Below are 45,981 nucleotides of genomic sequence, written 5' to 3'. Positions count from 1 at the left end.
ATATAAATTTATGTTTTAAAATCTTAATTTGAATTTTACTAATTATTTTTTTTACTATATAAAAAAAATCTATACGCACTTTATTCTCCATAAATTTTTGAAATTTCATTAATTTTATTTAAAATAATCTCTGGTTTTAAATTTTTCATACATTTTATATTATCGTAAATGTAAGCGATACATCTATCTATACTTTCATATGGATTATAGCATGGAGAACAATCTTCGTCGGAGCGTATAAAATATTGTTTATCTCCGATTGGATTTGCTGCCAATGCTTGGGTAGGGCCAAAAATTCCCAATGTAGGAATATTTTGAGAAGCCGCCAAAAACAAAATAGAGCTATCATTTCCAAAGTATAAAAGAGCATTTTTTAATATAAGGGCCGTTTCATCAAAATTCGTTTTTCCTACTAAGTTTATAGCATTTTTAGATTTTATTTTTTTAGACAATAGTTCATCGCTTTTACCGTTGCCAACTATGACAACTGGTAATTTTAGTTTATTTATTACTAAATCAAAATATTCAATAAACCAACGCCTGCTTTTCATTTCGGAATGTTTATTTATTCCTCCACCCGGATTGCATACTATATATCTTTTTGGCAAATTAAACTGTTTTATATCGGTATTCTTGCCTATATAATACTCCAATTTAACAGGATTTGCAATATTAGCATCAAAAAGCCTAATTAAATCGAATTCTTGAATGGTACGGTTTATCTTTTTGTATTCATATTTTAGATGTTTTTTATACAAAAAAGAAACACTATTTGAAAAACCATAAATTTTCTTTACCCCACCCAAAAATAATATTAAACCGAGTATAGGCGAACGATGAAAATTAAAAGCAACATCATATCTCTTTTTTCTTATCTTTAAAATAATAGTAAATGCTCTTTTAATTTTAATAAACAATCCAGCATAAGAAGTATCGATATCGATTATATCTGCTATATCTGGATTGTTTTTAGATAAAAAAACAAAATCTTTATCTACCAAATGATCTATAGTATTATCTATATTATTTAAAGCACTAAAGCATGGACTAGTTGCCAATATATCACCAAGACTAGCCAATTTTACAATTAATATCCTACATGACATACAAAGCCTGCCTCTTTGTTTTATTTAAACATACCCCAATAAAAAAAGCAAGTAGCAAAAAACTATAATAATCATTAGGGTTAGCTAAAAAACTAAATATTAATGAAAATAATATAATTTTAATTTTGTCTCTATTTTTAAAACTAGAACTAAAAATCTTAAAAAATAAAAAATACCAAACAATACAACCAATCATGCCAAACTCAACTATATTATTGGCAAATAAAAGACCAGCATAGTCATGGAAATTTGCCGGCAACCCTTCAGAATACAATTCTCTAAAATAAACGTAGTTTCCCAGCCCAACTCCAAAATCAAAATCATAATTAAAAATACGGCTCATCATAAATAATGCAGCATATCTTCCAACAGAGTGCTGCTCTACTTGGTCTTTGTACGGAGAATAGTCAGTGCCAAATAGTATATCTGATACAAGTGCAAATTTAGTGTATACGTTGGCTATATTAAATTGAACCATAATATAAAGTATACACATCAATATTATTCCAATAAAAAATGTACTTTTAATATTAGCATACTTTGAAATAATCACAGAAACAATATATCCTAAAACAAACAATATTCCTCTCGTAGATTCGACCAAAAGGCAAACAACGATAGAAATAAATAAAAAAATATAAGATATGTATACTTTTTCATAAGATTTTCTTATTTCAATCAAAAATATGCTAAGTATTGCCAAGTAGCCTCCAAGTAGCCCTTTTTCTGGAAATAGTGCCGATTTTTCGTTTATATTTAATAAAAACAATAAAACTAAATTTATAAAAAACATAAATATTATATCTATCTTATTTATCGTGGAGCCAATTGACCCCATAATATATAAAAAAGAAACTATAATAACACACTGCAAATAATACAATAAATTATATATATAAAATGACTTTGAACCAATAGCCCATTCAATATTTTCAAAACCACTCAATACAACAATGCCATATAAATAATATACAGTTAAAAACAAAACCATTATGATTAAGTTTATAAAATTTTTTTTCACAATAAACGAAAAATTATATATAGCATAAACAAACAAGAAAAATACCAAAGGTATCTCAAAAATTTTTAAATCACCTATTCTAAAAACCCATATAGGAAAAGTATAAAAAATAATTTTTTCCAACAAAGAGATCTTAAATTTATGGAAAAAATATATCTGTTTTTTCATGTTAAGCTTTAGTGATAAACTTATTTTTATTTAACAAAATATCATTCAAGTACCCTATTTTTATATCAGCTATACAGTTCATATCATTACAACCTCTAGACAAATAACAAGGAGAGCATTTAACTGCTTGCGTAATTTGTATACAATTTTCATTAATCGGCTTCCACCATTGTAAGTTATTTCGTCCATCAGTAATGCAGATCGTATAAATTTTAAATTGTGCTGCAAAATGAGATACGAAAGAGTCCAAGCAAACAAGAAGTTGCGCTTTTTCTAAAATATTAGCCAAATCATACAAATTTAACTTATTACACAAATTTATAACAGAATTATTTATTTCTAGATTTTTGCAAATTTCATAATCTGCATCACCGGCTCCAGTTAAAAGAACTAGATCATATTGTTCTTGCATAATAAATATTAACTCTCTCCATTTTTTAATATCCAAAAGTTTATATTTATCGCCAGCTCCCGGATGAACTATTGCATATTTTTTATCTTCTAACCATTTTATATTTTTTGTAGTTAAAGATGGGTGTATATAAAATGGTGTATCATTTCTTAAATCAAAAAATTTTTTAAACAACTCTATATGGTAAGTAGCAATACTTTGAGATTTTAGGACCCACTTTATCGTTTCAGAATAAAAATTATCAAATCCGCCAGATGAGTACCCCAGTCTATTTTTTATCCCACAAACAAATAAAAACAAAGACGAATTTGGATAAAAATGATAGGTGTCAATAGCTAATGCATATTTTATTTTTCTAATTAAAAAGCAACTTTTTATAAAAGTTTTATAGTATTGAAGTAGCTTTAATATAATTGATTTTTTAGATCTATTAAGCTTCCAATGATCCACATAATAAACTTCATTAAAAATATCATAATACTCTATAACTGGTTTATTCCAACTACCAGTAACTAGATCCACCTTTAACTCCGGATTGCTTGCCTTTAAGACATTAACACTAGAAATGAGTATGGTTATATCACCTAGATGTGCTCCATTAGCAACCAGAACCCTTTTAATGCCATTGGTATTACCAATATCTTTTTTTACAAAAGGCCTAATCGGAAACGATAAATAATAAACCACATACAAATAAAATTTAAGAAGTTTATTTTTTACAAGATATCTACCACTATACATTTTTTTTAAAAAACTTTCTATAAATAACCCGGATCAAGGGCATTACCTTTGATGGTATTAAAAATAAAGGAAATACTTTAAGCCAAAAAATAGGAAATTGTTTATACGCATTAAAACACATTCTAAAAGCTTCTTTGCAAAAAAGTATCGACTCATTATTTACTTTAGCATCTAAAATACGATTAAAAATATGAATACCACAAACAGTCGCCATTACTTTATTATAAGTTCTAGAATTTTGACCATATACATCTCCTGTAATTTTTTCATAACCATATACATCAATAGCAAGTCTCTTTAATCTTCCCTCAGACATAAGGGAATCGTTGTTACTCCTATATCCTACACACTTTTTGTGTATATATAGCCACGAGGGATTTTTTTTTAGCATTTTTGCTATAACGTACATATGAACATATCCATTAAAATAATTTTCGATACAGCCAACCTCTATTACACTTTGCCATAGCTCTCTTCTTACTATCTGTGCTGAAATATAGCCAATACAATAACCTAATTCAGAAAAACACTTTTCACTTGATTCATAATAAATATCTATATTGTTTGGAACTAATGATTCGGAATAAATTTCATTACAAAGCCCAGAATCATACATTTTTGTATTTAGAGTAATACCGGATAAATTATCATACTTTTCAATATTGCTCAATATAAGATCAATAGAATTATTTTCTACCCTATCATCACTTCCCATAAGCCAACAAAATTCACCGCTAGCTATCTCAACTACCTTAAGAAAATTTCGATCCACCCCCATATTTCTATCCCAACAAAAATATGTTATATTGGGAAAAAACTCTTTATAACTATCTACTATATTCTTAGTATTATCAGTAGACGCATTATCGCTTATAACTATCTCTATGCCATTTATACCCTCAGCAGCATCTATAACACTTTGAATGGTCTCACCTATAAATTCAGCCCTATTGTAAGTAGGTATACAGATGGATAATTTGTATTTTGACATTTTTACAACCTTAAATATCTAATTGACTTTTAGCCTTATACGGCAAGTACCACACAACCGTAACCATAAAAGACGCAATTGTACCATACAGTAAACCATATATCCCAAAAAACATAGTAAATAATATTTGGCATACGATACTTACGGCGGCTTGTATGGGAACTATAAGCCAAAACGGCTTTAAAATATTGGCACTCTGTAATACCATAGAAAAAGTATCCGTCCATACTCTAAGCAAAAAATATAAACAAAATAAAAGAATAAGCAAAATAGAAACATTTAAAGTTGTATTTTTTATTAAAATACTAAAAATAAATGGTGCAGCTATGTATAATATTATAGAAAAACATATGATAAGTATCATGCCTATTGGAATATACTTAATCAAATACCGTTTAATTTGCTCAAAATCATTTTTATTAACACATTCATTAACTATAGGCCATAGTGCATATATTATTGAATAATACATAAAAAACCCGAAACTATATAATTTCATTAGTGTATTGTACAAAACGATATCATTTGAATTTAAAAACCTAGATGCTATGAAATAATCAACCTGCAATGTTAATGTTCCAAACAAAGCAAATATCCAAAAACTTATACCGCGCCTAAGCAGTTCTTTTAATATGCGCGCTTCAAAAGATAATTTTATGCTATTTGTCTTTACAAAAAAAATTAAACAACATAAAGATATTAAAGCTTGTGGCAAAATACTTGCAATTATAGAGTAGAATAGCTCAAAACTCTCCAAGCTATCTTTTTGTAACATGACAATATAAAGGCACACAAATGTAATTGTCGCTGCAATTGCCGGCATTACATTTGATATATAACCCTTATGCAGAGCATAGTATATCCTATAAACTACATTAGATCCTGCTGTTAACAGCAGGATAGAAGTAGTTGTATATAATAAAAATATTTTATCTTCTACGCAAATATTAAATTTGTATAAATATAATGGTGCCATATATACGCATACAGGATAAGATAAAACAATCAGGATACCAAATATTATAATAGCCAAAGAAACAGTATTTCCAACATACATATTATAATCCAAATTTTTTACCCTACACTCTGATATAAAATTCTGCAAACTTGAACCAAGACCAAAATCAGACAAAAAAATCCAGCCACTCAAGGCTATCAATAGGGTATATATAGCATATTCATCCAATCCAAGTATAACAGTCAATAGTTTTATAGTATAAATTTGCAAAAAAGCTTGCAAAATCTTGCTTATCCAGTTGCTTAATACAATAAGCCTAAACGAATTTATTTTCATATTTTATCTATCAATTTTTACTAATATTAAGTAGACTTAAAAAATACAATAAATACTCCTCTTACCAATTTTTATCCAACAAAAGCTTCCACGCTAATAGCAAATTTAAACCCATCCGCTTTCTCTTATCCTATGGCATAATACTCGGTATAACCATTAAAATACAAACAACTCAATACACTCAATAAAAATAGAAACTCTTACAACCAAGCAATCTATAATTGTAATATTTACTTTACTGTATATACCTTTTTTTAATAACAATAAAATCTATTTTTTAAAATCTTACTAGTAATATTAAACTTCAAAAGCCAAAGCCGCCAACCACATAAGTATCCTACCTAGCAACTCTCATAAATTCTAGTATCTTATTAAGACAATAATTAATTTTTTCTTCGCTCATACCAGGATAAACACCTATCCACAAGCTATCATTCATTATTTTATCAGTATTCTTAAGCTCGCCAACTACTCTAAAATCAATATCTTTTCGTAAGTCTAAAAACAGCGGATGCCTTAACATATTTCCCGCAAATAAATTTCTAGTTTGGATATTTGCATTTTCAAGATATTCACTTAACTCATTTCTACTAAATTTAGCACCATCATTAACTGTCATCATAAATCCAAACCAGCTAGGATTAGAATTTGGCTGAGGCTTTACCAAAATGAGATCTTCTACATCTTTTAGTCCATCATATAATCTTTGAAAATTTTCTTTACGCTTTGCTACAAATGTCGGAAATTTTTCTATCTGAGCACAACCAACCGCAGCCTGCATATCGGTAGCTTTAAGATTAAAGCCAAAATGCGAATAAACGTATTTATGATCATATCCAATCGGAAGTTCGCCAAATTTTTGTGAAAAACGCTTTTTGCAAGTATTATCTACGCCACTTTCGCACCAACAGTCGCGCCCCCAATCTCGCATACTAAGCATAATTTTTTTAAGTAATGGATCGTTTGTATAAGTAGCTCCACCCTCACCCATAGTCATGTGGTGCGGCGGATAGAAGCTACTAGTGCCTATATCGCCCCAAGTGCCAGTCGGTTTACCCTCATACAGCGAGCCTAGCGCGTCACAATTATCCTCTATAAGCCACAAATTATGTTTATCGCAAAATTCTTTTACTGCCTTAATATTAAACGGATTTCCCAAAGTGTGTGCTACCATAACAGCTTTTGTTTTGGAGCTAATTGCGAGCTCAAGCTTTGTGTGATCTATATTAAAATATTGAAGTTCCATATCCACAAAAACAGGAACGGCTCCGTATTGCACGATAGGCGCAACCGTCGTAGGAAAGCCCGCCGCCACAGTTATAACTTCATCGCCACGCTTTATACGGCGCTCCTTCAAAAGCGGCGAAGTGAGGGTAAAAAACGCTAGCAAATTCGCGCTACTTCCGCTATTTACTAAAAACGCCCATCTAACGCCTAACATTTTGGCAAATTCTTTTTCAAATTGTTTAGAATATGCACCATAAGTTAGCCAAAAATCAAGCGAGCTATCTACTAAATTTATCATTTCTTGCTCGTCAAATACGCGCCCTGCGTAATTTATGCGACTTTTACCCGATATAAATTCTTGCTTTAAAGTTTTTTCGTGCACCAAAGAATAATATTCCTTTGTTTTTTCTAATATTTCTTGTTTTAATTTATTAGCATCCATAATCTTCCTTTAAAATTTTAGATATACCTTCCTCAATCGAAACCTGTGGCTTCCAGCCTAAATCATAAATCGGCTTAACATCCTCTATAATATCCATAAATTCGCCCTCTCTATATGGTAAGGCACCAAAATTTAATACTGTTTTTATACTCTTTTTAGTAAGAATTTCGCCATATATAGTCTCAACAAAATTTCTTACGCTAATTTGCTCTCCTGTTCCAACGTCAAATTCCGTAAATGCTTCAAAATTTGAAAAATTTTGAAGCATTATAATATATGCATTTACAATATCATCTATGTAAATAAAATCTCTTTTTTGCTCACCCTTTGTTAAATTAATACAATCTTTATTTTTCAATAAACTCTCTATTATCCAAGAAACAAATTTTGTTTTATCATCTCCCACGCCATACATATGCTCTAATCTTAAATTTACTACTTTAATCTTATGGCTAAAAACTTTAAGCCATTCTACAAATTGTTTTTTTGACAGAGAGTAAGAATTTAGATATTTATATAGCAAGGTGTCGGTGTTGAAAAAAGTGTCGGTGTTGAAAAAAGTAGAAATTTCTAAAAGTCGCAGGGAAAATAATAAATTTGTATTCACTATTTCATATACCGATTCTTTATTTCTACCATAATTAGTTACAGTATTTATGACAACGTCTATTTTTTGATTAGCAAACGGCTCTTCTAATCCGACTATATCTATATCATAAATCTTGACTTTATCTACGATATCTGAAATTCTATAAAGATTAGAGCTACTCCTTTTAAGACCTACGACTTTATATCCTAATTTCAATAGCTTTCTTGCTAAATGGGAGCCCAAAAAACCATTAATACCAGATATTAATATGACCATTTATTTCATATTATCCGTGTAGTTTTTCAGATCATCACTGGTTAAAATTTCTTTATTCTCGTAGAAACTTTTATACCATTTTATAGTTCTCTCAAAAGCAGTCTTACTATCCCACGTGGGCTTCCAGCCAAGTTTTATATTTGCTTTTGAGCAATCAAGCTTTAACAAATTTGCTTCATGAGGATTTTGCGAGTTTACTTCAAACTTAAACTCAACTTTGTCCCAATATTTTTTAAGTTCCAACAAAACATCACCTACATTATAATTACCCTCTTCGCTAGGACCGAAATTCCAACCATCAGCAAATTCCTTTTTGCCTTCCAGTAACCTCTGCCCCAAAAGTAGATAACCGCTTAGGGGTTCAAGTACATGTTGCCATGGACGAGTGGCTTTTGGATTCCTTATCAATACAACTTCGCTTTTAGATGCTGCCCTAACAACATCACAAATAAGCCTGTCATCCGCCCAGTCTCCGCCGCCTATAACATTCCCCGCCCTAGCACTCGCAAGTAGCGTCTCGTGAGATTTTTTATATTCGTCCAAATTAAAAAACGAATTTCTATACGAGCTAGTTAAAATTTCGGCGCAACCCTTTGAGGAGCTGTATGGATCATATCCACCCATCGGATCGTTCTCTCGGTATCCCCAAACCCACTCTTTATTTTCGTAGCATTTATCGCTAGTAATATTAACGATGGCCTTGACATTATTTTTCCTACATACTTCAAAAACTTTTAACGTACCAATAACATTTGTTTCATAAGTCTCAATCGGATTTTTATATGACAGCCTTACAAGTGGCTGAGCGGCTAGATGAAAAACAATGTCTGGTCTTACTTCTTTTATAGCAAGATCTATATTTTCAAGATCTCTTATATCACCAAAAATACTTTTTATATCTAAATTTAATAGCTCAAAGTGGCTTGGCTTTGTTGGAATTTCATTTGAGTAACCAACCACGTTCGCCCCCATATTTGCAAGCCAATACACTAACCATGAACCTTTAAAACCAGTGTGTCCTGTCACCAAAATATTCTTTCCACTATAAATATCTTTAAACATAATCTATTACCACGTTTTCCAAGGAGCTTTACCAGTGTCCCACATTTTTTCCAAAACTTGTTTATCTCTCAAGGCATCCATAGGCTTCCAAAAACCATTATGCTTAAAAGCACAAAGTTGTCTGTCTTTGGCTAAATTTGAAAGTGGCTCTTGCTCAAAAATGGTTGCATCTCCATTGGTAATATAATTGAGCACCTTTGGCTCACATACAAAAAAACCTGCATTTATCCAATTTCCATCACCTTTTGGTTTTTCTAAAAATGATGTAATAATATTATCATTATTTATGTCTAATGCTCCAAATCTTCCATCAGGCTGGAATGCAGTCATTGTAGCCAATTTACCATGAGATTTATGAAATTCAACCAAATTTTTTATATTTATATCGCTCACGCCATCTCCATAGGTTAACATAAAAGTTTCACCACCTATATATTCCTCGGCTCTTTTTATTCTACCGCCAGTCATTGTTTCTAGTCCAGTATCAAGAAGTGTTATTTTCCAATCCTCGCTAAAATTGTTGTGAATAGTCATATTGTTCGTTTTTAGATCAATTGTAACATCACTTCTATGTAAAAAATAATTGGCAAAATACTCCTTTATGTAGTAACCCTTATAGCCAAGCAAGATTACAAATTCGTTAAACCCATACTGGCTATAAATTTTCATTATGTGCCAAAGTATCGGTCTGCCACCTATTTCAACCATAGGTTTCGGTCTAACAGATGTCTCCTCGGCGAGCCTAGTTCCAAAACCACCAGCCAATAACAATACTTTCATTAACTCTCCAATAGTAGATAATTTATATTAAGTTAATTTTTTTTAATACATCACACTCATTAAAACTACACTAATCCTAGCTTGGATTTTATTTAAACTTTCCTCATCCTTGGCTTCAAATCTCGTAACGATGACGGGCGTAGTATTCGAGGCTCGCACTAGCGCCCAGCTGCCGTCCTCAAATCTCACTCTAACGCCGTCTATGTCGATGATTTCGGCTATCTTGCCTAAGCCTGCTAGCAAATTTTGCGCATCGCCGTTTTCATAAATTTTAACCAAAACCTCTTTTAGCTTCGCAACCAGCTTAAATTTTTGCGCATCGGTCGTTTTTACCTTGATCTCGTCGGTGCTAAAGACCTTCGGTAGTTTATCCAGCTCGCCGTCTAGGTTAAAGCCTTTTGCCACAAGCTCTAGCGCGCGAAACATCGCGTACGTCGCATCGTCAAAGCCAAAATACCTCTCCTTAAAGAAAATATGCCCGCTCACCTCTGCCGCCATATCGATATTTAGCTCTTTCATCGCCTTTTTGATATTGCTGTGGCCGGTCTTACCCATGAAACTTTTGCCGCCGTGCGCGTCAATCTCGTCGTACATATTTTGCGAGCATTTTACCTCGCCCAGCACCCTGGGATTTTTCATCGCAAGGCTATATAGATAGGCTAGCTCGTCGCCTTTTATGTTACGTTTTTTAGTTAGAACCGCGATGCGGTCGCCGTCGCCGTCAAAACCAAATCCTATGTCGAATTTGCCCTTTAGAGCAGCCTTTAGATCGATTAAGTTTTTCTCCTCGCTAGGATCGGGGTGATGATTTGGGAAGTTTCCGTCGGGCTGGGGGTATAAAATTTGAGCGTCCAAATTTAACGCCTCGCAAATTTCGGGCAGAACCGCTCCGACCGCGCCGTTTGCGCAGTCGATGACGATTTTAAGCGGCAGGGCTTTTAAATGCGCAAACTGCTCTATAAGAAAATTTTTATAAGGTGTCGCAATGTCGAATTTTTCGGTTCTTAGATCGTCTGGAATTTGCGTTTTTGCCGCGATGTCGTCTAGCACGGCGACTTTTAACTTTTGCAAATCCTCGCCGAAGTAACTATCCTTAAAAATCGTGATTTTAAAGCCGTTGTACTCTTTTGGATTATGAGAGCCGGTTATCATTATGTTTGCGTCAAATTTGTCCGTAAATACGCTAAAATACCCGACCGGCGTCGGTAGCAAGCCGATATCGTAGACCTTGATCCCGGCTAAATTTAGCCCGCTAACTAACCAGCCGAAAATCTCGCCCGCACTTAGCCTAGCGTCATATCCTACGCTAACGTTTTTTGCGCCTCGGCGTAGCATTTCTCGGCCCAAATTTAACCCGATCGCCTTGACGCTTGTTTCGTTTAGATCGCGCTCATAAATGCCGCGGATATCGTATTCTCTAAAAATTTCATCATATTTCACTATAGGCTCTCCGTAAAAGAAAGTAAAATAATACTAGAATAAATTTAAAAAGCGGTAAAACTTGCAAAAGTAATTTTGAAGTATAAAAAAATCGAGCTAGAAAAGACTCTAGCTCGAAAAGGGCTGCTACATCATGCCGCCCATGCCACCCATTCCGCCCATGTCAGGCATTGCAGGCATTGCTTTTTCTTCTTTTATCTCACTGATAGTTGCCTCAGTTGTTAGTAGCAAGCTAGCCACACTAACAGCATTTTGAAGCGCAACTCTCTCAACTTTCACTGGATCGATGATACCGGCTTCAAACATATTTACATATTCGCCAGTTGCAGCGTTAAAGCCAAAATTTGCATCTTTGCTTGTCTCAACTGCATTTGCTACTACGCCTGCGTCAAAACCAGCGTTCTCAGCGATTTGGCGAAGTGGAGCACGAAGCGCTCTTCTAACGATCTCAGCGCCGATTGCCTCATCACCTTGTAAATTTAAATTTACGCTCTTTGAAGCAAGGATAAGAGCTGAGCCACCGCCCACAACGATACCCTCTTCAACAGCTGCACGAGTAGCGCTTAGAGCATCATCAACGCGGTCTTTTTTCTCTTTCATCTCAGTCTCAGTCGCAGCACCTACTTTGATAACTGCCACGCCACCACTTAGTTTTGCAAGGCGCTCTTGAAGTTTTTCTTTGTCATAGTCGCTTGTAGTCTCGGCGATTTGCGCTTTTATCTGAGTTATTCTAGCATCTATTGCTGACTTCTCGCCTGCGCCATTTACGATAGTTGTGTTGTCTTTGTCGATAACTACGCTTGAAGCTTGTCCAAGGTCGTTTATAGTAGTGCTCTCAAGTGTTCTGCCTAGCTCTTCGCTAATGACTTCGCCGCCTGTTAAAATAGCGATATCTTCAAGCATTGCTTTTCTTCTGTCGCCAAAACCCGGAGCCTTAACTGCAGAGATGTTTAGCACACCGCGAAGTTTATTTACAACAAGCGTTGCAAGCGCCTCACCCTCGATATCTTCAGCGATTATTAAAAGTGGTTTTCCGCTCTTTTGTACTTGCTCAAGCACTGGAAGCAAGTCTTTTAAATTTGTGATCTTCTTGTCAAATAGTAAAATAAATGGATTGCTTAGCTCAACTTGCATCTTTTCAGGGTTTGTGATGAAGTATGGGCTTAGATATCCGCGGTCAAACTGCATACCTTCAACAACGCTTAGCTCGTCTTGGATAGACTTTGCCTCCTCTACTGTTATGACGCCATCTTTGCCGACTTTTTCCATCGCATCAGCGATAAGTTTGCCGATACTCTCATCTGAGTTTGCAGAAATAGTAGCGATCTGCGCGATCTCTTTTGAGCCAGAAACTTTTTTAGAGATGTTTTTTAGCTCTTCAATAAGCGCTGCTACTTCTTTATCCATGCCGCGTTTTACTTCGATAGGGTTTGCACCAGCAGTTACGTTTCTAAGACCCTCTTTAAATATCGCGTGAGCCAGCACAGTTGCTGTTGTAGTGCCGTCACCTGCTTGGTCATTTGTCTTGCTTGCTACTTCTCTAACTAGGCTTGCACCCATGTTTTCAATAGTATCTTTTAGTTCGATCTCTTTTGCAACACTAACACCGTCTTTTGTGATATTTGGAGCGCCAAAACTCTTTTGGATAAGGACATTTCTACCTCTTGGTCCCATTGTTACTTTAACTGCATCATTTAGTTTTTTTACGCCCTCGTATAGGCGGTTTCTTGCATCATCAGAGTAAAAAATTTCTTTTGCCATTGTTTTTCCTTTCGGTTTTAATTTATTTTAAAAAATCAGCCTTATTTATCATTGACAAAGGTATATTAATATCAAAAATTTTGCCGCGAATATTTGAATAGCCGTTTTTAGCTAGTCTTTCGCTGTGCATTTTCAGATATTTTTCCGCATTCTCCTTATTGTCAAAAAGATAAATTCCGCCGGCTTCTTTTGTTTGTTTGTTCTCAGTCCAAATTTTCCATATCATACCGGGTTCTTGGTTGATGCTTTTAGCCAAATCCTCAAAAGCTTTTGACATCTCGTCTCCAAAAAAAACCTTCTTGCGGAAAATCAACATACATAATCGCAGCCATCTGCAGCCTTATTTTAAAACACCTAAAACATCATCAATGTTTAAAACAAGATATGTTTTATCATCTAAATTTATCTCAGTGCCACCGTATTTTGCAAATATAACTTTATCACCAACTTTTACGCCCTCTACTTCAGCCCCGACTGCTTTTACTTCACCGCTTAAAGGTTTTTCTTTTGCGTTATCAGGTATAATAATGCCTGAAGCTGTGGTCTTTGTCTCTTCTACACGTTCGACTAGAACACGCTTGTCTAATGGTTGAAAATTCATTGTTCATCCTTTTAGTTTAATTGTCTTTTTTAGCACTCTTTATTTTTGAGTGATGAGATCCTAGCATTTTTTTCTAAAAAAGTCAATAATTTATAATAAAATTTATTAAAACTTTAGTTACTTACACTAAAGTTTCATGATGTATAAAACTAATATAAAGGAATTTTATGAAAAAAGTAGCTTACATAGTTAGCGCGCTTGTGCTTATAGTAGCTTGCACCTTTGGCTTTATCTTTAGCCCATTTGGGAGTAAATTTATCGCTGGCAAGATCGAAAAAGAAGCACTCGCTCGTGGTATTGATGTTAAATTTAAAGATTTTAGCCTAGGATTTAGCACGCTTAATTTAGAAGCGACCGTGATGAATGCCATAAATTTAAAAGCAAATGGCGATCTCTCACTACTTGCTCAAAATATGAATTTAAACATGGATATAAATGCCGACAAAACAAAAGCTAACGAGCTTGGGTTAAAAAAAGATGTAGCACTTAAAGCAAACGTGGCTGGTAAATTTAGCAACTTCAAGCTAGTGGCAACTGGCACAGCACTTGGCTCAAACATAAATTTGAATGCAAATTTAAAAAACTACCTGCCAAAAGCTCTAAATCTTGACGCTAAAAATATCGAGCTTTCTGAGATATCAACCCTTGCACAAAAGCCAAATTTAGCCAGCGGCAAGCTTGATCTAACGAGCAATATGCAAGGAGTTGATGAGAAAAATGAGCCCATCGTTAACGCTCAAATTTTAGCAAGTGATGGCGTAATAAATAAAGAAATTCTTAAAAAAGAATTTGGGCTAAATTTAGCAAAAGATATAAGCTTTAAAGGCGGTGTAAATGCTAAATTTGCAAATGAAAAAGTAGTGGCAAAAACCCTTATCATTGCGCCTGAAGCCACTTTAAAAGCAAATGAGACGACTTATGATCTAAGTAGCAAAAATTTAAAGAGCGACTTTTTGCTAAACGTGCCTGATCTTGCCCTTCTTGGCAAGCTCTTGGGCGAGCAGCTAAGTGGCGCCGTGGATGCAAACGGCGAAATTTTAATGCAAGAAAACGCCCTTAAAAACCTAAAGGCTGACATAAACGGCCTTGGCGGCAAGATAAATGCAAATTTTGATAGTAAAAATTTAGTCCTAAATGCAGCAAATATCAAGCTAAAAGAGCTTCTAGTACTTGCCTTGCAGCCTAGCTACGCAGACGGGCAGATAAATTTAAACGCAAATTTTAGCGGCTTTGACGAGCTAAAAAAGCTTGCTGGAGAGGCTAAATTTGAGATAAAAAATGGCCTTATAAATAATGGTCTAGTAAAGCTTAAAAATGCGGCTAAATTTGAGCTAAAAGGCGGTGCTGTCGCAAAGGGAGAGCTTATAAATTTTGACGCAAATGTGCTTAGCGACCTTGGCGAGCTAAAGGATATAAAGGGCGTTTATGACCTAAAAAACAGCCAAATTTTTAGCAAATTTGCCCTGCTCATTAGCGATCCTGAGAAATTTAAAGCAACTAGCGGCTTTGAAGTGAGCTCAAAGATGGCGCTTGCGGGCGATGTGAAAGTCAAAGAGAGCAAGATAGATGAGCTAAATTTAGGCGGCGATGCCTTTTCTGGCAAGCTAAACGCCACCATAAAAAATGAAAATTTAGACCTTAGCCTAAAAGAGGCGCAGCTGGGAGAAATTTTAGCCATAAGCGACAACGGCAGACTGGCAAACGCTAAGGCTAATGTCCGGGCGAAGGGGCAAAATATCTTTAGCAAAAGCCCAAGCATCGCTGCAACAATCGCTTTAAACGAGGGCAAATTTAACGCCGTAGAGCTTAGCAAAATGCTTGATAAAAAATTCCCAGAAAACGAGAAATTTAGTTCAAATTTGAGCCTAGACTACAAGGGCGACGTAGCAAAATTTAGTGGCGACTTTCTTAGCTCGCTAGCTGATATAAATGGCATAGATGGCAGCTTTGACGTGGGCAAAAGCACGCTAAACTTAAAGCTTCAAGCGGTGGTTTCAGAGCTAAATAAGCTTGCATTTTTAGCTGGCCGCGAGCTTCACGGAAAATTTGCAGCCATCGTAACGGCAAATGGTAAAGTGGATGATCTAAGCGTAAAAGCTACTTCAGATGATCTATTTAAGGGCAAACTAGAGGCAAACTACAAAGGTGGCGCGCTTGATGCGGTACTAAAAAATTTTGAAGTCAAAGGGCTAACGCAGACTTTGGGGCTAGAGCACCTCTATGACGGCAACGGCGATGCTAAATTTGACTACGAAACAAAGCAAAAGCTCGGCAAATTTGACATCTTGCTAAAAGAGGGTCACCTAGCCAGCACAAATCTCACAAACAACATAAAAATATTCACCGGCAAGGACATCACAAAAGAAATTTACAAAGACGGCAAAATTTATGGCGATATAAAGGGCGACAACGTCATTTTTAACGTAAATTTAAGCTCGCCAAAGAGCGACATAAAGGTCGTAAACGGCACTTATAACACCACTACAAAAATGCTTAATGCACCGCTTGTTTGCAGGCTTGAAAAGACCGACCTAAACGTGAAAATTTCAGGCACGACAGATAACCTAAAATACGACGTCAGATCGCAATATCTTGAAAATAAGGTCAAAAAAGAGATAGGTAGATTTTTAGATAAAAAGCTTGGTAAAGATGACGAAGGTACAAGCGGCGAAAAGCAAAATTTAAAGGGGCTTTTAAAAGGGCTATTTTAGATGAAAAAGGCGGAGAATTTAAAGTATCTAATGGGGCTTGGGCACTTTTGTAGCGACATAAACCAAAGTGCGCTTGGTGCGATGCTGCCCTTTTTCATCGCGAGCTACCACTACGACTACGCAACAGCCGCCTCGCTCGTGACCGCCACAAATTTAGCAAGCTCGCTTATCTAACCACTAATCGGCCGCCTAAGCGACAAAAAGGAGCTTCCCTACGTCATCCCACTTGGGTTACTGATAGCAGGCGGTGGCATGAGCCTAACTGGCTTTGTCACAAACTACTACCTCATCTTAGTTTGCGTGATGATAAGCGGTATCGGCGCCGCACTCTTTCACCCAAGTGCTGCAAGGATCATAAACTACACCTCAAACGCCAAAAATAGAGCTAAAAGCATAAGCATATTTTCTTTTGGAGGCAATCTCGGCTTTGCAGTTGGGCCCATTTTAGTCGCTGTTTTTGTGGGAAATTTTGGCCTAAAAGGGACGCTAGTCTTTATAATTCCCCAAATTTTTTTGACACTTTTATACCTCAAAAAGGGCAAATTTATAAAAGCACTCGAGGGCAATCACAAAAAGCAAATTTCACAAAAAACTATCACTTTAAAAGACGATTTGGGTGCATTTTTAAGGCTTTGTTTGTGTATATTTTCACGCTCGATCGTCGCATTTGGTTTTACAGCATTTTTTGGCATATATCTCATCAAAATTTTTGGCATTAGCAAAGAGGTCGCAAATGTAAATTTAAGCCTGTTTTTCGCCTCAGGTGCGATCTCTACGCTATTTGGCGGAGCGCTGGCTGACAGATATGGCCTAGCAAGACTCATCAAAATAAGCCTAAGTATCGCTGCTCCGCTAGTTGCACTAATGCTCTTTATCGACAGCTACGCGCTGTTTCTTGCAGCCGCCATGTGTGTGAGTGCTTGCATCAGCCTATCTTTTAGCCCCTCGATCGCCCTTGCACAGCTTTATCTACCAAATCAAATCGGCCTAGCCTCTGGCGTAACGCTCGGCCTTAGTATCACGATCGGCGGCATATTTGCAACGGTCATAGGAAAGATCGCTGACATCTTTAGCCTAACGCACTCATTTTACTTTATCGCCGCAGTTTCGCTCATCTGCGCAGTTTCGAGCTACTTTTTAAAGCCAGTCAGTAGAACTTAAATTTATATCCCCTGCTTCATTTTTATATAAAAATTGAGTAATGAAATTTGCGAGTAAATTTTAATTCCTACTTGTTTTGCCATACTCGCAACGAGACTTCGCTACGAGGAAACAAACGAAATTTCACGATGCAAAAAGAGCCGAGCCATGGCTTTTGGGCGGCGATATTTTGTGATAGATTTAAATGTTGCTCGGTTTAAATTTGAGCAGACTAGACGCATAAAAATCTAAATTTTGGCTACCAAAACATCAAGGCAAAGTATCTTGTGATGATTTTAAATGCTGCGAAGAAATTTCTGACCAAATATAGAACAAATAAATTTAAGCAATTAAGACAAGAAAATTTTTGTTTTGTTTAGTAATTTTAAAACCCCAAGATACAGTATTTTTTTGCTAGACGAGGCGAAATTTTACGATACAAAGGAGCATACATGTAGTATGTGACTGAAGTAGAGTGAAATTTCAACGACGTATAGTAGAAAAAGACAAAATCGCCTTATAACTTTCTCATCTTTGCTATCTCATCTCTCAGCGCCGCCGCCTTCTCAAACTCCAGCTGCGCCGCCGCTTCAAGCATCTGCTTTCTCAGCTCTTTTACTATCGCAGCTCGCTCGCTAGCTGGCATCTTCTCTAAATTTTTACCACGCTTGTAAATTTCGCCGTCATCTTCTACGTGCAGGCTCTCTTCGATATTTCTGCTTGCAGAGTGCGGCGTTATGCTGTGAGCTTTGTTGTACTCATCTTGAAATTTACGCCTAGCTGTCGTCGTATCGATCGCCTCTTTCATCGAGTGCGTGATCTTTTTGGCAAACATTAGCACCTTGCCATTTACATTTCTGGCTGCGCGCCCCATCGTCTGTATAAGGCTCGTGGTCGAGCGCAAAAAGCCCTCTTTATCGGCGTCCATAATCGCTATCAGGCTCACTTCTGGCAAGTCCAGCCCTTCACGGAGCAAATTTATGCCTATTAGCATGTCAAATTCGCCACTTCTAAGCCCTCTAATGATCTCATTTCGCTCGATTGCGTCGATGTCTGAGTGCATATACTTGACCTTGACGCCAAGCTCGATGTAGTAGCGGCTTAGCTCCTCGGCCATCTTTTTAGTTAGCACCGTAACTAGCACGCGCTCACCTCTTGCGATCACCGCCTTTGCCTCGTCAAATAGCACCTCAACTTGGTTGTCGCTATCTTTTATCTCAATAAGCGGGTCAAGCAGCCCGGTGGGACGCAAAATTTGCTCATAGACATGCCCCTGGCTGATACCAAGCTCGTACTCGTTTGGCGTGGCTGAGACAAAGAGAAATTTCGCCTTTTTACTTATAAATTCATCAAATTTAAGCGGCCTGTTATCAAGCGCTGATGGCAAGCGAAATCCATACTCCACAAGCACCTCTTTACGGCTCCTATCACCCGCGTACATGCCTCTAAACTGCGGCAAACTCACGTGACTCTCATCAACGATGACCAGATAGTCTTTGCCACTTATCTCAAAGTAGTCAAACATCGAGTACGGCGTCTCTCCGGGCTTTTGACCGGTTAGGTGGCGCGCGTAGTTTTCGATGCCTTTGCACATACCCGTACTTGCCATCATCTCAAGGTCAAACTCAACCCTTTGCTTTAGCCTCTGCGCCTCGACTAGCTTGCCCTGCTCGTTAAACTCTTTTAAGCGCGCATCAAGCTCCTCTTCGATCTCTTTCATAGCGATCTTTAGCCTATCAGCGCCCACGATGAACTGGCTGGTCGCATAAAGCGTAAATTTAGAAATGTCTTTGAGCCGTTTATTATCAAGCACGTCAAAATGATACATCGCATCGATCTCATCGCCAAAAAACTCAACCCTTAGGGCTTCGTCGTTGTAATACGCTGGATAAATATCAACCACATCGCCATTTACACGAAAATCACCCCTGTCAAAGTAGTTGTCATTGCGCTTGTAGCCCATATCCACAAGCTGCTCTAAAAGCTTTCTTTGGCTTATCTTCTCACCCACACTAAGATATGCCACCATCCCCTTATACTCGCTTGGATTACCAAGTCCGTAGTTTGCAGAGACTGAAGCCACGCAGACGACGTCGTCAAAGCTTAGCAAGCTAGCCGTCGCAGAGAGACGTAGGCGCTCAAGCTCCTCATTTACCGAGCTATCCTTTTCTATATATAGGTCGCTTCTTGGGATGTAAGCCTCTGGCTGGTAGTAGTCGTAGTAACTTATAAAGTACTCGACATGGTTTTTTGGAAAAAAGCCCTTAAATTCGCTGTAAAGCTGCGCGGCAAGGGATTTGTTATGCGTCATGATAAGAGTTGGCATGTTTAGCTCACGTATGACATTTGCCATAGTAAAGGTCTTACCAGATCCTGTCACACCTAGAAGTGTTTGGTATTTATTGCCTGATTTTATGCTTTTTACTATCTCTTTTATCGCTCTTGCTTGGTCGCTGCTTGGGCTAAATTTAGATGAAATTTCAAATTTACTCATTGATTGCCTTTAAATTTGGGCGAATTTTATAGCAAAGATAGTGCTTTGTCAAATGATAATTTTAATAAGAATTTAGCCTCTGCGTGTTAGAATACGAGCCTAATTATTATTTTAAAGGAACTTTTATGTTTGAAGATAATGCGATCTTAACCACACTAAGCGATAAAGTAAATGACCTGATTACAAAATATGACGAACTTTGCAAAACGAACGAAGAGTTACGCAACGAGATCGTAACTTTAAAAGCACAAAATGAGGCAAAAAGCAATCAAATCATGCGCTTAGAAGAGGATCTTGATAAGAAAAATACCGAAGCTGACGATGTAATGAGAAAAATCGAAGCTGTCCTTGGCAGATAAGCTTGGCTAAAATATGAAAAAAATCACGCTCACGATATCATCTCGCGACTACACGATCACGCTTGATGATGATTTTGCTAAATTCTTTGAAAATGACTGGCAAAATTTAATGGGCGGACGCCAATTTATCGAACCAAAAGAGCTTTTAAACGCCTTTATAGAAAAATGTTATGAAAATTATGCTGTGATAAAGACAGTAAAAAATTTAACTGGCAATGTTGATGAGATATTAAAGCGAGAAGAGAGATGAAAAAACGAGCTTACACCTTGCTTGAGCTAATATTTATAGTAGTTATACTAGGCATTTTAAGCACAGTCGCTATACCTAGGCTATTTTTTTCTAGAAGTGATGCTACCGTCTCAAATGCAAAAACTCAACTTGCCGCTATAAGAAGTGGAATTTCACTAAAATACAACGACAACATCTTGCAAGCAAAGCCAGAATTTCCACAAAAGCTAGACGATGGCGATCCAAACAAACTCTTTAAAAATGTTATAAATATACCGATAAAAGATAGCGGCAACAAAAATGGCTGGCACAGAATAAGCGATGACAAATACACATTTAGGTTAGATGGAAAAGTAGCAAATTTCAAATACGACAAAAATACTGGCGATTTTGGTTGCAGTGATGAAAATGAAATTTGCAAATCACTTCAGTAATGCATTATTACATACTCGCATTTTATGGGCTAAATTTAGCCCCACTCACTTATGAAAGCGATCAAAAACTAGAAAAATTTCAAGGCGTAAAGGCTTCTTTAAAAGGAAAAATTCTTACTGCTTTTATCATAAAAGAGACTGGCAAGCCAGAGTTTAAAACAAGTAAAATTTTAGAAATTTTACCGATTAATCTAACTTCAATGCAAAGCGAATTGGCAATATTTATCTCAAAATATTACACATGCGAGCTTGGCGTCAGTCTAAATTTATTTGAACCAAATGACACTATTGCAGTAGATCAAATTTATGAAAATCAAAATTTTAATGTAGCACCCAAACTAAGCGAAAAACAGCAAGAGGCTTTGGATTTTATAAATAAACGTAAAATTTCACTCATCTTTGGCGACACTGGAAGCGGAAAAAGCGAGATTTACATCGCTAAGATTAAAGAAATTTTAAACGCAGGCAGCCAAGCGCTATTTTTAATGCCTGAAATTTCACTCACACCACAAATGCAAAAACGCCTTGAGAGCTTCTTTGGCGAGGCGGTAGCTGTTTGGCATTCAAAGATCACGCCAAAGAAAAAAGAGCAAATTTTAAAAGATATAAAAATTGGAAAAGTTAGGCTCGTTGCAGGTGCAAGATCGGCTTTATTTTTACCACTTGAGAGGCTAAAACTCATCATCATCGACGAAGAACATGACGATAGCTACAAAAATACAGGCTCGAAGCCCCACTACAACGCAAGAGATCTCGCACTCTTTTTAACTAGCAAATTTGATCTACAAGTGGTGCTTGGAAGTGCCACGCCAAGCCTTAATAGCTTTTACAAGCAAGAATGTTTTCGCTTAAAGGGGACATATTTTGCGTCGCAAAAGAGCTATATATTTGACGAGAGTGAGACTGGAATTAGTGAAATTTTAAAAGATGAAATTTCAAAGACACTCGCAAATAAAAAGCAAGCTGTCATCTGCCTGCCAACAAGGGCAAATTTTAAATATCTAGTCTGCAAAAACTGCGGTGAAACGCTAAAGTGTCCATTTTGCAGTATTGGCATGAGCTACTACAAAAAACAAAACGTGCTAAAGTGTCAATACTGCGAGCATAAAATGGCCGTGCCAAAGGCCTGCCATCAGTGCGGTAGCGAGATGATAGAGGCCAAAAAAATTGGTACTAGCGAGCTACTTGAGCGGCTGCAAGCTGAGTTTGCGAATGCCAGAATCGCTAAATTTGATAGGGATGAGATAACGACGCAAAACAAGCTCGTAAAGGCTTTAAAGGAATTTAACGACGGCAAGATAGACATCTTGCTTGGTACGCAGATGCTAAGCAAAGGTCACGACTACCACAACGTCGAGCTTGCTGTCATTATGGGCTTTGACGAGCTTTTAAACTTTCCTGATTACAGAGCCAGAGAAAGAACTCTTGCCCTTGCTATGCAAGTAGCTGGCAGAGCCGGTAGAAACGGAGTTGGTAGAGTCATCATCCAAAGTAAACAAAGAGAATTTTTTGAAGGCTTCATTAGCGACTACGACGCATTTTTAAAAGAAGAGATTGGCTACCGAGAGGGGCTATATCCACCATTTACTAGGCTTCTTCGCGTGGTCGTTTCACATAAAGATGAGAGCATAGCAAAGGGCATGACAAATGAATTTATAAGAAATTTAGAAGCCTTAAAAGGTGATGGGCTTGAGATCGTGGGCTACGGCAAGTGCCAAATCGAATATATTGGCAGTAAATTTAGATATGAAATTTTACTTCGCTCAAGCACTCACACCATGCTTTTAAAGGCTGCAAATCTTTGCAGAAGCGAACTTAGCGACATTGATATCGATCCGGTAAATTTTAGCTAGAAATTAACTAATATTTACTATAATCTCACCAAAAATTTAACGGATACATTAATGCTTTTTAACTCTTACGAATTTATATTTTTATTCTTGCCTTTTACATTTTTTATATATTTTTATTTAAACAAAAAGCGACTCGGCGATTTGGCAAAAGGCTTTTTAGTTCTATCATCGCTATTTTTTTATAGCTGGTGGAATGTTGCCTATTTGCCATTGATATTAGGGTCTATGATATTTAATTACTGCTTTGGGTTAGAACTAAATAAAGATAATCCTAAAATTTCAAAGAAAATTATTCTTGTACTAGGTATTGCAGCAAATTTAGCACTTTTGGGATACTTTAAATATTCTGATTTTTTAATAAGCAATATAAATTTTGCCTTTGATGTTCAAATATCTCATTTAAATTTACTTTTACCTCTTGCTATTTCGTTTTTTACTTTTCAGCAAATTGCATATCTTGTAGATAGTGCTATGGGGGGGGGTACAAAGCAATATGATTTTTTAACTTACTGCTTATTTGTTACGTTCTTTCCGCAATTAATCGCAGGCCCTATCGTGCATCACAAAGAAATGATGCCTCAATTTGCAAATATTAGAAATAGAGTAATTAACTATAAAAATATTGCTCTTGGACTCTTTATATTTTCTATCGGACTCTTTAAAAAGGTCGTTATTGCAGACACTTTTGCCGTTTGGGCAACGAATGGATTTGATAACGCTACGGTCTTAAATTTCTTTGAAGCCTGGGCTACGAGCCTTAGTTATACTTTTCAGCTTTATTTTGACTTTAGCGGATACTGCGATATGGCGATCGGCGCAGCATTGTTTTTTAATATTAAACTTCCCGTAAATTTTAACTCGCCATATAAGGCTTTAAATATTCAAGACTTTTGGCGTAGATGGCACATAACACTAAGCAGGTTTTTAAGAGACTATATCTATATTCCGCTAGGTGGTAACCGCAAAGGCAGGCTACGAACCTATACAAATTTAATGGCAACCTTTATAATAGGTGGCATATGGCATGGGGCTGGCTGGACATTTGTATTTTGGGGATTTTTACACGGCGCGGCTTTGATTGTCCAAAGGATTTGGAGCGAGCTGGGCTTTAGGCTAAATAAATTTGTAGCTTGGTTTATAACCTTTAACTTCGTAAATATCGCGTGGGTATTTTTTAGGGCAAAGGAGTGGGGCGACGCGCTAAAGGTGCTAAAGGGGATGTTTTTTGGAGATTTTAATTTTACTATAAATTTTTTAGAGGCTTTAATAATTATTGCTGGATTGGCTATAGTAATATTTTTTAAGGCTAGCGTGGAAGTGTTGAATTGCAATTTTAGATTCACTATTGCTCAAGTAGCAACAATGACTTGTTTTCTGTTTATATCATTTTTGGCAATAAGATTAGGAAAAGCAAATGAGTTTTTATACTTTAACTTTTAAAAGAAAAATATTTTTATCACTATTTTTAGTTTTTTGTGGTTTTTTCTTACTAGATTTTGCATTGCACATAGTATCAATGAATCAAAAAACTACAAAAACTACATATCTTCCACCACATAAACAGTCAAAAAGTAAGTTCTTTGAACTAAATGAGCCCTATAAAAAAAATATTATTTTTGTGGGTAGTAGCAGAACATACTATCATATATCTACAAATATTTTTAAAAATGAGAATATTAATATCTTTAATTTTGGCGTCACCGGAAATAAGCTAGAGGACTATCCTGATATTGTTAACACTATCAAAAACTATCATCCGCAAAAAGTCGTTATTAGTTTTAGGGTGAATAAAATATACGAAAAATTAAATGAGATTAAAAGCCCAACTTTAATAGATTTAAAATACTATTTTAAAGTAGACAAGGTGGTGTTCTTAAGTGGATTATTAACATATGTCAAGAATTTTCATAAATTTTTTACATATTCAGAAGCTATTTATAATATGATTATTTCTTTTTACAACAAATTTGACATAGAAAATAAAGATAAAAATGCAAAGTACTTGGAGGATGTTGGGCGTTATTCGGATTGCGAAATATTTAAAATTAGACCAGGACATAGTGTAGAATGCAGTAATGGTGACGGAATATTGTTTGGTAATAATATTTTAGAAAATTATTATAGCTCCAAAACGGAACTTAAGGGTATAAATAAAAATACAATTTTGTTTATAAAGGATGGTATAATTAAACCTTTGATTGAAAAAAATATAGATGTAATCATTGTTTTAGAACCAGTATTTAATAATGTATACAGTTACAATATAAATGAAATTATGCATAATTTGGAAAATGTAAAAATAATTGACTTAACAGGTATGCATATAACAAAAGAAAAATGGGCAGATAACGAGCATTTGAATAATATAGGTAGAGAGTTTTATAGTAGATATTTGATTGAGCTATATAAAAGAAAAATATTATAAATTTTTTAAAGCATAAGGATAGTATGCAGTTGATATTTTAAGAATTTAAGGTTCTCTTTAATGTAAGCTTACACAAAGGAGTATTAAGTTACGATAAAAACTGTGTTCTTAAAAAGTAACAAGTATAGCGAAGTTAAAAACTAAAGTTCAATTAAACTTAAGCATATTTTTAGCTGCGACTGCGTCTTGCTACTGCCTCCTGAAAGGCTGAGGGTGTAGCGAAGCTAAGAGAAAGAGAATTTCTTACTATGCGTTCTGCTTTTTTATTTAACTACGCTAGTAGCTTTTTAAGACGTATCTACGAGCGTAGTTAAGTAGAGTTTAGATATAATAACAGTAACATAATAACAGTAAAGATATAAAACAAGCAAAGCGGTGGCTACGAAGCGATGTTTCTACAAAAAGAGCTCTATTGTATTTTACTAAAGATAATAAGAGGTCTTATAAACAGCAAGATGTAATCGCAGCTAAAAATCTGCTTAAGTTTAATTGAGCCAAAATTTATTATAATATCGCTAGAATTTAAAGGCCAAATTTGCAAAGATACTCCACGAAACAGATAAAAATCAGGGACGTAAAAATAGGCGGTGACGCACCAATATCCGTGCAATCAATGACATTTTCAAAGACAAAAGACGTAAAAGGCACGCTTGAGCAGATACAAAGGCTATATTTTGCGGGCTGTGATATTGTGCGCTGCGCAGTTTTTGATAAAGAGGATGCCAGCGCGCTAAAGCAGATCGTTGCAAGCTCACCTATTCCAGTCGTTGCAGACATCCATTTTAACCACACCTATGCGCTCATCGTTAGCGAATTTGTCGATGCTATCCGCATAAATCCCGGCAATATAGGCTCAGCCAAAAATATAAAAGCAGTCGTTGATGCCTGCAAACAGCGAAATTTACCTATCCGCATAGGTGTAAATTCTGGCTCGCTTGAAAAGCAGTTTGAAGATCGCTACGGCCGTACAGTTGAGGCGATGGTGGAGAGTGCCTCATACAACATCAAGCTTCTTGAGGATTTTGACTTTACAGATATCAAAATTTCACTTAAATCAAGCGACGTTGAACGCACGATGCAAGCTTATAGAGCGCTTCGCCCAAAGACAAACTATCCATTTCATCTTGGCGTTACTGAGGCAGGTACCACTTTTCACGCGACTATCAAGTCCGCGATCGCGCTTGGTGGGCTTTTGCTTGAAGGCATCGGCGATACGATGAGAGTTAGCATTACAGGCGAGCTTGAAGAGGAGATCAAAGTCGCAAAGGCGATCTTAAAAGATAGCGGCCGTCAAAAAGAGGGTCTAAATATCATCTCATGCCCAACTTGCGGGCGTTTGCAAGCTGATCTAATGGCGGCAGTAAAGCTCGTAGAAGAAAAAACAAAAGGTATAAAAGAGCCGTTAAACGTCTCAGTCATGGGCTGCGTGGTAAATGCTATCGGCGAGGCAAAAGGTGCAGATGTTGCCATAGCATTTGGTAAAGGCAATGGCATGATCATGCGTCACGGCGAAGTGGTCGCAAGACTGCCTGAGAGCGAGCTTGTGGATAGATTTCTACAAGAGATCGATGACGAGATAAAAAGTAGAGACTAAAGGAAAAGTTGTGGCAAAGCAAAGAGTTAACGAGATAGAATTTACTAACCTTTACGACATTGATATGGAGCGAGCAATACTAAGCTCCATTTTGCAAAACAACGATATTTTAGGTGAAATTTTTGATATTGTTAAGGCAAAGGATTTTTATCTAAAAGGGCATTCGCAAATATACGATGCAATGGTAGCATGCCTAAATAGCGATGATCCTATAACTATGCCATTTTTAAAAAATAGACTTGGCGAAAAATACGACGAAGAGCTAATACTAGATATTTTGGGTACAAATTCCCTAATAGACATTCAAAAATACGCAAACGAACTAAGAGAAAAATCTATAAAACGAAGTCTTGTAAAGATCGCTCACAATATACCAAGCAAAGTAAATGAAGATAAACCAAGTCGCGATATGGTCGATGATCTTAGCCAGGAATTTTACTCTTTGATAGAAGGTGGAAGCACTGGAGTTATAAAAGAAGGCAAAGAGATCATCATGAAAATGATGGATCATATTAATGCTCAGGCCTTGCTTGGCGAAAAAGATATAGTTGGACTTGATACTGGATTTAAGAAGCTAAATGAGATGATAAAGGGCTTTAAAAATGGAGACCTCATCATCGTCGCAGCTCGTCCAGGCATGGGAAAAACGACGCTTTGTTTAAATTTTATGAGTCAGGTTTTAAAAAATAATGCTGGAGTTGTTTTTTTCTCACTCGAGATGCCAGCTGAGCAAATAATGATGAGAATGCTAGCAAGCAAGACCTCTATCCCACTTCAAGACATAATGACTGCAAAGATGGATGATGAAGCGTTGGCTAGATTTAGCGATGCTTGTGAGGAGTTTGCTGCTAGCAAGCTTTTTGTACATGATAGCGGCTATGTAAATATCCATCAAGTAAGAACGCAAATGCGAAAACTAAAGGCTATGCATCCTGAAATTTCACTTTGTGTGATCGACTACATCGGTCTTATGATGAGTACAAATAACTACGCTGATCGTCACGTCCAAATAGCTGAAATTTCTCGTGGATTAAAGCTTTTAGCACGTGAGCTAGATATGCCAATCATCGCTCTTTCTCAGCTAAACAGAAGCCTAGAATCTCGCGCAAATAAACGCCCTATGCTAAGCGATCTAAGAGAGTCAGGCGCGATCGAGCAAGATGCTGACATCATTCTTTTTGTCTATAGAGATGAGTTTTATCTAGAACAAGAAGAAAAAGAGAAAGAAAAACGCGCAAGTGCCGAGGGCAAAGAGTACAAGAGCAATCACGTCTTTAATAAGCTTCAAGAAAAGGCTGAGATCATAGTTGGCAAAAATAGAAATGGCGAAACTGGCTCAGTTGATGTGCTCTTTCAAAAGCAACACTCAAGGTTTGAAGATATGTCTGCAATGCCAGTATCTGATGTTTCATTTGAAGGCTGATGCGTTTTAAAGCTTTAAAAAATAGAGAAATTTTTACTATATTTTGTCTGTTTTGCCTTTGTATTTTTTCTATAAATTTAGCTATTAGCTACCATAAATATCAAATTTTCATGGACAAAGGCGAACAAGAGCTAACAGCAACCGTGATTTCTAGCTATGAAAAGCTTGGAGATGACGGCAAGAAAAGGCAAATTTTAAAGCTTAAGACTGATGAGTTTTCATTTTATACGCTTGGAGCTAAAACAGATGACTTTAAAGCTGGAGATAATATATTTCTAAGCGTCATAAATTTAGACGTTAGTTTTAAAGACTATCTTGCTTCCTCCTTTTACATGCCTAGCTTTTCACGCGAAAAACTGCCACAAAAAGCCACGCTAAATATCAATCAAAAATTACAATCACTAATCTACGCCCAGCATGAAAATAACAAAATTTCACAGCTCTACTCGGCTCTATTTTTAGGCACAAGTATTGACGCAGAGTTAAGAGATGACGTCTCGCACCTTGGTATAGCGCATCTTATAGCCATAAGTGGCTATCATTTAGGCTTTATAAGTGCGGTTATATTTTTTGTATTTAGGCCGCTTTTAAAATTTTTATATGCGAGGTTTTTACCTTTTAGAAACTACAACTTTGATCTAGCCATTATCGTTTTTATAGTCTTGTCATTTTACTTTTTTATAATAGGCTTTATACCAAGCTTTTTGCGAGCGTTCTTAATGAGTATTTTAGGATTTTATTGCGCGTTAAAAGGTGTTAAAATTTTAAACTTCAAAACACTTTTTATAGTGGCACTTGTTAGTATATCGCTATTTCCGCAGCTACTTTTTAGCGTAGGTTTTTACTTTTCACTCATGGGCGTTTTTTACATATTTTTATATTTTAAACACCTAAAAGATAAATTTTCACCCTTCATCCATCTTATACTTTTAAATTTATATGTTTGCTTTGCAATGGAAATTTGTGTGCTTTATTTCTTTCCGCTCATTAGCTTACAGCAGCTTAGCGTCCTTGCTATCAACTACATCTTTAGCATTTTTTATCCATTAAGCGCCATACTTCATATGGCTTCGTATGGCGGCATTTTTGATGGATTGCTAAATAATGTTTTAAATTTTAGACTAAGCTCAACTAAAATTTTCTTGCCAGCTATTATTTTTATCTTTTATAATATCGCTTCACTTCTAGCTATAAAATTTAGATCAATATTCTACATTTTGCCACTATTTGGACTTCTGTGTTTTGCTATTGCTAGCTATAAAATTTACGCCTAAGCGATCTTCATACCATAAAATTTCATTATCTTATTGTGAATTATCAAAGATATATACATTATAACAGCGCCTAAAATTAGCCTAGTTAAGTCTGTATCCTTTTGCCAAAAGACTAAATTTACGATGATGGCGGCTGGAATGAGAGCGTTATTCATAATGGCAAGCACGCCACTATCAACTTCGCAAGCACCTTTGTTCCACATAAAATACCCAACTCCACTAGCGACTATGCCAAGCCAGAGAAGCACTAAAATTTGCGTTGAAGTAAGTGAAAATTTGGCTGGATTGCCAAGAGTAAGAAGCGCAACGACAGCTACAAAAAATGCCCCAAAGTGAAAGTAGCCAAAGACATTTTTTTGATCCACGTCAAATTTTTCTAAAAGTGCTTTATATGCGCTCTGCCCTGCTCCAAAGCAGATATTTGCCGCTTGCACTAGCAAAAAGCCCTTTAATACACCATCGTTTATAGCACCGTATTTTATGACCAAAGCTCCAAAAACTGCAACGCCAACGCTAAATAGATAAAGTGGTCTAAATTTAAAGCTAAATGCGTCATAGATGAGCGTCACATAAAACGGCGTAAAAATGGTAAAAAGTGCGACTTCTGGCACGCTTAGATACAAAAATGAATTGTAATAAAATAGATACATAAGTCCTATTTGCACCGCTCCGATCGCCATTATGCCAAATGCTAGCTTTGGGCTGATGCCACGAAATTTTGTAAATGGCAAAAAGACTAAGCTCGCAAGCGCAACCCGAATAAAAACAGCCAAATAGCTATCAACCTTACCAGCTAAAAATTCCCCTATCAAACTAAAGCTAAACGCCCACAAAATGGTTACAAAGATCAGTTTATTCAATTATCACCTCATTTATTTTTCTTGCACATTCAAAAAAATACTCAAGCTTGTTTAGCTCAAGTAGATCGCCATCAAGGATAAAATTTGCCCTATCACTAAAATTTTTCTCACTCACAAATAGAAATTCTTCATATTTTATCTCGCCATCAAGATAGCCATTTAGCAAATCAACAAAATCACTATCAAGCTTACCTTGCTTAAAATCTTGCAAATTTAACTTTGCACTTAAGCCTTTGATCGTGCTTTCTAGCTCTTTTAGGCGAGTGATTATCCTATTTTCCTCATCGCTTAGATCAAGTGCCGCCTTTTGCTCTTCAATGCGTTTAACTTGACTTTGCTTGCTAAGACTTAAGCTATCAGGTAGCTTCCACTCAAACTCCACTCTAGGCCTGTTCGCATCAGCGTAAGCGCCTATCATCTGCGAAGTCGTCCTCTCACCTTTTTTAAAGCTGTTATTATTCACACTTTGCGTATCTTTTAAGTAAATTTTTGGAGCAAATTTACTCTTTTGCTTCTCATTTTCTTGCTCTTTTATAAATTTTTCTTGCTCCATCGCCCCAAGTTTTGCGCTTATATCATCTTTGCTAAAATCAGGCATCACTATCTTTGAGCCAGCATTAAAGCCGATCTCGCCGTTTGAGAGTAAATTTATCCTTGAGTTTAGCTCTGCTAGCTTAAGCCCAAGCTCGTCAAGCTCAGATCTTTTTTTATTTAACGTGAAATTTATCGCATCAAACTCGGCTTTATTTATCTCGCCATACTCAAACCAAAACTCATTTTCAGCCACAGCCTTGGCAAAACTATCCACAAATTTTGTCTCTAAATTTATAAGTGAATTTAGTGCAACGGCGTTAAAATAGACCTTTGCGACCTGAAAAGCAGTGAGATTCATCAGCTCTTCATCTTTGTAAATTTTCTCCACGCCCTTGTGGTCTAAAATTTTATCAGCAGCTTCGCTTGCGCCGCCATCAAAGATAAGATACTCAACCTTTGCTGTGATCGATCCAGCCTTTGTCATATATCCGCCCTTTATCTCATCAGGCACAAAGGTATATCTGCCATCAAGGGATAAATTTAGCTTTTTGCTCTTATTTTTATTTATATATTCATTTTTATTAAATTCTTTCAAACTCTCAAGCCTTGCACTTTGCGCTAGAGCGATGATCTCTAGTAAATTTCCAGCCCAAAGAGGCAAGGCAAAGAGCAAAACTGCCAAAATTTTCTTCAAATTCTCTCCCTTTCATAAAATTTTCTTATAAATTTATCAAGATTATAGACCCATGCAAAAAGCACTGGCACGACAAGCAAGCTTAGCAAAGTCGAGCTAATGAGCCCAAAGATGATACTTATAGCCATAGGTGAGTTGGCCTCATAGCCAGCACCCCTGCTAAGAGCAAGTGGCAGCATGGCAAATATCATCGCAAAAGTGGTCATCAAAACAGCTCTTAGTCGCTTCTTAGCAGCCATTTTCACAGCTTCGTTCGCCTCCATGCCGCTATTTGCAAAGTGGTTTGCAAAATCAACCACCAAAATGGCGTTTTTACCGACCATGCCAAAGAGCAAGATGACGCCAACCATGACAAATAGGCTAAATGGGTTGCCGCTTATAAAAAGACCGATCACGACGCCACAAAAGGCAAGTGGCATGGCAAGCATGATAAGAAATGGTAGCAAAAAGCTCTCATAAAGTGCAGCAAGCACCATATAAATAAGCACCGCACTAGCACTCACTGTAAAGATAAAAGAAGCGTTCGTATCATCCATCAGCTCCACAAATCCTAGAAATTTATACTTGAAAGTTGCTGGCAAAATTTCATCAAGCTTCTTTGAAATTTCATTTGCCACGCTATTTAGCGGAGCGTTGTTTTTAGTATTTGCTAGAAATTTGATCTCATCGGCTCTATTAAACCTTGAAATACTAGCTGGCTTTTGCTCAAAACTAATCGTCGCCACATCGCCAAGTGTCACGAAAAAGCCCTCATTGCTTCTTATCTTGGTCTTTAAAATATCATTTGTATCGCTTCTAAATTTATCATCAAGGCGCATATAAAGCTCATACTCTTTGCCATTTTCGTTTTCAAAAACAGAGACCTCGTTTTCGCTAAATGCGCTATAAACGGCGCTTGCAACGCTGGCTTTGTCTAAATTTAGCCTCTTAGCCTTATCTTCATCGATAGAAATTTGCACGCGCTTTAGCAGATCTTCTTCAGGCGAATTTACGTCCGTTGCGTCATTTATCTCTTTTAGCATCTTGCTGATCTTTGGCACAAATTTCTCTAGCTCTTTGCCATTTTCGGAGGTGATAGTAAGCTTAACTGGCTGCACATCGCCACCTTCAACCACCGGAAGATCAGCTACGATGACGCTCATATCATCACTTTTTAGCTTGTCACGAAAACTTTGCATGATAGTGTTTTGCCGCTCGTGATTAGCTCTATCTTTTAGCTCCTTTAGCCTAACATAAGCTTTTACAAGATAAGGCTGCTTAGCGTCTGTGTAGCCAAGGATGAAGTAGGCGTAAGCTACCTGCGGATCAGCATTTATGAGTGAAATTTTATCTTTTAGCCTCTCTTTGCTAGCTTGCAGGCTAAGTGAGGGATCAAGTTTAAAGTAGATGTTAAACTCCGAGTTATCCTCGCTTGGCATGAAGTCACCGCCTACAAATTTAGCCAGAGCAAATGAGCAAACAACGACCACAAGCGTTGTAGCTAAAAATATGAGCTTAAATTTAAGCGCTAAGGCTAAAATTTTCTCATAGAAATTTTCAAGCGCCTCAAAAAATGGCTCGCTTTTTAGAAAAAAGCCGCTTTGTTTGGCATTTACAAACCTAGCACTAAGCGTTGGCACAAGAAAGATACTAACAAAAAACGATATGACTATGCCAGCTGCCACGCTCATGGCAAATGAGTTAAAGTATTTGCCAACGATACCACTCATAAAGGCTATTGGCACAAAGACGCAAAGCAGCACGAGCGAGATCGCAAAGACGCTAAAAGCTATCTCTTTTATACCTGCAAAGCTTGCTTTTAGGGCATTTGGCTCATCTTTTAGCTTGCTAGCGATATTTTCAGTGACGACGATCGCATCATCTATGAAAATTCCAATGCCAAGCGTAAGGGCAATAAGACTTAGGCGGTTTATGTCGTAGCCTAGGGCGTTTATGATGAAAAATGTTGCCACGATACTAGTTGGGATCGCTACGACTGAGATGATAGTGATCGAGAAATTTCTTAAAAACAGATATACGATCACGATAGTTAGCAAGACGCCAAGGATCATATCAAAGGCGGTTTGATCGATGTGCTTTTGTATTACTTCGCTCTTATCGTAGGCTATTTTTACGTCGTATTCGCTGCCAAGCAGGCTTTTAAACTGATCTAGCTTTACTTTAGCTAGAGCGATCACGGTTAGAGCGTTTGCGTCTGGAGCTAGCTCAAGACCCAGCAAGACGCCACTTTTTTTATCCATTATCGCTGCTTCGTTTGCGTCTTTGTAAGCAAGATCAACGCTTGCGATATCTTTTAAAAAGACCCCTTGTTTGATCGTTAAATTTCTTATCTCATCTATGCTTTTGGCGCTGAAATTTGACTTGATCGCCATTTGGATCTGCTCATTTTCTATCTTGCCAAGAGGTGCTTTTGAATTTTCAACCTTTATCAAATTTGCCACTTCATTTGCGCTAAGAGCGTTTTTATCAAGCTTAAATCTATCAAGTAAAATTTTCACCGCTGGCTCTAAAAAGCCATTTGTCTTGACCTTTGAAACACCGCTAATGCGCTCTAAAAATGGCTTTGCAACGTCATCGATTTCTTGCATGAGTTTAGTTTGATTATTATCAAGCCTTGTGACAAAGAGGCTAAAGACAGATGACGAGAGCCCATTTAGCTTTTCTATCTCGTAGTTTGCGTTTAACCTTGCTTTTTGCATCTTGTCGCGGACGTCGTTTGTAGCGCTCTCTAGGTCTTTGTTTAGCTCAAATTCGATGCTTACCACGCTTAGGTTGTCAAAGCTGGTTGAGTAAAGCTTTTTTATCCCCTCGATGCTTGAGACCTCGTCCTCGATCTTTTGCGTGATCTTTGTCTTGATGTAGTTCATATCGCCGTTTGCGTAGGTCGTGATCTTAACGATTGGGATATTTACTTGCGGGTACAAATTTACATTCATCGTCTTTAGCGAGTAGATGCCAAAGACAACGAGGCTTAAAAATATCATAAGCGTAGTTATGGGGCGGTTGATGGCTGTTTTTATCATTTATTTTCGCCGATTATCACTTTTCCTTGACCAAACATGCCTGGTTTTAGCCCAGTGTCATAAGCCTGGGCGTAAAATTTCCTAGTCTCTCTTTTTATCTCTGGGTAAATTAGCGCTATTTTAACCTCTTTTCCCTCGCTTGTCGCGTCAAGCTTAAATTTAAATATGTCGCCAACTTTTACTAAATTTGCATATTTTTCGTCAATCGCTATTAAAATTTTAGCCTCCTCAGAGTTTAGAACAAAGGCTGGCTGAAGCGGCGAAGCACTCTCGCCAAGCTCGACATTTTTACTAGCTATCACGCCATCAAATGGAGCTTTTAAAACAGCTTTTTTAAGGCGATCTTGTGCATTTAAAATAGCAATTTGAGCACTTTGAACCCGAAGTATCGCTTCGTCAAATTTATACTTTACTTCATCAAATTCTTGCTTTGAAGTGACGTCCCTTACTTGAGTAAATTTACTTAAAGTATTTTTTGCAAATTCACTAGCATTTTTGGCAAGCACTAGATCGTTTTTTGCCTTTTTTAGAGCGATCTCAAGGCTCGTTTGATCAAGACTAGCTAAAACGTCGCCCTTTTTAACGTGGCTTGAGACATCTACAAAAATTTTATCCACCTTACCGCTGCTCTCAAATGCAAGCTTTGAGCTTTGCTTAGCATAGACTTCAAAATCAGCAAAAATCTCTTCTGCTGCAAATGAAAAGATGCAAAATATCATTAAAATTATCAGCTTTTTCAATCTCTAATCCTCTCTAAAATCGGCTCGCCATTTTCAAAAAAGAACTCCGCTTTTTTAATCTCAAGCTCATCTTTCGCCCCTTCAAAAAGGCTAATAGCGTCAAATTTCTGAGAGAGCGCCTCAAGCAGGTCGCTATATCCCAAAAGCCCAGAGTTATACTTTTCATAGCTAGCTTTTAATGCCAAATCGCTTGCTTTTACATATTCGTTTAGTGAAGCGATTTTTGAAGTAAGTACCACGATTTCACTTTGCAAATTTTTAAGCTTTGTCTCATTTTCACGCCTTTTATACTCCAAATTTAGCCTTGCCTCATCAAGTGCGATCTTCTGGGCCTGACTCATCTTGCTAGTGGCGAAAAAATCAAAAATTTTCCATTTAAAAGCGATACCAAATTTATTGCCGTGTGTATCTTCTTTTAGATATTTGTCAAGATATGGGCGGTAAGCGCTATATTTGCCAAGGTCGATGTCGTAGTTATTTTTGTAAAATCCATAGGTGTCATAAAGCGAAATTTGAGGCAAGAAGCCAGCTCTTGTCTCGCTAAGCTTAGCCTCGCTTAAAGATATATCTTGATTTAGCCTATCAAGCTCGGCATTTTTTGAAGCTAAATTTGAGCTAATATCAGCCATTTTTGCCCCGCTAAGTGGAGAAATTTGCTCGCCTGTTAGCAAATTTATCTCATTTAAAATTTGCTCCATTTTGTTTTTGTATTCAAGCTGCGTGCTGTTTGCCAAGTGGTATTTTGCCCGCACATTTTCTAGCTCATCTTTTGCGGCAAGGCCTGCAATGTTTGCCTTTTCAAGCTTGTCTAAAACGCCTTTTAAAAAATTTGCCTGAGCCTTTTTGGCAGCTATTATATTTTCAAGTGCGCAGGCGTTAAAGTATAAATTTACAGCCTTAAAAGCAAGGTAGTTTTTGGCTTCATCGCTTGCGATGGCAGCTTTATTTTTTAAAAGCTGGCTCATCTTTAGCCTAGCCTCTCTAGCTCCACCATCATATAGCAAAAAATCAATCCTAGCTAGCACGCCAGCTGACTCTTTGGCGACTATGCTTGGAAAGGTGCTTGCATTTTTGCCGTATGAACCCTCTAGGCTGAGGCTTGGCATATATGAGCTTAATGTGGCTTCATCGTTTAAATTTGCTCTTTTTAGCTCAAGCTCTTTGATCTTTGAAATTTCATTTTGCGTTGCTTTGTTTGCGATCACACTTAAATTTGAACCAAGCAAAAATACCGGCAAAAAAATGAATAAAATTTTTTTCATTAGTGAAAGCTTTTTACAAGATTTCCTATTAGTAAATTCCAGCCATCAACAAGCACGAATATGAGCAGTTTAAATGGCAGTGAGATCATTACAGGAGGAAGCATCATCATACCCATAGCCATCAGCACTGAGCTTACGACCATGTCGATGACAAGAAATGGCAAATAGAGCAAAAACGCTATCTCAAAAGATGTCTTTAGCTCACTTATCATGAAAGCTGACATTGCGATACTTAGCGGTATCTCTTCGATATTTGCTGGATTTTGTAAATTTCTAATCCTAAAGAAAAGTGCAAGGTCTTTTTCTCTTGTGTTTTTTACCATAAATTCTTTAAATGGCTTTAAGCTCTTATCAAGCATCTCTTCATAGCCTATCTGCTCAGCTATATAAGGCTTTATGCCATCATTATAGCTCTTTTGCCCAACTGGTTCCATGATAAAAAAGGTAAGAACCATCGCAAGCGAGATAAGCACTGTTGAAGGAGGCACTTGTTGCGTGCCCATGGCTTGGCGTAAAAATGAAAATACGATAACAAGCCTTAAAAAACTTGTCATCATAAAAATGAGCGAAGGAGCGAGTGCAAGTGCGGTGAGGATTAGTAAAACATTTAAAGAATTTACAAGTTGCTCGGCATTTGTTGGAGAATTTAGACTTAAATTTATAGTTGGTAGTGCAGGATCAGCCCCAAAAACCGTGCAAAGTAAAACCGCTAAAGCAAGCAGTGCTTTCACGACTAATTCCTCATATCAAGGATACTTTTCTTAGTAGCCTCTTTATTTTTTGGCTCAAGCGATATGAAGTGAATTTCTACTCTATTATTCTTAGCTCTGCCATCTTCTGTGCTGTTACTAGCGATCGGATCAAACGAAGCTTTGCCAGAAGCTATTATTCTATTTTGTGGTACGCCATCGTTAATTAGCTCTTCAACCACGCTTAAAGCCCTTGCAGTTGAGAGCTGCCAGTTATTTTTATAAGCTGAGTCTTTGCTTGGTTCTATATTATCTGTATGGCCGATAATATCGGCTTTTACATCATTAGGCATTTTCGCAACAATCATGCCTATTCGTTTTAAAAACAGCTTCGCATCTTCGCCAGAAATTTCAGCACTATCTTTCTCAAAAAGCATAGTTGCTGGAAGCCTTACGATAAAGCCATCTTCACTCTCTTCCATAGTGATCTCAGGTGCCCCGCTAGCAGCTAGTAATTCATTTATCTTTTTAACATTCATATTTAGCTCACTTTGTGAGCCCTTTTGCTTGCTTATCTTTTTTGCACGAGTATTTTCTGGATCCGTCTCTTTTTCTATCTGATTTTCAGGTCTAGCACCACCTTCAAGCACACTTAATGCACCAGCTAGTGAGCCAACGGCAGCCTCCATCTTTTTAGCATCCATTGTCGCCATAGAAAGCAATAAAACGAAAAAACAAAGCAAAAGTGACATAAGGTCGCCAAAAGCAGCTAGCCACTCAGGCATACATTTTGGACACTCTTCTGGTTTTATTAACTTACCCATTATTCGAACTGACTTTTTCTATCTTTTGGTGGTAAAAATGCTAAGAGTTTAGCTTCAAGCGTTCTTGGATTATCACCCGCTTGTATCGACATAATTCCCTCAAGTACGACTTGTTTTTCAAGTGCTTCATCAGCATCGCGAATAGAGAGGATATTTGCCACAGGCGCACCTATGATGTTACCTATCATCGCACCATAAAGTGTCGTAAGCAAGGCAACCGCCATTGATGGGCCGATCGCACTAGGATCTGACATGTTAAGAAGCATCGCAACAAGACCGATTAGCGTTCCGATCATACCCATCGCACCCGCAAAACCGCCAACTTGCTCAAAAATTTTAATATTATTTGAATGTCTTGTACTAGTTTGATCGATATCGATCTCCAAAAGCGCTCTGATCGCATCTGGCTCATTGCCATCGACCGCCATTGAGAGGCCTCTTTTTAAAAACTGATTTGTCTCATTATTTACTTCGCTTTCAAGCGATAAGATACCATCACGTCTAGCTTTAGTTGAATAATCGACTATTTTTTTTATAGTCTCAGGCAAATTTACTACGACTGATGGCTTAACAGCAATGCCATAAAATTTACCAATTCCTTTAAGCGTCTCCATCTTGAAGCCAACCATCATAACGCCGATAGTACCACCAAAAACGATCATCACAGAAGGGATATCGATGTATGGTCCTATACCAACGCCTATCGCCATTGATCCAAACAAAAGCACCAGGGTCAAAACCCAGCCGACGACGGTTCCTAAATCCATTTAAACTCGCTTTATTTATAAATTCTTAAGAATTGCTATTTTATTAGCTTTTTGTTGAAACAATCGTTAAATTAAAAAAAATGTTTGGCATTTTTTGCTACAATCTGCGAAATTTTTAACGTTAAAAGGCTTAAAAATGAACAATACTTCAATCATAATTTTAGCGGCTGGTCTTGGCACCAGAATGAAATCAAAACGCCCAAAAGTTCTATTTGAACTTTGCGGTGAGCCAATGATTATTCACATCTTAAAGCAAGCTTATGCGATAACAAATGACGTTAGTGTCGTGCTTCATTACGAAAAAGAGTTAATTAGCAAAAAGATAAAAGAAATTTTTCCTCAAACTAAAATTTTTGAGCAAGACCACACAAATTTCCCAGGTACTGCTGGTGCGATAAAGAGCGTAAATTTAAGCGGCGAAAAGGTGCTTGTAACTTGTGGCGATATGCCTCTTGTAAAATCAACCGATCTAATGCGTCTAGCAAATGCCGAAGCAGACGTGGTTATGAGCTCATTTGAAGCAGCAAATCCTTTTGGCTACGGCAGAGTCATCATAAAAAACGGCAAAGTTGAAGGTATCGTCGAGCAAAAAGATGCTAGTGAAGCGCAGCTTGCCATAAAAAGCGTAAATGCTGGCTGCTACTGCTTTAAGCGTGAGGCGCTAGAGCAAATTTTACCGCTCATAAGCAACCAAAATGCGCAAAAAGAGTACTACCTAACTGATGCCATAAAAATAGCAAATGAAAAGGGCTTAAAGTGCGTTGCAGTAAATGTTAATGAGCAAAATTTTATGGGCATAAATGATAAATTTCAGCTTAGCATTGCTGAAAAGATCATGCAAGATGAGATCAAGCAAAATTTGATGAAAGCTGGCGTCTTGATGCGCATGCCTGAGAGTATTTTCATAGATAGCAGGGCTAAATTTGAAGGCGAGTGCGTGCTCGAAGAAAACGTAAGCATTCTTGGTGAGTGCGTCATCACAGAGAGCATCATCAAAAGCTCATCGGTGATAGAAAGCAGCGTCATCAAAAACTCAGACATCGGCCCACTAGCTCATATAAGGCCAAATTCTGAAATTTCTGACACACATATAGGAAATTTCGTCGAAGTTAAAAAAGGTGTTTTAAATGGCGTAAAAGCTGGACACTTAAGCTATCTTGGCGACTGCGAGATAGAAAGTGGCACAAATATCGGATGTGGCACGATCACATGCAACTACGATGGCAAAGCAAAATACAAAACCAAAATCGGCAAAAATGTCTTTGTTGGCTCAGATACACAGCTAGTAGCCCCTGTAAATATCGCTGATAATGTCATCATCGCAGCTGGTAGCACCATCACAAAAGACGTTGAAAGCGGTGCGCTAGCGATTAGCAGAGCTCGACAAGAAAACAAAAGCGGCTTTTTTGAGAAATTCTTTGGCAAAGATGATGTTAAAAAATAAGAAAATTTTACTTGCCGTTTGCGGTAGTATCGCCTTTTATAAGGCATTCGAAATTTTATCACTGCTTAAAAAGCAAGGCGCTGATGTTTATGTGGCTTTAAGTAACGGAGCGCTTGAATTTTGCAGTGTAAGCGGCTTTGAGGCGCTAAGTGAGCATAAAATTTTAAGCTCACAAACGCAAAACTGGCAAGACGGCGTAAATCACATAGCCTACTCTAAAATGGATCTAGTCCTCATCGCACCTGCCTCGGTAAATACGATAAATAAGCTAACAGCTGGCATCTGTGACAATGTCTTCATGCAAACACTAATCGCCGCCTCACACGTGCCCCTAGTTGTCGCTCCAGCTGCAAATAACAATATGATCGAGCACTTCGCGACGCAAAACTCACTTGAAATTTTAAAGAAAAACGGTGCTTTAATTGTTGAGCCGGTTCTTAAAACTCTAGCTTGTGGCGATGTTGGCAAGGGCGGTCTTGCCAGTCCTGAGATGATAGTAGAAGCTGTCATAAAAAGACTTAGCAAGCCTCTTTTTGTAGGCAAAAAAGTAGTAATCACTGGTGGCGCGACGACAGAAAAGATAGATGATGTTAGAGCCATTACAAATTTCTCAAGCGGTAAGATGGCGATGGCGCTTGCGAGGGCTTTTTACTACGCTGGCGCTGATGTTATGCTGCTTGCTAGCTTTGAAGCGAAAAACGAGCCATTTGAGATTTTGAAATTTGGCTCAAGTAGCGAGCTTTTAGAGCTTTGCAAGAGCGAGTGTGAGAGTGCAAATTTACTTGTGATGTGTGCTGCAGTAAGTGATTTTATGCCGACAAAAATTGATGGCAAGATAAAAAAAGAGGACGTTGGCGAAATTTTAAGCTTAAGTCTAAAGAGAAATGTCGATATTTTGCAAAGCTTAAAAGAGTTTAAATGCAAAAAGATCGGCTTTAAGCTTGAAATCTCAAGCGAGAGCGCACACAAAAACGCTAGAGCAATGCTAGAGCAAAAGGGGCTTGACGCAGTTTGTCTAAATATATTGGGTGAGAAAAATGGCTTTGCAAGCGAGCAAAATGAAATAAATTTTATCACGAAAAATAATGAAACTTTGCTGCCGCTTGCCGCAAAAGACGAGATCGCAAGACATATCGTGGAGCTAGCGGCAAATTTATGATAGAGAAAATTTCTCGCATTCAAAAAATAGCAAAAAATGCAAATTCACCGTTAGTAGCTATAAATTCGTCACTTCCGCTTAGTATCTTAGTAAGCCAAAAGATCGGTTTTAACAGATACATTTTAAATTTTGCAAATAGAAATTTAAACACAAAAAGCGCAAAAGAGCTAAACGTAGCCTCGAGATACTGGGGCGAGGTGCAAAGCCAGGGCGAAAATATCGTCATAAAAAATTTATACGAAAAGCCAAGAATTTTAGACGAAGATGTCTTGGCAGATGGGCTAAATCTTATCGAAAATTTGATAGAAAATGAGAATTTATCGTGGTTTTATGACCATTTATTTAAAAGTTTAAGTGAAGCTAAGACGAAAGACGAGATGAAAGTGCTAGCGAAAATGCTCTTTGCTCTGCAAGAAAATGTCGTGCATATACCATTTATTTATAATGGCATAAACGGCGTTTTTCAGCTAAAAAAAGAGGAGAATGATATGAAAATTTTTTTAATATTTTCAAATTTTGCTCCACTTATTTTTAAATTTAAAGATGAAGCTTTATGCGAGATCGCAACTCCATTTAATAATGTAGCTAGCTTGCTAAAAAGAGAATTTAACGCCAACATAACAGTGCAAAATGTGAGTGCTCTTTGGAGCAAAAAAGAACAAATTATTGATATAAAAGGCTAAAGATTGAATGAATTAAACCACCTTGCTATTATCATGGATGGAAATGGACGCTGGGCTAAAAAACGTGGATTTTTGCGGACAAATGGGCACGAAGCCGGAGCAAATGTAGTAAGCGATATGTGCGAATTTTGTATCGATAATGGAGTGAAAATTTTAAGTCTTTATGCATTTAGCACCGAAAACTGGAAAAGACCACAAAAAGAGGTCGAGTTTTTGATGATTTTGCTTAAGAAATTTCTCATTTTAAAGCGTGCTGACTTTATAAAAAATGGGATCAAATTTAACACAATTGGCGATATTTCGCCATTTAGCGATGAGCTAAAAAACGAGATAGAAATCACCAAAAACGCTACAAGAGAGAATAAAAATTTATTATTAAATTTAGCTATAAACTACGGCTCAAAAGATGAAATCATTAGAGCCGCAAGAAAGCTAAATTTAGAAGGCTGTGAGATAAGTGAAGCAAGCCTAAATGCAGCACTTGATGAGAGTGAGCCGGTAGATCTTCTCATTAGGACTGGTGGCGAGAGCAGGCTTTCAAATTTTATGCTTTGGCAAGCAAGCTACGCGGAGCTATTTTTTACGTCAACACTTTGGCCTGACTTTAGCAAGGATGAGCTTACAAGCATCGTTAGTAAATTTAAAAACATAGAGCGAAGATTTGGCGGAGTTTAGCGAGATAATGGATAATTTAGTCATCTTTTTTGCCGTTTTTGCTTTTGTTTTTGGCATCTGCGTGGGCTCATTTTCAAATGTGCTGATATATCGCTTGCCACGAAATGAGAACATAAATTTTCCAGCTTCTCATTGCCCAAACTGTGATCATAAGCTAAATTTTTATCACAATGTTCCAATTTTTTCGTGGCTATTTTTAGGTGGCAAATGTGCCTTTTGTAAGCAAAAAATAAGCCCCATCTATCCAGTGATCGAGCTAGTTTCTGGGATACTTTTTTTGATCTGTTTTTTTAAAGAGTGCGGCGAAATTTTAAGTGTAGAAACACTGCTTTACGCGCTATTTTTAGGGCTTTGCTTTATAATGCTGCTAGCTCTTAGCGTCATAGACATAAGATATAAAGCTGTGCCAGATCCACTTCTTTTTGCGGCGCTATTTTTCGCATTTATCTACGCTCTGATGCTTTTTATATTTAAAGGAAATTTTGCCCAAATTTTAAATTTATTCCTTTTTGCACTTATCTTTTGGGTGCTTAGATTTGTCGTAAGTTTTGCCATAAAAAAAGAAGCGATGGGTAGTGCAGATATCTTTATAGCAGCGATCATCGGAGCTATTTTGCCAGCCAAACTGGCTCTAGTGGCGATCTATCTTGCAGCGCTTTTTACACTTCCAGTCTATGCGATCGTTCAAAAAAAAGGCTATGAGCTGGCTTTTGTACCGTTTTTAAGTCTTGGCTTACTTATTACATACGCTTTTAAAGAACAAATTTTAGAAATTTTAAGGTTTATTTATGAGTAGAGTGAATAGATATCTTTTGTTTAACTTCCTAGGGACTTTTGCATCACTATTTAGTACGCTTTTTTTGATCATGTCGATCGTATTTTTCATCCAGATCGCACGCATCACCTCTTACATTGAAATCAGCTTTGGTGAGCTTTTTAAACTCTACTCATTTATGCTTCCACGCGTGCTACTTTTTGTCGTGCCTATCGCATTTTTTGTATCACTTGCGATGACTCTTTTTAGGCTATCAAAAGAGAACGAGAGTATCGTTATTTTTACGCTTGGTGGCTCACCAAATAAGATTGCTAAATTTTTCTTAATATTTTCAGCATTTTTAAGCACCGCTCTACTTGTAATCGCTACCATAATGATACCAATAGCCGCACAGCTAAATGTAAATTTTATTGATTATAAAAAGACTGTTGCAAAGCTAAATTTAAAACCAACTCAGTTTGGACAAAAATTCTCCGACTGGATGGTCTATGTGGGTAGTGAAATGCAAGATAACAACGGCACTACCTATAAAGATATCGTGATGTTTAATCCTTACATTAAAGACTCCCAACGCTTAATCACTGCAAAAAATGCAAAGATCACTAATACAAATCAAAGCATTGAGCTCTCTTTAGTAGATGGAAAAATGTATGACATAAAAGATGAAATTTATCATCAAAGCAACTTCAAATCCATGAAAATAAGGACTGCACAAAGTGAAGAGATAAGCGATATAGGCAGTATAAAAGAGTACTGGGCGGAGGCAAATAGTAGCGAAAAAAGAAGAAAAGACCTTAGCACATATGTGCTTGTTGCACTATTTCCACTTGCCAGTACACTTTTTGCCATAAGCTTTGGCATCGTTACTTATAGATATGAAAAGGGCATGGTTTATGTTGGTACGTTTGGCGTTTTATTTGGGTATTTTACGCTCATAATGCTATTTTCATCAAAGCCAGCTCTTGCGATTCCGCTAATATTTTTTGTTTTTTTATTGGCAGGAATTTTGCTTTTTAAAGCCAAGATCATGCGAAGATACTAATGAAAATCCAACTAATCTATAGCTACGATGGCTCCAAATTTCAAGGCTCCCAAACTCAGCCGCATGAAAATGGTGTAGAAGATGAGCTTTCGCGTGCTCTAGCTCACGTTGGAATATTTGAAAAAATAGTCTCTAGCTCACGTACAGACAAAAACGTTCATGCGATTAATCAAAGCTCAAGCGTAATTTGTGGCGATCATTTTAAAAATTTAGAGCATCTAAAAGAGCTAATCAACCGCCATGCCCACCCAAATATTCATATAAAACGTATAAATTTAGTTGATGAAAATTTTCAAGCAAGATTTGACGCCGTAGCAAGGTCTTATAGATACATTATAGATCATGGAGAATTTGATGTTTTTAGCTCAAATTATAAAGTCTTTTTGCCAAAATTTGATATCAAAAAAGCAAATGAAATTTTATCTAATTTTGTTGGTGAGCATGATTTTAGCTCCTATATGAAAACAGGAAGTGACACAAAAAGCTCAGTACGAGAAATTTTTAAGGCATTTTGTTATGAATACAAAAACCAAACTATCATAGTTTTTAAAGCGAATGGCTTTTTGCGCGCCCAAGTACGGCTTATGATTGCAAATCTACTTAAAGCTTTAAGTATAAAAAATGGCGGTGAGCTCATCAATGCTTCACTTAACGGATGGCCCGCATTAACGCGTATCCCAGCTCCAGCTGAAGGACTTTATCTAAATAGAGTTTTTTATAAATTTAACTAGGTATTTATTATATTCAATAGTAAGATTATTTAAATATTAAATAGAGAATCTTGTAAGCTAGGATTTCATAGCTAGTTTACCCCCTGCTTTGTATTAATACCCAGAACCTAAAGCCTGCCCGCTTGGTGGCAAGATCGAAACTCTCTTAACCACCCACTTCCTAAAAGCACAAGAAGCTTTAGAGGATAGTTTAAGAAGTATTACTTTACAAGATCTATTAGATGAACTTATT

41 protein-coding genes are annotated in these 45,981 nt (G+C 36.9%); 19 read left to right on the top strand and 22 right to left on the bottom strand.

Annotated elements, in window-relative coordinates; genetic code table 11:
• Positions 1–80: 80 nt before the first annotated feature.
• From CYP64_RS06140 to groES, 13 genes are all read right to left on the bottom strand, one after another.
• Positions 81–1,079, bottom strand: a complete 999-nt coding sequence (locus CYP64_RS06140) for a glycosyltransferase family 9 protein (RefSeq protein WP_181001699.1) — start codon at positions 1,077–1,079, stop codon at positions 81–83.
• A gap of 16 nt (positions 1,080–1,095) precedes the next feature.
• Positions 1,096–2,295, bottom strand: coding sequence for an O-antigen polymerase (locus CYP64_RS06135; protein ID WP_103649077.1), 1,200 nt, complete (start codon positions 2,293–2,295; stop codon positions 1,096–1,098).
• Position 2,296: 1 nt separating this feature from the next.
• On the bottom strand, positions 2,297–3,448 hold the full coding sequence (locus CYP64_RS06130) for a glycosyltransferase family 9 protein (RefSeq protein ID WP_103649076.1): 1,152 nt from the start codon (positions 3,446–3,448) through the stop codon (positions 2,297–2,299).
• Entirely contained in the window at positions 3,441–4,439 is a 999-nt protein-coding gene (locus CYP64_RS06125; protein WP_103649075.1) for a glycosyltransferase family 2 protein, read from the bottom strand. The genes CYP64_RS06130 and CYP64_RS06125 overlap by 8 nt, the downstream gene beginning before the upstream one ends.
• Positions 4,440–4,449: 10 nt before the next feature.
• The gene (locus CYP64_RS06120) at positions 4,450–5,733 is read right to left on the bottom strand and encodes an MATE family efflux transporter (protein ID WP_103649074.1); all 1,284 of its coding nucleotides are present in this window, start codon (positions 5,731–5,733) and stop codon (positions 4,450–4,452) included.
• Positions 5,734–6,070: 337 nt separating this feature from the next.
• Positions 6,071–7,402, bottom strand: coding sequence for a lipopolysaccharide biosynthesis protein RfbH (gene rfbH, locus CYP64_RS06115; RefSeq protein WP_103649073.1), 1,332 nt, complete (start codon positions 7,400–7,402; stop codon positions 6,071–6,073).
• Positions 7,392–8,267, bottom strand: a complete 876-nt coding sequence (locus tag CYP64_RS06110) for an NAD-dependent epimerase/dehydratase family protein (protein WP_103649072.1) — start codon at positions 8,265–8,267, stop codon at positions 7,392–7,394. The genes rfbH and CYP64_RS06110 overlap by 11 nt, the downstream gene beginning before the upstream one ends.
• The gene (rfbG, locus tag CYP64_RS06105; RefSeq protein WP_103649071.1) at positions 8,268–9,329 is read right to left on the bottom strand and encodes a CDP-glucose 4,6-dehydratase; all 1,062 of its coding nucleotides are present in this window, start codon (positions 9,327–9,329) and stop codon (positions 8,268–8,270) included.
• A gap of 6 nt (positions 9,330–9,335) precedes the next feature.
• On the bottom strand, positions 9,336–10,109 hold the full coding sequence (gene rfbF / locus CYP64_RS06100) for a glucose-1-phosphate cytidylyltransferase (protein WP_103649070.1): 774 nt from the start codon (positions 10,107–10,109) through the stop codon (positions 9,336–9,338).
• 42 nt (positions 10,110–10,151) lie between these two features.
• Positions 10,152–11,549, bottom strand: a complete 1,398-nt coding sequence (locus CYP64_RS06095) for a phosphomannomutase/phosphoglucomutase (RefSeq protein WP_103649069.1) — start codon at positions 11,547–11,549, stop codon at positions 10,152–10,154.
• Between the two features lie 126 nt (positions 11,550–11,675).
• Positions 11,676–13,310, bottom strand: coding sequence for a chaperonin GroEL (gene groL, locus CYP64_RS06090; RefSeq protein WP_103649068.1), 1,635 nt, complete (start codon positions 13,308–13,310; stop codon positions 11,676–11,678).
• A gap of 22 nt (positions 13,311–13,332) precedes the next feature.
• Complete coding sequence (locus CYP64_RS06085) at positions 13,333–13,587, bottom strand: monooxygenase (RefSeq protein ID WP_181001698.1); 255 nt, start codon at positions 13,585–13,587, stop codon at positions 13,333–13,335.
• Between the two features lie 63 nt (positions 13,588–13,650).
• Positions 13,651–13,911: a co-chaperone GroES gene (gene groES, locus CYP64_RS06080; protein ID WP_103649066.1), complete on the bottom strand. Its 261-nt coding sequence runs from the start codon at positions 13,909–13,911 to the stop codon at positions 13,651–13,653.
• A 167-nt stretch (positions 13,912–14,078) separates the two neighbouring features.
• Between groES and CYP64_RS06075 the strand changes: the two genes are divergently transcribed.
• Genes CYP64_RS06075 through CYP64_RS06070 form a run of 3 tightly spaced genes read left to right on the top strand, consistent with a single transcriptional unit; the run spans position 14,079 to position 17,783 of the window.
• Positions 14,079–16,622 carry a tryptophanyl-tRNA synthetase gene (locus tag CYP64_RS06075; protein ID WP_103649065.1) on the top strand — a complete coding sequence of 848 codons (2,544 nt, stop codon included), beginning with the start codon at positions 14,079–14,081 and terminating at the stop codon, positions 16,620–16,622.
• Positions 16,623–16,796: a hypothetical protein gene (locus CYP64_RS10010; protein ID WP_181001697.1), complete on the top strand. Its 174-nt coding sequence runs from the start codon at positions 16,623–16,625 to the stop codon at positions 16,794–16,796.
• Positions 16,797–16,802: 6 nt separating this feature from the next.
• The gene (locus CYP64_RS06070; RefSeq protein ID WP_258032974.1) at positions 16,803–17,783 is read left to right on the top strand and encodes an MFS transporter; all 981 of its coding nucleotides are present in this window, start codon (positions 16,803–16,805) and stop codon (positions 17,781–17,783) included.
• A 496-nt stretch (positions 17,784–18,279) separates the two neighbouring features.
• On the opposite strand, the gene uvrB is transcribed toward CYP64_RS06070, so the two are convergent.
• On the bottom strand, positions 18,280–20,256 hold the full coding sequence (gene uvrB / locus CYP64_RS06065) for an excinuclease ABC subunit UvrB (RefSeq protein ID WP_103649064.1): 1,977 nt from the start codon (positions 20,254–20,256) through the stop codon (positions 18,280–18,282).
• 125 nt (positions 20,257–20,381) lie between these two features.
• On the opposite strand from uvrB, the gene CYP64_RS06060 reads away from it, so the two are divergent.
• The 9 genes from CYP64_RS06060 to CYP64_RS06020 all read left to right on the top strand — a co-directional run bounded on the left by CYP64_RS06060 (position 20,382) and on the right by CYP64_RS06020 (position 29,847).
• Positions 20,382–20,615, top strand: a complete 234-nt coding sequence (locus CYP64_RS06060; protein WP_021091279.1) for a cell division protein ZapB — start codon at positions 20,382–20,384, stop codon at positions 20,613–20,615.
• A 13-nt stretch (positions 20,616–20,628) separates the two neighbouring features.
• Positions 20,629–20,865: a hypothetical protein gene (locus tag CYP64_RS06055; protein ID WP_103649063.1), complete on the top strand. Its 237-nt coding sequence runs from the start codon at positions 20,629–20,631 to the stop codon at positions 20,863–20,865.
• Positions 20,862–21,278: a type II secretion system protein gene (locus tag CYP64_RS06050; protein ID WP_103649062.1), complete on the top strand. Its 417-nt coding sequence runs from the start codon at positions 20,862–20,864 to the stop codon at positions 21,276–21,278. The genes CYP64_RS06055 and CYP64_RS06050 overlap by 4 nt, the downstream gene beginning before the upstream one ends.
• Positions 21,278–23,131: a primosomal protein N' gene (locus tag CYP64_RS06045; protein ID WP_103649061.1), complete on the top strand. Its 1,854-nt coding sequence runs from the start codon at positions 21,278–21,280 to the stop codon at positions 23,129–23,131. The genes CYP64_RS06050 and CYP64_RS06045 overlap by 1 nt, the downstream gene beginning before the upstream one ends.
• Before the next feature lie 51 nt (positions 23,132–23,182).
• Entirely contained in the window at positions 23,183–24,571 is a 1,389-nt protein-coding gene (locus CYP64_RS06040) for an MBOAT family O-acyltransferase (RefSeq protein ID WP_103649060.1), read from the top strand.
• Entirely contained in the window at positions 24,546–25,556 is a 1,011-nt protein-coding gene (locus CYP64_RS06035; protein WP_103649059.1) for a hypothetical protein, read from the top strand. Before CYP64_RS06040 ends, CYP64_RS06035 begins: the two co-directional genes overlap by 26 nt.
• Positions 25,557–26,091: 535 nt before the next feature.
• Positions 26,092–27,150, top strand: coding sequence for a flavodoxin-dependent (E)-4-hydroxy-3-methylbut-2-enyl-diphosphate synthase (gene ispG, locus CYP64_RS06030; protein ID WP_103649058.1), 1,059 nt, complete (start codon positions 26,092–26,094; stop codon positions 27,148–27,150).
• A 10-nt stretch (positions 27,151–27,160) separates the two neighbouring features.
• Positions 27,161–28,573: a replicative DNA helicase gene (locus CYP64_RS06025; protein ID WP_072594392.1), complete on the top strand. Its 1,413-nt coding sequence runs from the start codon at positions 27,161–27,163 to the stop codon at positions 28,571–28,573.
• On the top strand, positions 28,573–29,847 hold the full coding sequence (locus CYP64_RS06020) for a ComEC/Rec2 family competence protein (protein WP_103649057.1): 1,275 nt from the start codon (positions 28,573–28,575) through the stop codon (positions 29,845–29,847). The genes CYP64_RS06025 and CYP64_RS06020 overlap by 1 nt, the downstream gene beginning before the upstream one ends.
• Here CYP64_RS06020 and CYP64_RS06015 read toward each other — a convergent pair.
• The 8 genes from CYP64_RS06015 to CYP64_RS05980 are packed head-to-tail and all read right to left on the bottom strand — an operon-like array spanning position 29,844 to position 39,240.
• Positions 29,844–30,707 carry an EamA family transporter gene (locus CYP64_RS06015; protein WP_103649056.1) on the bottom strand — a complete coding sequence of 288 codons (864 nt, stop codon included), beginning with the start codon at positions 30,705–30,707 and terminating at the stop codon, positions 29,844–29,846. The genes CYP64_RS06020 and CYP64_RS06015 overlap by 4 nt on opposite strands.
• On the bottom strand, positions 30,700–31,935 hold the full coding sequence (locus CYP64_RS06010; protein WP_103649055.1) for a TolC family protein: 1,236 nt from the start codon (positions 31,933–31,935) through the stop codon (positions 30,700–30,702). Before CYP64_RS06010 ends, CYP64_RS06015 begins: the two co-directional genes overlap by 8 nt.
• Complete coding sequence (locus CYP64_RS06005; RefSeq protein WP_103649054.1) at positions 31,932–34,958, bottom strand: efflux RND transporter permease subunit; 3,027 nt, start codon at positions 34,956–34,958, stop codon at positions 31,932–31,934. Before CYP64_RS06005 ends, CYP64_RS06010 begins: the two co-directional genes overlap by 4 nt.
• Complete coding sequence (locus CYP64_RS06000) at positions 34,955–35,698, bottom strand: efflux RND transporter periplasmic adaptor subunit (RefSeq protein WP_103649053.1); 744 nt, start codon at positions 35,696–35,698, stop codon at positions 34,955–34,957. The genes CYP64_RS06005 and CYP64_RS06000 overlap by 4 nt, the downstream gene beginning before the upstream one ends.
• Positions 35,695–36,960, bottom strand: coding sequence for a TolC family protein (locus tag CYP64_RS05995; protein ID WP_103649052.1), 1,266 nt, complete (start codon positions 36,958–36,960; stop codon positions 35,695–35,697). Before CYP64_RS05995 ends, CYP64_RS06000 begins: the two co-directional genes overlap by 4 nt.
• The gene (gene fliP, locus CYP64_RS05990) at positions 36,960–37,682 is read right to left on the bottom strand and encodes a flagellar type III secretion system pore protein FliP (RefSeq protein ID WP_374048483.1); all 723 of its coding nucleotides are present in this window, start codon (positions 37,680–37,682) and stop codon (positions 36,960–36,962) included. Before fliP ends, CYP64_RS05995 begins: the two co-directional genes overlap by 1 nt.
• 11 nt (positions 37,683–37,693) lie before the next feature.
• Entirely contained in the window at positions 37,694–38,473 is a 780-nt protein-coding gene (locus CYP64_RS05985) for an OmpA/MotB family protein (protein WP_103649051.1), read from the bottom strand.
• Positions 38,473–39,240, bottom strand: coding sequence for a motility protein A (locus tag CYP64_RS05980; protein ID WP_021091276.1), 768 nt, complete (start codon positions 39,238–39,240; stop codon positions 38,473–38,475). Before CYP64_RS05980 ends, CYP64_RS05985 begins: the two co-directional genes overlap by 1 nt.
• Before the next feature lie 136 nt (positions 39,241–39,376).
• Here CYP64_RS05980 and glmU point away from each other — a divergent pair, with 136 nt between their 5' ends.
• Genes glmU through truA form a run of 7 tightly spaced genes read left to right on the top strand, consistent with a single transcriptional unit; the run spans position 39,377 to position 45,749 of the window.
• Positions 39,377–40,684, top strand: coding sequence for a bifunctional UDP-N-acetylglucosamine diphosphorylase/glucosamine-1-phosphate N-acetyltransferase GlmU (gene glmU / locus CYP64_RS05975; protein ID WP_103649050.1), 1,308 nt, complete (start codon positions 39,377–39,379; stop codon positions 40,682–40,684).
• Positions 40,671–41,843 carry a bifunctional phosphopantothenoylcysteine decarboxylase/phosphopantothenate--cysteine ligase CoaBC gene (gene coaBC / locus CYP64_RS05970; protein ID WP_103649080.1) on the top strand — a complete coding sequence of 391 codons (1,173 nt, stop codon included), beginning with the start codon at positions 40,671–40,673 and terminating at the stop codon, positions 41,841–41,843. Before glmU ends, coaBC begins: the two co-directional genes overlap by 14 nt.
• Positions 41,840–42,526 carry a hypothetical protein gene (locus tag CYP64_RS05965; RefSeq protein WP_103649049.1) on the top strand — a complete coding sequence of 229 codons (687 nt, stop codon included), beginning with the start codon at positions 41,840–41,842 and terminating at the stop codon, positions 42,524–42,526. Before coaBC ends, CYP64_RS05965 begins: the two co-directional genes overlap by 4 nt.
• A gap of 3 nt (positions 42,527–42,529) precedes the next feature.
• Complete coding sequence (uppS, locus tag CYP64_RS05960) at positions 42,530–43,201, top strand: polyprenyl diphosphate synthase (RefSeq protein WP_103649048.1); 672 nt, start codon at positions 42,530–42,532, stop codon at positions 43,199–43,201.
• A 7-nt stretch (positions 43,202–43,208) separates the two neighbouring features.
• On the top strand, positions 43,209–43,997 hold the full coding sequence (locus CYP64_RS05955; RefSeq protein ID WP_103649079.1) for a prepilin peptidase: 789 nt from the start codon (positions 43,209–43,211) through the stop codon (positions 43,995–43,997).
• Positions 43,990–45,018 (top strand): LptF/LptG family permease, encoded by a 1,029-nt coding sequence (locus CYP64_RS05950; protein ID WP_103649047.1) that lies wholly within the window; start codon positions 43,990–43,992, stop codon positions 45,016–45,018. Before CYP64_RS05955 ends, CYP64_RS05950 begins: the two co-directional genes overlap by 8 nt.
• The gene (gene truA, locus CYP64_RS05945) at positions 45,018–45,749 is read left to right on the top strand and encodes a tRNA pseudouridine(38-40) synthase TruA (protein WP_103649046.1); all 732 of its coding nucleotides are present in this window, start codon (positions 45,018–45,020) and stop codon (positions 45,747–45,749) included. The genes CYP64_RS05950 and truA overlap by 1 nt, the downstream gene beginning before the upstream one ends.
• Positions 45,750–45,981: the final 232 nt, after the last annotated feature.

It is taken from the genome of Campylobacter concisus, assembly GCF_002913945.1.
Taxonomy (GTDB): Bacteria; Campylobacterota; Campylobacteria; order Campylobacterales; family Campylobacteraceae; genus Campylobacter_A; species Campylobacter_A concisus_P.
This window is presented reverse-complemented; position numbering and strand designations above follow the sequence as displayed.

What these genes read in the sequence shown, in the direction of transcription:
- CYP64_RS05950 (WP_103649047.1), top strand. Translation starts at nt 43,990, where the DNA reads ATGAGTAGAGTGAATAGATATCTTTTGTTTAACTTCCTAGGGACTTTT.
- CYP64_RS06110 (WP_103649072.1), bottom strand. Translation starts at nt 8,267, where the DNA reads ATGGTCATATTAATATCTGGTATTAATGGTTTTTTGGGCTCCCATTTA.
- CYP64_RS06060 (WP_021091279.1), top strand. Translation starts at nt 20,382, where the DNA reads ATGTTTGAAGATAATGCGATCTTAACCACACTAAGCGATAAAGTAAAT.
- rfbG (WP_103649071.1), bottom strand. Translation starts at nt 9,329, where the DNA reads ATGTTTAAAGATATTTATAGTGGAAAGAATATTTTGGTGACAGGACAC.
- CYP64_RS06005 (WP_103649054.1), bottom strand. Translation starts at nt 34,958, where the DNA reads ATGATAAAAACAGCCATCAACCGCCCCATAACTACGCTTATGATATTT.
- glmU (WP_103649050.1), top strand. Translation starts at nt 39,377, where the DNA reads ATGAACAATACTTCAATCATAATTTTAGCGGCTGGTCTTGGCACCAGA.
- CYP64_RS05965 (WP_103649049.1), top strand. Translation starts at nt 41,840, where the DNA reads ATGATAGAGAAAATTTCTCGCATTCAAAAAATAGCAAAAAATGCAAAT.
- groES (WP_103649066.1), bottom strand. Translation starts at nt 13,911, where the DNA reads ATGAATTTTCAACCATTAGACAAGCGTGTTCTAGTCGAACGTGTAGAA.
- truA (WP_103649046.1), top strand. Translation starts at nt 45,018, where the DNA reads ATGAAAATCCAACTAATCTATAGCTACGATGGCTCCAAATTTCAAGGC.
- CYP64_RS05985 (WP_103649051.1), bottom strand. Translation starts at nt 38,473, where the DNA reads ATGGGTAAGTTAATAAAACCAGAAGAGTGTCCAAAATGTATGCCTGAG.
- CYP64_RS10010 (WP_181001697.1), top strand. Translation starts at nt 16,623, where the DNA reads ATGAAAAAGGCGGAGAATTTAAAGTATCTAATGGGGCTTGGGCACTTT.
- CYP64_RS06055 (WP_103649063.1), top strand. Translation starts at nt 20,629, where the DNA reads ATGAAAAAAATCACGCTCACGATATCATCTCGCGACTACACGATCACG.
- coaBC (WP_103649080.1), top strand. Translation starts at nt 40,671, where the DNA reads ATGTTAAAAAATAAGAAAATTTTACTTGCCGTTTGCGGTAGTATCGCC.
- CYP64_RS06120 (WP_103649074.1), bottom strand. Translation starts at nt 5,733, where the DNA reads ATGAAAATAAATTCGTTTAGGCTTATTGTATTAAGCAACTGGATAAGC.
- CYP64_RS06020 (WP_103649057.1), top strand. Translation starts at nt 28,573, where the DNA reads ATGCGTTTTAAAGCTTTAAAAAATAGAGAAATTTTTACTATATTTTGT.
- rfbH (WP_103649073.1), bottom strand. Translation starts at nt 7,402, where the DNA reads ATGGATGCTAATAAATTAAAACAAGAAATATTAGAAAAAACAAAGGAA.
- CYP64_RS06130 (WP_103649076.1), bottom strand. Translation starts at nt 3,448, where the DNA reads ATGTATAGTGGTAGATATCTTGTAAAAAATAAACTTCTTAAATTTTAT.
- CYP64_RS06040 (WP_103649060.1), top strand. Translation starts at nt 23,183, where the DNA reads ATGCTTTTTAACTCTTACGAATTTATATTTTTATTCTTGCCTTTTACA.
- CYP64_RS05955 (WP_103649079.1), top strand. Translation starts at nt 43,209, where the DNA reads ATGGATAATTTAGTCATCTTTTTTGCCGTTTTTGCTTTTGTTTTTGGC.
- CYP64_RS06135 (WP_103649077.1), bottom strand. Translation starts at nt 2,295, where the DNA reads ATGAAAAAACAGATATATTTTTTCCATAAATTTAAGATCTCTTTGTTG.
- CYP64_RS06050 (WP_103649062.1), top strand. Translation starts at nt 20,862, where the DNA reads ATGAAAAAACGAGCTTACACCTTGCTTGAGCTAATATTTATAGTAGTT.
- CYP64_RS06075 (WP_103649065.1), top strand. Translation starts at nt 14,079, where the DNA reads ATGAAAAAAGTAGCTTACATAGTTAGCGCGCTTGTGCTTATAGTAGCT.
- CYP64_RS05995 (WP_103649052.1), bottom strand. Translation starts at nt 36,960, where the DNA reads ATGAAAAAAATTTTATTCATTTTTTTGCCGGTATTTTTGCTTGGTTCA.
- rfbF (WP_103649070.1), bottom strand. Translation starts at nt 10,109, where the DNA reads ATGAAAGTATTGTTATTGGCTGGTGGTTTTGGAACTAGGCTCGCCGAG.
- CYP64_RS06125 (WP_103649075.1), bottom strand. Translation starts at nt 4,439, where the DNA reads ATGTCAAAATACAAATTATCCATCTGTATACCTACTTACAATAGGGCT.
- uvrB (WP_103649064.1), bottom strand. Translation starts at nt 20,256, where the DNA reads ATGAGTAAATTTGAAATTTCATCTAAATTTAGCCCAAGCAGCGACCAA.
- CYP64_RS06045 (WP_103649061.1), top strand. Translation starts at nt 21,278, where the DNA reads ATGCATTATTACATACTCGCATTTTATGGGCTAAATTTAGCCCCACTC.
- groL (WP_103649068.1), bottom strand. Translation starts at nt 13,310, where the DNA reads ATGGCAAAAGAAATTTTTTACTCTGATGATGCAAGAAACCGCCTATAC.
- CYP64_RS06035 (WP_103649059.1), top strand. Translation starts at nt 24,546, where the DNA reads ATGAGTTTTTATACTTTAACTTTTAAAAGAAAAATATTTTTATCACTA.
- CYP64_RS06085 (WP_181001698.1), bottom strand. Translation starts at nt 13,587, where the DNA reads ATGTCAAAAGCTTTTGAGGATTTGGCTAAAAGCATCAACCAAGAACCC.
- CYP64_RS05980 (WP_021091276.1), bottom strand. Translation starts at nt 39,240, where the DNA reads ATGGATTTAGGAACCGTCGTCGGCTGGGTTTTGACCCTGGTGCTTTTG.